Origin of the sequence: Streptomyces sp. NPDC052701 (assembly GCF_040678355.1) — a bacterium.
In the GTDB taxonomy this organism is placed as follows: Bacteria; Actinomycetota; Actinomycetes; order Streptomycetales; family Streptomycetaceae; genus Streptomyces.
The window spans coordinates 1-57,234 of the sequence record NZ_JBFATO010000044.1; the positions used below are offsets into that span (position 1 = coordinate 1).

Annotated in this window: 45 protein-coding genes, 10 tRNA genes, 1 other RNA gene, 1 pseudogene and 1 riboswitch (1 of these 58 only partly in view); of the genes and pseudogenes, 30 read left to right on the forward strand and 27 right to left on the reverse strand. The window is 73.4% G+C overall.

Annotation, left to right across the window (positions count from 1 at the left end):
* A pseudogene (locus AB0L29_RS31740) lies at positions 1-274 on the reverse strand (hypothetical protein); the annotation flags it as partial.
* A gap of 157 nt (positions 275-431) precedes the next feature.
* A complete protein-coding gene (locus tag AB0L29_RS31745) occupies positions 432-1,154 on the reverse strand; it encodes a siderophore-interacting protein (protein ID WP_365832136.1) in 723 nt (240 codons plus the stop codon).
* A 77-nt stretch (positions 1,155-1,231) separates the two neighbouring features.
* Between AB0L29_RS31745 and AB0L29_RS31750 the strand changes: the two genes are divergently transcribed.
* From AB0L29_RS31750 to AB0L29_RS31765, 4 genes are all read left to right on the forward strand, one after another.
* Positions 1,232-3,358: a penicillin acylase family protein gene (locus AB0L29_RS31750; protein ID WP_365832214.1), complete on the forward strand. Its 2,127-nt coding sequence runs from the start codon at positions 1,232-1,234 to the stop codon at positions 3,356-3,358.
* The gene (locus AB0L29_RS31755; protein ID WP_365832138.1) at positions 3,351-3,959 is read left to right on the forward strand and encodes a GNAT family N-acetyltransferase; all 609 of its coding nucleotides are present in this window, start codon (positions 3,351-3,353) and stop codon (positions 3,957-3,959) included. The genes AB0L29_RS31750 and AB0L29_RS31755 overlap by 8 nt, the downstream gene beginning before the upstream one ends.
* Entirely contained in the window at positions 3,956-4,435 is a 480-nt protein-coding gene (locus AB0L29_RS31760) for a cupin domain-containing protein (protein WP_365832140.1), read from the forward strand. The genes AB0L29_RS31755 and AB0L29_RS31760 overlap by 4 nt, the downstream gene beginning before the upstream one ends.
* A 229-nt stretch (positions 4,436-4,664) precedes the next feature.
* Positions 4,665-6,611: a copper resistance protein CopC gene (locus tag AB0L29_RS31765; RefSeq protein WP_365832216.1), complete on the forward strand. Its 1,947-nt coding sequence runs from the start codon at positions 4,665-4,667 to the stop codon at positions 6,609-6,611.
* Here AB0L29_RS31765 and AB0L29_RS31770 read toward each other — a convergent pair.
* The 3 genes from AB0L29_RS31770 to AB0L29_RS31780 all read right to left on the reverse strand — a co-directional run bounded on the left by AB0L29_RS31770 (position 6,583) and on the right by AB0L29_RS31780 (position 8,656).
* Positions 6,583-7,458: a DUF72 domain-containing protein gene (locus tag AB0L29_RS31770; protein WP_365832142.1), complete on the reverse strand. Its 876-nt coding sequence runs from the start codon at positions 7,456-7,458 to the stop codon at positions 6,583-6,585. The two genes, AB0L29_RS31765 and AB0L29_RS31770, sit on opposite strands and share 29 nt — an antisense overlap.
* A 186-nt stretch (positions 7,459-7,644) precedes the next feature.
* Positions 7,645-8,157 carry a DUF6584 family protein gene (locus AB0L29_RS31775; RefSeq protein WP_365832144.1) on the reverse strand — a complete coding sequence of 171 codons (513 nt, stop codon included), beginning with the start codon at positions 8,155-8,157 and terminating at the stop codon, positions 7,645-7,647.
* A 411-nt stretch (positions 8,158-8,568) separates the two neighbouring features.
* A tRNA-Ser gene (locus tag AB0L29_RS31780) sits at positions 8,569-8,656 on the reverse strand.
* A 72-nt stretch (positions 8,657-8,728) separates the two neighbouring features.
* Between AB0L29_RS31780 and ffs the strand changes: the two genes are divergently transcribed.
* From ffs to AB0L29_RS31810, 6 genes are all read left to right on the forward strand, one after another.
* An RNA gene (gene ffs / locus AB0L29_RS31785) (signal recognition particle sRNA small type) lies at positions 8,729-8,827 on the forward strand.
* Between the two features lie 164 nt (positions 8,828-8,991).
* Complete coding sequence (locus AB0L29_RS31790; protein ID WP_365832146.1) at positions 8,992-11,304, forward strand: DNA polymerase III subunit gamma and tau; 2,313 nt, start codon at positions 8,992-8,994, stop codon at positions 11,302-11,304.
* A 122-nt stretch (positions 11,305-11,426) separates the two neighbouring features.
* Positions 11,427-12,683 (forward strand): phosphoribosylamine--glycine ligase, encoded by a 1,257-nt coding sequence (gene purD / locus AB0L29_RS31795; RefSeq protein WP_365832148.1) that lies wholly within the window; start codon positions 11,427-11,429, stop codon positions 12,681-12,683.
* 306 nt (positions 12,684-12,989) lie between these two features.
* Entirely contained in the window at positions 12,990-14,879 is a 1,890-nt protein-coding gene (locus tag AB0L29_RS31800; protein ID WP_365832150.1) for a hypothetical protein, read from the forward strand.
* A 427-nt stretch (positions 14,880-15,306) separates the two neighbouring features.
* Positions 15,307-16,797 carry a N,N-dimethylformamidase beta subunit family domain-containing protein gene (locus AB0L29_RS31805; protein WP_365832152.1) on the forward strand — a complete coding sequence of 497 codons (1,491 nt, stop codon included), beginning with the start codon at positions 15,307-15,309 and terminating at the stop codon, positions 16,795-16,797.
* Between the two features lie 68 nt (positions 16,798-16,865).
* The gene (locus AB0L29_RS31810; RefSeq protein ID WP_365832154.1) at positions 16,866-17,765 is read left to right on the forward strand and encodes a phosphoribosylaminoimidazolesuccinocarboxamide synthase; all 900 of its coding nucleotides are present in this window, start codon (positions 16,866-16,868) and stop codon (positions 17,763-17,765) included.
* A gap of 88 nt (positions 17,766-17,853) precedes the next feature.
* Here the strand turns inward: AB0L29_RS31810 and AB0L29_RS31815 are convergent.
* The 8 genes from AB0L29_RS31815 to AB0L29_RS31850 form a co-directional block, all read right to left on the reverse strand.
* Positions 17,854-17,929: transfer RNA gene (locus AB0L29_RS31815), tRNA-Gly, on the reverse strand.
* 23 nt (positions 17,930-17,952) lie between these two features.
* Positions 17,953-18,573, reverse strand: a complete 621-nt coding sequence (locus tag AB0L29_RS31820) for a response regulator transcription factor (protein ID WP_365832156.1) — start codon at positions 18,571-18,573, stop codon at positions 17,953-17,955.
* Positions 18,570-20,036, reverse strand: a complete 1,467-nt coding sequence (locus AB0L29_RS31825; protein WP_365832158.1) for a sensor histidine kinase — start codon at positions 20,034-20,036, stop codon at positions 18,570-18,572. The genes AB0L29_RS31820 and AB0L29_RS31825 overlap by 4 nt, the downstream gene beginning before the upstream one ends.
* Before the next feature lie 21 nt (positions 20,037-20,057).
* Positions 20,058-20,834, reverse strand: a complete 777-nt coding sequence (locus AB0L29_RS31830; protein ID WP_365832160.1) for an ABC transporter permease — start codon at positions 20,832-20,834, stop codon at positions 20,058-20,060.
* The gene (locus AB0L29_RS31835; RefSeq protein ID WP_365832162.1) at positions 20,831-21,853 is read right to left on the reverse strand and encodes an ABC transporter ATP-binding protein; all 1,023 of its coding nucleotides are present in this window, start codon (positions 21,851-21,853) and stop codon (positions 20,831-20,833) included. Before AB0L29_RS31835 ends, AB0L29_RS31830 begins: the two co-directional genes overlap by 4 nt.
* Before the next feature lie 130 nt (positions 21,854-21,983).
* A tRNA-Gly gene (locus AB0L29_RS31840) sits at positions 21,984-22,056 on the reverse strand.
* 80 nt (positions 22,057-22,136) lie between these two features.
* Positions 22,137-22,208: transfer RNA gene (locus tag AB0L29_RS31845), tRNA-Gly, on the reverse strand.
* Positions 22,209-22,341: 133 nt separating this feature from the next.
* The gene (locus AB0L29_RS31850) at positions 22,342-22,659 is read right to left on the reverse strand and encodes an Lsr2 family protein (protein ID WP_365832164.1); all 318 of its coding nucleotides are present in this window, start codon (positions 22,657-22,659) and stop codon (positions 22,342-22,344) included.
* A 351-nt stretch (positions 22,660-23,010) separates the two neighbouring features.
* Here AB0L29_RS31850 and purS point away from each other — a divergent pair, with 351 nt between their 5' ends.
* From purS to purM, 9 genes are all read left to right on the forward strand, one after another.
* Positions 23,011-23,274: a phosphoribosylformylglycinamidine synthase subunit PurS gene (purS, locus tag AB0L29_RS31855; protein WP_010045045.1), complete on the forward strand. Its 264-nt coding sequence runs from the start codon at positions 23,011-23,013 to the stop codon at positions 23,272-23,274.
* Positions 23,271-23,951 (forward strand): phosphoribosylformylglycinamidine synthase subunit PurQ, encoded by a 681-nt coding sequence (gene purQ, locus AB0L29_RS31860; RefSeq protein WP_365832166.1) that lies wholly within the window; start codon positions 23,271-23,273, stop codon positions 23,949-23,951. The genes purS and purQ overlap by 4 nt, the downstream gene beginning before the upstream one ends.
* Positions 23,948-26,206 carry a phosphoribosylformylglycinamidine synthase subunit PurL gene (gene purL, locus AB0L29_RS31865; RefSeq protein WP_365832167.1) on the forward strand — a complete coding sequence of 753 codons (2,259 nt, stop codon included), beginning with the start codon at positions 23,948-23,950 and terminating at the stop codon, positions 26,204-26,206. Before purQ ends, purL begins: the two co-directional genes overlap by 4 nt.
* A gap of 106 nt (positions 26,207-26,312) precedes the next feature.
* Positions 26,313-26,813 carry a helix-turn-helix domain-containing protein gene (locus AB0L29_RS31870; RefSeq protein WP_365832168.1) on the forward strand — a complete coding sequence of 167 codons (501 nt, stop codon included), beginning with the start codon at positions 26,313-26,315 and terminating at the stop codon, positions 26,811-26,813.
* 31 nt (positions 26,814-26,844) lie between these two features.
* On the forward strand, positions 26,845-27,678 hold the full coding sequence (locus AB0L29_RS31875) for a M23 family metallopeptidase (protein WP_365832170.1): 834 nt from the start codon (positions 26,845-26,847) through the stop codon (positions 27,676-27,678).
* Between the two features lie 188 nt (positions 27,679-27,866).
* Positions 27,867-28,664: a sterol carrier family protein gene (locus AB0L29_RS31880; protein ID WP_365832172.1), complete on the forward strand. Its 798-nt coding sequence runs from the start codon at positions 27,867-27,869 to the stop codon at positions 28,662-28,664.
* Positions 28,665-28,709: 45 nt separating this feature from the next.
* A complete protein-coding gene (locus tag AB0L29_RS31885) occupies positions 28,710-29,489 on the forward strand; it encodes an META domain-containing protein (protein ID WP_365832174.1) in 780 nt (259 codons plus the stop codon).
* A gap of 62 nt (positions 29,490-29,551) precedes the next feature.
* Entirely contained in the window at positions 29,552-31,081 is a 1,530-nt protein-coding gene (gene purF / locus AB0L29_RS31890) for an amidophosphoribosyltransferase (RefSeq protein ID WP_365832176.1), read from the forward strand.
* 44 nt (positions 31,082-31,125) lie between these two features.
* On the forward strand, positions 31,126-32,208 hold the full coding sequence (gene purM, locus AB0L29_RS31895; protein ID WP_365832178.1) for a phosphoribosylformylglycinamidine cyclo-ligase: 1,083 nt from the start codon (positions 31,126-31,128) through the stop codon (positions 32,206-32,208).
* An 84-nt stretch (positions 32,209-32,292) separates the two neighbouring features.
* On the opposite strand, the gene AB0L29_RS31900 is transcribed toward purM, so the two are convergent.
* Together AB0L29_RS31900 and AB0L29_RS31905 are read right to left on the reverse strand one after the other, a co-directional pair.
* Positions 32,293-32,538, reverse strand: a complete 246-nt coding sequence (locus AB0L29_RS31900; protein WP_365832180.1) for a DUF3073 domain-containing protein — start codon at positions 32,536-32,538, stop codon at positions 32,293-32,295.
* Positions 32,539-32,838: 300 nt separating this feature from the next.
* Positions 32,839-33,927, reverse strand: a complete 1,089-nt coding sequence (locus tag AB0L29_RS31905) for a Glu/Leu/Phe/Val dehydrogenase dimerization domain-containing protein (protein ID WP_365832182.1) — start codon at positions 33,925-33,927, stop codon at positions 32,839-32,841.
* A gap of 221 nt (positions 33,928-34,148) precedes the next feature.
* On the opposite strand from AB0L29_RS31905, the gene AB0L29_RS31910 reads away from it, so the two are divergent.
* Both AB0L29_RS31910 and bldC read left to right on the forward strand, forming a co-directional pair.
* Complete coding sequence (locus tag AB0L29_RS31910) at positions 34,149-34,991, forward strand: hypothetical protein (protein WP_365832184.1); 843 nt, start codon at positions 34,149-34,151, stop codon at positions 34,989-34,991.
* Positions 34,992-35,533: 542 nt separating this feature from the next.
* Complete coding sequence (bldC, locus tag AB0L29_RS31915; protein WP_003949541.1) at positions 35,534-35,740, forward strand: developmental transcriptional regulator BldC; 207 nt, start codon at positions 35,534-35,536, stop codon at positions 35,738-35,740.
* 471 nt (positions 35,741-36,211) lie between these two features.
* On the opposite strand, the gene AB0L29_RS31920 is transcribed toward bldC, so the two are convergent.
* The 7 genes from AB0L29_RS31920 to AB0L29_RS31950 form a co-directional block, all read right to left on the reverse strand.
* Positions 36,212-36,403, reverse strand: a complete 192-nt coding sequence (locus AB0L29_RS31920) for a DUF6274 family protein (RefSeq protein ID WP_365832186.1) — start codon at positions 36,401-36,403, stop codon at positions 36,212-36,214.
* Positions 36,404-36,576: 173 nt separating this feature from the next.
* A tRNA-Asp gene (locus tag AB0L29_RS31925) sits at positions 36,577-36,651 on the reverse strand.
* A 95-nt stretch (positions 36,652-36,746) separates the two neighbouring features.
* Entirely contained in the window at positions 36,747-40,691 is a 3,945-nt protein-coding gene (hrpA, locus tag AB0L29_RS31930) for an ATP-dependent RNA helicase HrpA (protein WP_365832188.1), read from the reverse strand.
* Between the two features lie 335 nt (positions 40,692-41,026).
* Positions 41,027-41,100 (reverse strand) — tRNA-Phe (locus AB0L29_RS31935).
* Between the two features lie 24 nt (positions 41,101-41,124).
* Positions 41,125-41,199, reverse strand: a tRNA-Asp gene (locus AB0L29_RS31940).
* 60 nt (positions 41,200-41,259) lie between these two features.
* Positions 41,260-41,332 (reverse strand) — tRNA-Glu (locus tag AB0L29_RS31945).
* An 80-nt stretch (positions 41,333-41,412) separates the two neighbouring features.
* Positions 41,413-42,993 (reverse strand): metallophosphoesterase, encoded by a 1,581-nt coding sequence (locus tag AB0L29_RS31950; protein WP_365832190.1) that lies wholly within the window; start codon positions 42,991-42,993, stop codon positions 41,413-41,415.
* Positions 42,994-43,077: 84 nt separating this feature from the next.
* Between AB0L29_RS31950 and AB0L29_RS31955 the strand changes: the two genes are divergently transcribed.
* From AB0L29_RS31955 to AB0L29_RS31975, 5 genes are all read left to right on the forward strand, one after another.
* The gene (locus AB0L29_RS31955; RefSeq protein ID WP_043502155.1) at positions 43,078-43,428 is read left to right on the forward strand and encodes a metallopeptidase family protein; all 351 of its coding nucleotides are present in this window, start codon (positions 43,078-43,080) and stop codon (positions 43,426-43,428) included.
* An 83-nt stretch (positions 43,429-43,511) separates the two neighbouring features.
* Complete coding sequence (locus AB0L29_RS31960; RefSeq protein ID WP_365832192.1) at positions 43,512-44,060, forward strand: hypothetical protein; 549 nt, start codon at positions 43,512-43,514, stop codon at positions 44,058-44,060.
* Between the two features lie 272 nt (positions 44,061-44,332).
* A complete protein-coding gene (locus AB0L29_RS31965) occupies positions 44,333-46,516 on the forward strand; it encodes a DEAD/DEAH box helicase (protein WP_365832194.1) in 2,184 nt (727 codons plus the stop codon).
* 149 nt (positions 46,517-46,665) lie between these two features.
* Positions 46,666-48,210, forward strand: coding sequence for an amino acid permease (locus AB0L29_RS31970; protein WP_365832196.1), 1,545 nt, complete (start codon positions 46,666-46,668; stop codon positions 48,208-48,210).
* A 130-nt stretch (positions 48,211-48,340) separates the two neighbouring features.
* A tRNA-Lys gene (locus AB0L29_RS31975) sits at positions 48,341-48,413 on the forward strand.
* A 136-nt stretch (positions 48,414-48,549) separates the two neighbouring features.
* Here the strand turns inward: AB0L29_RS31975 and AB0L29_RS31980 are convergent.
* Positions 48,550-48,993 carry a hypothetical protein gene (locus tag AB0L29_RS31980; RefSeq protein ID WP_365832198.1) on the reverse strand — a complete coding sequence of 148 codons (444 nt, stop codon included), beginning with the start codon at positions 48,991-48,993 and terminating at the stop codon, positions 48,550-48,552.
* 197 nt (positions 48,994-49,190) lie between these two features.
* On the opposite strand from AB0L29_RS31980, the gene AB0L29_RS31985 reads away from it, so the two are divergent.
* Positions 49,191-49,661: a TrkA C-terminal domain-containing protein gene (locus AB0L29_RS31985; RefSeq protein ID WP_365832200.1), complete on the forward strand. Its 471-nt coding sequence runs from the start codon at positions 49,191-49,193 to the stop codon at positions 49,659-49,661.
* Between the two features lie 135 nt (positions 49,662-49,796).
* Here AB0L29_RS31985 and AB0L29_RS31990 read toward each other — a convergent pair whose 3' ends face one another.
* From AB0L29_RS31990 to AB0L29_RS32000, 3 genes are all read right to left on the reverse strand, one after another.
* Positions 49,797-51,014 carry a cation:proton antiporter gene (locus AB0L29_RS31990; protein ID WP_365832202.1) on the reverse strand — a complete coding sequence of 406 codons (1,218 nt, stop codon included), beginning with the start codon at positions 51,012-51,014 and terminating at the stop codon, positions 49,797-49,799.
* A 708-nt stretch (positions 51,015-51,722) separates the two neighbouring features.
* Positions 51,723-52,421, reverse strand: coding sequence for a GTP cyclohydrolase II (gene ribA, locus AB0L29_RS31995; RefSeq protein WP_365832204.1), 699 nt, complete (start codon positions 52,419-52,421; stop codon positions 51,723-51,725).
* A gap of 162 nt (positions 52,422-52,583) precedes the next feature.
* Positions 52,584-53,099 carry a MarR family transcriptional regulator gene (locus tag AB0L29_RS32000; RefSeq protein WP_365832206.1) on the reverse strand — a complete coding sequence of 172 codons (516 nt, stop codon included), beginning with the start codon at positions 53,097-53,099 and terminating at the stop codon, positions 52,584-52,586.
* A 114-nt stretch (positions 53,100-53,213) separates the two neighbouring features.
* Here AB0L29_RS32000 and AB0L29_RS32005 point away from each other — a divergent pair, with 114 nt between their 5' ends.
* The 3 genes from AB0L29_RS32005 (at position 53,214) to AB0L29_RS32015 (ending at position 56,047) form a co-directional block, all read left to right on the forward strand.
* Positions 53,214-54,344, forward strand: a complete 1,131-nt coding sequence (locus AB0L29_RS32005) for a dihydrofolate reductase family protein (RefSeq protein WP_365832208.1) — start codon at positions 53,214-53,216, stop codon at positions 54,342-54,344.
* Positions 54,345-54,444: 100 nt separating this feature from the next.
* A tRNA-Met gene (locus tag AB0L29_RS32010) sits at positions 54,445-54,518 on the forward strand.
* Positions 54,519-54,851: 333 nt separating this feature from the next.
* Positions 54,852-55,009: riboswitch (cyclic di-AMP (ydaO/yuaA leader) on the forward strand.
* Between the two features lie 12 nt (positions 55,010-55,021).
* Entirely contained in the window at positions 55,022-56,047 is a 1,026-nt protein-coding gene (locus AB0L29_RS32015) for a M23 family metallopeptidase (protein WP_365832210.1), read from the forward strand.
* Between the two features lie 152 nt (positions 56,048-56,199).
* Here the strand turns inward: AB0L29_RS32015 and AB0L29_RS32020 are convergent, their stop codons facing one another.
* Positions 56,200-57,234: the 3' portion of a PrsW family intramembrane metalloprotease gene (locus AB0L29_RS32020; protein ID WP_365832218.1), read on the reverse strand. The gene runs 252 nt beyond the window's last position; only the last 1,035 of its 1,287 coding nucleotides appear in the window; its start codon lies off the right edge, out of view; it ends in the stop codon at positions 56,200-56,202.

Genomic DNA, 57,234 nt, shown 5'->3' on the forward strand with positions numbered 1-57,234 from the left:
GGCGGGTGGAGGGGGTTGGGTGGGACTGGGCGTGGTGGTCCGGGCGGGTGGAGGGGGTTGGGTGGGACTGGGCGTGGTGGTCCGGGCGGGTGGAGCGGGTGCGGTGGGACTGGGCGTGGTGGTCCGGGCGGGTGGAGCGGGTGCGGTGGGACTGGGCGTGGTGGTCCGGGCGGGTGGAGCGGGTGCGGTGGGACCGGGCGGGGCGGTCGGCCCGTGGCGGGCATCGTGCTCCGGGGCCCGCAGGGAGCCGCTCGGTGGCTCGGTCATGGTTCATGCTCGGGCCGTGCGCGCACGGCCCGCCAGCGGGGACGGGCCACCCGGTTGACGCTCCCGCCCGCCCGCGCCCCGGAGCCGGTGGCGCCGACGGCGGAAGGGCGGCAGAAGGGCGGCAGAAGGCAGGAGCCGGGCCCGTCTTCCTCTTCCCGCGCGGGTCAGGCCGCCCGCCAGTACCCCAGCGCGTGCATCCGGTGCCTGGGCACGCCCAGTTCCCTGCGGACGTACGCCGACAGCGTCCGGGTCGTCGCCGCGTCGCAGGCGATCCAGACGTACGGGTCGGGGGTGTTCCCCAGCAGGCCGGGCAGCTCCGCCCGGACGCGTTCGGCGAGGTGGGCGCCCGCGTCGCGGCGGGGCACCTCGCGCACCTCGTGGCGGGCCGGGTCGGCGTGGCAGGGCAGGCCGTCAAGGGCGCCCTCGAACCAGACGGTGGCGGGGGCGGAACCCAGGGCGCCGAGCAGGGAGTTGACCGCCGGGAGCGAGGCCGGGTCGCCGACGGCGAAGACGTGCGAGGGCGCGGGGTCCGGGTGCTCGAAGCCCGTGCCCTGGACGGTCGCCTCGATGGTGTCGCCGGGCCGCGCCGTCCGGGCCCAGTCGCTGGCGCACCCCTGGTGCAGGGCGAACTCCAGGCCGAGGGTGCCGGCCGCCGGATCGGGGTCGACGAGGGTGTAGGCCCGCTGATGGGGTCTGCCCGCGTTGTCGAACCACAGCCGTACCCACATCGTCGGGTGGACGCCGGTCGCCGCCAGCATGCCGCCGTCGTCGAGGCGCAGCCGCCGGTAGTGCGGGGTGACGTCCTCGGCGTCCGTCACCGTGAACACGAAGTCCTTCGCGCGCAGCAGTCTGAGGACCGCGCCCTCCCAGCCCCGCCCCTGCCCCATCGCCTCTTCACCTCTCGCGTACGATTCCGCCACGACCGAGTTAGGCGAGCCTAACCTAAAGGAAAGCAGGGGTGCAGGTGGCCGTCGAGATCTACCGGGACGCCTGGGGCATCCCGCATCTGCGCGCGGACGACGCGGCCGGACTCGCCCGCGCCCAGGGCCGCGTCACCGCCCTGGACCGGGCCTGGCAGCTGGAGGTCGAGCGGCACCGCGCACAGGGCACCTCGGCCTCCTTCCTCGGTCCCGGGGCCCTGCCCTGGGACCTCTTCGCCCGCCGGGCCCGGCTCGCCGACACGGCCCGCCGCTGCTGGGCCGAACTGGAGCGGCAGGACCCGGAGACGGCCGCCTGGGTGCGGGCGTACACCGACGGCGTGAACGAGGGCCTGTCCGGCAGCAGGGCCCCCGAGTTCGCCCGCGCCGGCCTCGCCCCCGGCCGCTGGGAGCCCTGGACCCCGCTCGGCGTCTGGCTCGCCACCCACATCCTCTTCGCGGGCTTCCCGGCCAAGCTCTGGCGCGAGCAGGTCGCCGCGCACCTCGGCCCGGACGCCGTCGGCCTGTTCGCCACCGACGGCCCCGGCACCTCCGGCAGCAACGGCTGGCTGGTCGCCGGGGAGCGGACCACCACCGGGCGGGCGCTCATCGCCGGCGACCCGCACCGTTTCATCGAGGACCCGGGCGTCTACCAGCAGATCCACCTGTCCTGCCCCGAGTTCGACGTCGTGGGCCTCGCCGTGCCCGGCGTCCCCGGCATCGCCCACTTCGGCCACACCGGCACGGTCGCCTGGGCCATCACCAACGCCATGGCCGACTACCAGGACCTGTACCGGGAGCGGCTGCGGCGCACCGGCGGGGACGCCCCCCGCGCCGGCGAAGCCGGGAGCCCGGGGGACGCGGTGGAGGCGCTCGGCCCGGACGGCGTGTGGCACCGCGCCGCCCGGCACACCGAGACCGTCGAGGTGGCGGGCGGGGAACCCGTCGAGGTCGAGGTGATCGAGACCGGCCGCGGCCCGGTCGTCATCGGCGGGCCGGAGGGCCTGGACGGCGATGTGCCCGGGCCCGGCGAACCCCCCGTCGCCATCAGCCTGCGCTACCCGCCCCGCGTCACCGGCGACCTCGGCTTCGGCGCCCTGCTGCCGCTGCTGCGGGCCCGCCGGGTCGCCGACGTGGACCGGGCCGTCGACCGGTGGGCCGAGCCGGTCAACGTCGTCCAGGCCGCCGACACCGAGGGCGGCCTGCTGCACCGGGTCGCGGGCCGGGTACCGGTGCGCGCCGAGGCCAACCGCGTCCGCCTGGTGCCCGCCTGGGAACCCGGCCACGAGTGGCGGGGCTGGCACGAGATGCCCCGGGCGGGCCTGACCGACGGCGTCGCCGTGATGGCCAACCAGCGCGGTCCGGCGGCCCCCCTAGGCGTCGAGTTCGCCCCGCCGCACCGCGCCGACCGCATCGCCGCCCTGCTGGCCGGCCGGGACCGCTGGTCCGCCGCCGACATGCCCGCGATCCACACGGACACCCACCTCGCCTCCGCCGCGCCCCTGCTGGAGCTCGCCGGCACGCTGGACGGCCTCACCCCCGGGGCCGCCCGCGTCAGGGACCGCCTGCTGCGCTGGGACCGCCGCATGGACGCCGGCAGCGCGGACGCGGCCCTCTACGCGGCCGTGCGCGGCGCGGTCGCCCGCCGGCTGGCGGCCCACCCCGCGTTCGCCGCGCTGAGCACGCCACCGGCGTACCCGGAGGTGTTCCTGCCCTGGCTCGCCCTGCTGCCCCGGGTCGGCTTCGCCCTCGAACACCTGCTGAGCGCCGACGAGCTGTACGGCGTCGACCGTGCGGCGGCGGTCCGCGCGGCGCTGGAGGAGGTCGCGGCGCGGCGGCCCGGCGGCACCTGGGGGGACACCCACCGCCTGGCCCCCTGGCGCGCGCTGCCGCCGGAGCCGCCCCACGACGAACCGGGCCTGTCCGGCGACCACGACTGCGTGCTGTGCACCTCCGCCGTGCCCGGCCTCACCGACCTCGCAGCGCGCGGCCCGGCCGCCCGGTACGTCTGGGACCTGGCCCGCCGCGAGGACAGCCGCTGGGTGGTCCCCTTCGGCGCCTCCGGCGATCCCGCCTCGCCCCACCACCGCGACCAGCTCCCCCTGTGGCTGGAAGGGGACCTCGTCCCGGTCGTCACCGACTGGGACCGGCTCGAGAAGGAGACCGATGTCTGACCCGTACGCCTCCCGCACGGCCGTCCACGAGCAGGTGGTCGACGGCTTCGGCACCGTCCGCGTCCTGCCGCTGGACGCACGCTCCGACGCCCCGGTGATCCACGGCTGGGTGAGCCAGGAGCGGGCCGCCTTCTGGGGCATGACCGGCCTCACCGAGGAGCAGGTGGCCGAGATCTACGCCCATATGGACACGCTCGACACCCACCACGCCTTCCTCGTGGTGAAGGACGGCGCGCCCGCCGCCCTCCTGCAGACCTACGAGCCGGAGGCCGACCGCGTCGGCGAGTGCTACCCCGTCGAGCCCGGCGACATCGGCGTCCACCTGCTCCTCGCGCCCGCCGGGCCGGGCGGGGCGCGCCCCGGCTGGACCTCCGCGCTGCTGTCCGTCATCGCGTTGTACGTCCTGCGGGGTCTGGACCGGCGGCGGATCGTGGTCGACCCGGACGTGCGCAACGAGAAGGCGATCGCCCGCTTCCTCAAGCAGGGCTTCAGCGCGGGCCCGGCCGTCGTCCTGCCCGAGGTGGACCTCCCTGACGTGTACCTGCCGGAGAAGAAGGCCCGGCTCGCCTTCCTCACCCGGGAGGTAGCCTTCCCCGTGTGACCCCCGAGGACCTCGTCGCGCACTACGGGCTGGAACCGGTCCCGCGGGAGGGCGGGCGGTTCCGGCAGACCTGGGCCGGACCCGGGCGGCCCGACGGCCGGCCCGAGGGCACGGCCATCGTCGCCCTGCTGACCGCCGACCCGGACGACTACTCCGCCCTGCACCGCCTGCCCGCCGACGAGATCTGGCACTTCTACCTCGGCGACCCGCTGGACCTGCTGCTCCTCGCCCCCGACGGGACGTCCGGGACGGCCGTGCTGGGACCGGACGTACTCGGCGGCCAGCACGTCCAGCTGACCGTCCCGGCCGGCACCTGGATGGGCGCGCGGGTGGCGGCGGGCGGCGCGTGGACGCTGTTCGGCTGCACGATGGCACCCGGTTTCACGTACGAGGGCTACGAGCACGGGGACGCGGCGGAGCTGACCGCGCGCTACCCCGGCCGGGCGGCGCGCATCGCGGACCTGTGCCGTCCGTGAGCCCGCCGCCGTGAGTCCGCCGCCGTGAGCCCGTCCGAGGCCCGGGCCGGCCGCCCCGGTGACGGGCGCGGCCCCGCCCGCGGTGAGCACGCCGGGCCCCCCGTCCGTACCTACCTCGGAGCCGAGCCCGAAGACGGAGAACGACGTGGACCGACGGCGGAACGAGGGGCGCGATGGCGGACGACGACCCGAGCCCGGTGGCCGGGGCACCGGAGGGCTTCAGGGGCTGGTGCTGCTGGGCACCGTGCTGGTCCTGCTCCTCCTCGGCGGCGCGGGACCGGCGACCGCCCACTCCGCCCTCAAGGGCAGCGACCCCGGGGACGGCACCGTCCTGCGCTCGGCCCCCCGCGACCTCACCCTGACCTTCACCGAGTCCGTCGGCCTGCTCGACGACTCCTTCCGCGTCTACGACCCGGGCAACCGGCGAGTGCGCACGGGCGAGCCGCGGCACGCCGGCGGCCGCTCCGACACCGCCCGCGTCACCCTGCCGGCCGGACTCGGCGAGGGCACCTTCACGGTGGCCTGGCGGGTGGTGTCGGCGGACAGCCACCCGGTCTCCGGCGCCTTCACCTTCTCGGTCGGCAAGCCCTCGCCGACACCGGCCGCCGTGCCCACGGGCCCCGTCGAGCACCCGCTGACCGGCAGCCTCCACGACGCCGCCCGCCACCTCGCCTACCTCGCCGTCGCCCTGCTCGTCGGCACGGCCGCGTTCGCGGCCCTGTGCCGCCCACCGGACCCGGCCCCGCTGCGGCTGCCGCTCCTGACGGGCTGGTGGACGCTGCTGGCGACCACCGTGGCCCTGCTCCTGCTGCGCGCCCCCTACGAGACGGGCGCCGGCCCGGCCGCGGCCCTGGACCCTTCCGCCCTCGGCCGCACCCTGGCCGGCCGCCCGGGCATCGCCCTGCTGGCCCGCCTGGTCCTGCTGCTGGCGACGGCGGGTCTCCTCGTCCGCCTGGCCCGTCGCCGGGGCGACGGCCGGACGCCGCCCGCCGCCCTGGTGACGGGCGCGGCGCTGGCGGTGGGCCTGGCCCTCACCTGGGCCGCCGCCGAGCACGCCTCCGCCGGCCCGCAGGTGCCGCTGGCGATGGCGTCGTCGGTGCTGCACCTGCTGGCGATGGCGGTCTGGCTCGGCGGCCTGGCGGCTCTGCTGACCCTGCTGCGCCCCTCGGTGCCCGCCACCGCGCTCCCGGCGGCCGCCGTCACCCGCTTCTCCCGCGTCGCCTTCGCCGCGGTGACGGTCCTGGCCGCCACCGGCGTCTACCAGTCCTGGCGCGGCCTCGGCTCGTGGACCGCGCTGACCGGCACCTCGTACGGCAGGACCCTGCTGCTGAAACTCGCGGCGGTGGTCGCGCTGCTGATGGCGGCGAACCACTCACGGCGCTGGACGGCGCGCGGGCGGACGGAGGCGGCCGAGAAGAGGGACACGACGGACGCGACGGACACGGCGGATGCGACGGACGCGACGGATGTGGTGGATGTGACCGACGCGGCGGACGCGCAGAGGGCGGTACGGGAGCGGGTGCTGGAGGCGGTGGGCGGACCGCGAGGGGCGGACGCGCCCTCGTCCCCGTCCGGGCCGGAGCCGGAGCCGCCGTCCGAGCCGGAGCCGCAGTCGGAGCCGCAGTCGGAGCCGGCATCGGCCTCGCGGCCCCCGTCGGGAGGGTCCGCTCCCGACGGGGCGGATCCCCGCCGCCGTGCCCTGCGCCGCTCGGTGCTGGCCGAGGCCGTCGTCGCCGTCGTCGTCCTGGCGGTCACGACCGTGCTGACCGGCACCCTGCCCGGCCGCGCGGAGGCCGAGGCGGCGCAGGCGCCCGCGGCGACCCCCGGGCTGCCCGCGGCCACGGTCGTCACGATCCCCTTCGACACCGGCACCCCGGGCGGCAGCGGCACGGTGCAGATCACCCTGGACCCGGGCCGCACCGGCGACAACGGCGTGCAGGCCGTGGTCCTCGGCTCCGACGGCGGCCTGACCGCCATCCCCGAACTGCGCCTGTCCTTCACGCTGCCCGCCCGGAAGATCGGCCCCCTCGACGCCGGGCTCACCGACCGGGGCGGCTACTGGGCCACGAACGACCTCACCCTGCCCATCCCGGGCACCTGGACGATGAAGGCGACGGTCCGGGTCTCGGAACTGGACCAGGTGAGTGTCACGAAGCCGGTGCGGATCGCCGGGTAGCTGGCTGCCCGAGCAGCCGCGTCATCGCCTCGGCGGCCCGCACGGCGGCGTCGCCGCAGCAGTTGTTGAACAGGACGTGGACCTGCTCGGCCCGCTCGGCGAGCCGGTGCAGCCGGGGCAGCCACTCGGCGAGTTCGTCGTCGCCGTAGCCGTACCGGAACCGGTCCTCCTTGGTCCCGGTGCCCCAGGCGGCACTGCGTCCGTGGAACCGTACGACGGACAGCCGGGACGAGGTGACGGGCGTGACGGGGGGCACGGACGCCGGGAGCGACTGCGTCATGTCGACGGCGACGGCGGCCATGCCGTGCCGCGCGAGCAGCGCGCACGTCGCCTCCGCCTGTCCCTCCTCCCACCACGCGGGATGCCGGAACTCGACCGAGACGGGCCACCCCCGAGTCCGCCGCGCGCACCCGGCGAGGAACCGCTCGGCCCGCTCCCCGGGCCGGAACCACGGCGGGAACTGGAACAGCACACTGCCCAGCCGCCCCGCCCGCCGCAGCGGCGCGATCCCCTCGGCGAACCGTTCCCACACCTCGTCCAGCACCTCCGGGTCCCGGGCGTCGGCCGGCAGCCCGGGCGGCAGCACCGAACTCCGCGTCGGGTGTCCGGTGAGCAGGGAGAAGGCCTTCACGTCGAACACGAAGCCGTCCGGGGTCCGCTCCGCCCACAACCGGCTGTTCCGCTCGGAGGGCAGGGCGTAGTACGTGGAGTCCACCTCCACGACCGGAAACCGCTCGGCGTAGTACCGCAACCGCCCCTCGGCGTCCCGCCGCCCCGCCGGATACCACCCGCTGCCGACCAGCGCCCGGTCCGTCCACGAACACGTGCCCACCAGAATGTCGCCCATGGGCTGCGGTTACCCGCCCGGGCCGCGGACAGCCCGTGTTCCCCCGGTCCGCGCCTCCGCCCGGCGAGGGACCGTGAGGACCGGGCGGAGGGTGACGGCCGGACGGCGGAAAAGCCGCGCGGCCGGGGCCGGGTCCGGCGAAGCGACGTCTCGACCGGCCTGCCGGCGCACCTGCCGGCGGATGAATCAGTCGAAGAGGGCGACGAGTCCGTTCACCCAGATCCCCAGCATCGCGAGGACCACCACCAGGCATCCGGCTCCGGCGAGGAAGCCGGCGAACCTCCCCTCCCCGGTGTCCGTCTCGTCGTCCGGAGCGAAGGACACCGTGTCCCAGTCGACCGGGCGCCCCAGGGCGTCGGAGCAAGCGGCCCGTACCGCTGCCAGTTGCTCCCTGGCGAACCGGGAGCGGGCAAGCGACTCGGGGCCGCGCCAGGCAAGCGCCCTCATGCGCTCCTGGGGAGTGCGGTACCTCGCCTCGAAGGCGGAGGTCTCGTCCGCGTCCCGGTCCTCCTCCAGGTACATCCAGCGCCCCGCCTCCGCGGGCTCGCCGTACAGCCGGTACACCTCGGCCAGGCGACGGCGAAGCGCCAGGTCGTCGGGGAAGGAGGAGACCAGTCCGCGCAGACGCTGGCGTGCCATGGGCACCCGGCCGGCGGCCAGATCCGCGTCGACTCGGGCGAGGGTGGCTGTCAGTGGCATACCTGCATGATCGGCCAGGGCGGCGCGGTGCATCGACTCCTTTTCGGAGGTCCTCCCCTCCCGTGCCGTTCGGGGGGATTCCACCCGAACGGATGCCGGACGACACGCGCCGTCGGCCCTGTGGGGTTCACGGAGCGCGCGTCGTCCCCGTGGACACCTCGGCCGCGGCACTCCTCGTGGCCGGGAGACATCGTGATCGACCCTGTCACGGGTGGGGAATCCGGTACAGCGGCGAGGACGCGGGCGGGCCCGCCGCGCATGTGACGGGGGCCGGGCTCCGCGAGGCCGCACAGCAGGCGGGAGGCGCGCTCCGGGAACCGCCCGCCACCAGCCGAAAAGCCGGCGGGGGCGTGCACCGGGGCGGACGAACGCCAGAGGGCCGGACCGCTTGCGCGGTCCGGCCCTCTGGGCTGGCGGAGGATACGAGATTCGAACTCGTGAGGGGTTGCCCCCAACACGCTTTCCAAGCGTGCGCCCTAGGCCTCTAGGCGAATCCTCCGCCGGAAACATTACATGACCGAGAGGAGTGCTCGCGAACTCGTTCACCACGGCCCGCATCGGGTAACCTGTGCGAAGCCCCTCACGCGGCGCTATCTGACTGAACTCCCCCAGGGCCGGAAGGCAGCAAGGGTAGGTCGGCTCTGGCGGGTGCGTGGGGGGCGCTTTCGTTTCCCGTGGCCGTGGCCGTGGCCGTGGCCATGCCCGGGCCGGGCGCGCCGCGAGGCCGGGCGCGCCGCGAGGCCCGGTCCCCCGGGTTGCGGTGCGGCCGAGGGCTCCCGGCCGGGGCTCCGCGGGCGGGGCGGGTTGTCAGTGCGCGCCTATAACCTCGTAGGCGTGTCGTCTCTCGCGCTGTACCGCCGCTATCGCCCGGAGTCGTTCGCCGAGGTCATCGGGCAGGAGCATGTCACCGACCCGCTGCAGCAGGCGCTGCGGAACAACCGGGTCAATCACGCGTACCTGTTCAGCGGTCCGCGCGGCTGCGGCAAGACGACCAGCGCCCGCATCCTGGCCCGCTGCCTGAACTGCGAGCAGGGCCCCACGCCGACCCCGTGCGGGGAGTGCGAGTCCTGCCGTGACCTGGCCCGCAACGGGCCCGGTTCGATCGACGTCATCGAGATCGACGCCGCCTCGCACGGTGGTGTCGACGACGCCCGTGACCTGCGGGAGAAGGCCTTCTTCGGGCCCGCCCGGAGCCGGTACAAGATCTACATCATCGACGAGGCCCACATGGTCACGTCGGCCGGCTTCAACGCGTTGCTGAAGGTCGTCGAGGAGCCGCCCGAGCACCTGAAGTTCATCTTCGCGACCACCGAGCCCGAGAAGGTCATCGGGACCATCCGCTCGCGGACCCACCACTACCCCTTCCGGCTGGTCCCGCCCGGCACCCTCCGGGAGTACCTCGCCGAGGTGTGCCGGAAGGAGGACATCCCCGTCGAGGACGGCGTCCTGCCGCTCGTCGTGCGGGCCGGCGGCGGGTCCGTGCGTGACTCGATGTCCGTCATGGACCAGCTGCTCGCCGGCGCCGGGGCGGACGGTGTGACGTACGCCATGGCCACCTCCCTGCTGGGGTACACGGACGGGTCGCTGCTCGACTCCGTCGTGGAGGCCTTCGCGACCGGCGACGGGGCCGCGGCCTTCGAGGTCGTCGACCGGGTGATCGAGGGCGGCAACGACCCGCGCCGCTTCGTCGCCGATCTGCTGGAGCGGCTGCGGGACCTGGTGATCCTCGCCGCCGTTCCCGACGCGGCGGACAAGGGGCTCATCGACGCCCCGGCCGATGTCGTGGAGCGGATGCAGGCCCAGGCCGGCGCTTTCGGCGCCGCCGAGCTGAGCCGTGCCGCCGACCTGGTCAACCAGGGGCTGACCGAGATGCGCGGCGCCACCTCGCCGCGCCTCCAGCTCGAACTGATCTGCGCCCGTGTGCTGCTGCCGGCCGCCTACGGCGACGAGCGGTCGGTCATGGCCCGCCTGGACCGGATCGAGCGCGGCGCGCACTTCCCGGCGGGTTCGGGCATGCCGGCCATGGGATACGTACCCGGACCCGAGGCGCACGCCGGGGCGGCGCCCGCGGCGGTCCCGCCGGGCACCGGCCCCGCCGCGGCCCGCGCGGCGGTACGGGCTTCGGGCAGCGGCGGCGGCGGTGGTGCGGCGGCCGGGGCCGGGGCCGCCGGCGGCCCGCCGGCGCCGGGTGCGCCCCCGGGGGCCGGTGCCGCTCCGGGAGCCGGGGTGTCCGCCGGTCCCGTGCCCTCCGGTCCCGCCGCGGGCGGACAGCCGCAGCAGCCCCAGGCACCCGTGCCCGCGCCCGCCGCGGCAGCCGGCCCCCCGGCGCCCGCGCCGACCGCCCCCGCCCCCGCGGCTCAGCCCGCCCCCGGCGCCTGGCCCACCGCCGCGTCCGCCGGCGGCGGCCGCAGGCCCGGCGGCTGGCCCACGGCCGCCGCGGCGGGCGGCGGCGGGCAGCCCCCGGCCGAACGCCCCGCGCCGGGCGCCCCCGCATCCAGCGCCCCCGCGGCGGCGCCCCCGTCCGCCGCTTCGTCCGCGCCCCCGGCCGGCGGCCTCGACCCCCGCATGCTCTGGCCGAACATCCTGGAGGCCGTCAAGAACCGGCGCCGGTTCACCTGGATCCTGCTCAGCCAGAACGCGCAGGTGACCAGCTTCGACGGCATCACCCTGCAGCTCGGCTTCGTCAACGCCGGCGCCCGCGACAACTTCCTGAGCAGCGGCAGCGAGGACGTCCTGCGGCAGGCGCTGGGCGAGCAGTTCAACGTCCAGTGGAAGATCGAGGCGATCGTCGACCCCTCCGGCGGCACGGCCTCCGCGGCCGGCGGCCCCCCGGGACTCACCGGCGCCCGAGGCGGAGGCGGCTACGGCGGCCCCGGCGGCTACGGCGGTACCGCGACGGCCCAGCGCCCGGCGCCGTCCCAGCCGGCGTCCCCCGCCCCCGCCCGTCCGGCGGCGGGCACAGCGGCCCCCGCTCCCGCCCCTGCGCCCGTCCCCCCGTCCTCCGCCCCGGAGCCACCGCCCATCGCCCCCGAGGACGACATCCCCGAGGACGACGACCCCGACCTCGACGAGTCCGCCCTCTCCGGCCAGGAGCTGATCGTCCGCGAGCTGGGCGCGACGGTGGTGGAGGAGTACACGAACGAGTAGGAGGACGGCCGAGCCGGCGCCCGGCCCCGCCGACGGTCTCGTAGGAAGACACAACCGCCGTTCGCCCGCCGTTTCAGCGGCCCGCACAAAGCGCCGGGCCCTCGTCCCGTTAGGCTGGCCCCGTGAAGGTCCTCGTCATCGGCAGCGGCGCCCGCGAACACGCCCTGTGCCGCTCCCTGTCCCTCGACCCCGACGTCACCGCGCTGCACTGCGCCCCAGGCAACGCCGGCATCGCCGAGGTCGCCGAGCTGCACCAGGTCGACGCCCTGGACGGCGCGGCCGTGTCGGCGCTGGCCACGCGGCTCGGCGCGGACCTGGTGGTGGTCGGCCCCGAGGCGCCGCTCGTCGCCGGTGTCGCCGACGCCGTGCGCGAGGCGGGCATCCCGGTCTTCGGTCCCTCCCGGGAGGCCGCCCGGATCGAGGGCTCCAAGGCCTTCGCCAAGGACGTCATGGCGGCGGCCGGAGTACCCACGGCGCGCTCGTACGTCTGCACCACGGCGGAGGAGGTCGACGCGGCCCTCGACGCCTTCGGCGCCCCCTACGTCGTCAAGGACGACGGACTCGCCGCCGGCAAGGGCGTCGTCGTCACCGACGACCTCGACACGGCCAGGGCCCACGCGGCCGCCTGCGAGCGCGTGGTCGTCGAGGAGTTCCTCGACGGTCCCGAGGTCTCCCTCTTCGCCGTCACCGACGGCGAGACCGTCCTGCCCCTGCAGCCCGCCCAGGACTTCAAGCGCGCCCTCGACGGCGACGAGGGCCCGAACACCGGCGGCATGGGCGCGTACTCGCCGCTGCCGTGGGCCGACCCGAAGCTGGTCGACGAGGTCCTGGAGACCGTGCTCCAGCCGACCGTCGACGAGATGCGCCGCCGCGGCACGCCCTTCTCCGGCCTGCTCTACGCCGGCCTGGCCATCACCAGCCGTGGCGTCCGTGTCATCGAGTTCAACGCCCGCTTCGGCGACCCCGAGACCCAGGTCGTCCTGGCCCGTCTGCGGACCCCGCTGGCCGACGTGCTGATGGCCGCCGCCACCGGCGGCCTCGCGCACCTGGAGCCGCTGCGCTGGAGCGAGGAGGCGGCGGTCACCGTCGTCGTCGCCTCGCACAACTACCCCGGCACCCCGCGCACCGGCGACCCGGTCACCGGCCTCGACGAGGTCGCCGCCCAGGACGCCCCGCACGCGTACGTCCTGCACGCCGGGACCAGGCGCGACGGCGGGGCCGTCGTCAGCGCGGGCGGCCGGGTGCTGTCCGTCACGGCCACCGGCAAGGACCTCGCCGAGGCCCGCGACCGCGCCTACCGGGCCGTCTCGCGCATCCGTCTCGACGGCTCCCGGCACCGCACGGACATCGCGGCGAAGGCGGCGGCGCGGGACGCGTAGCCCGCCCCCCTGCCGCCGGCGGCCGTTTCCCGGCCCGTCGCAGTGAACCTCGCAGGCCCCGGATTCGTCTCAGAATCCGGGGCCTGAAATGTGCTGTCCGTCATCCACCTTTCCCCAAAGCCATTCCATCGAGTGACCGGTGTCCTGTCCGACTGACGGGGGCCGGAGCCCCAACTAGGGTGCGGCGCAAGCGTTCGGGCACTTGGCCCACCGGCATTGCGATGTCGGTGGCGGGTGCCACAGTGGGGGAGTGAGCAAAGCCAGGACGACAGCGTCAGGACGGCTGGGAGGGGGTGAGGTCGGGTCGTGACCGGAACGGGTGTGGAGGTGGGCGCGCAGGCCGCGCGCTCCCGGGCGCTGGCCGTGCTGCGCATCCGCAGCCGGGCGCTGGCCGTCGCCCTGCTGCCCGCCGCCGTCGCCGTGGTCCTGCTGGCCGGCGCGTCCGCCGGCCATCTGGTGGGCCCGGGCTGGGCCGCCGCGCGCTGGGTGGTGACGCCCCTCGCCGTCCTCGTGCTGCTCGCCGCCGCCGGGATCGCCCTGGTGGTTGCCCGGGCCCGTCCCGCCATGAGCCCGACGGTCCCGATCGCCGAGGAGGCGGCCCCGGACCTGTACCGGATGGTGCGCGACCTCGCCGACCGCCTCGACGTGCCCGCCCCGTCCGCGATAGCGCTCACCCCCGACTGCGACAGCTGGCTGGAGGACCGCACGCATCCGGCGCACGGCCCGCCGCCGGGCTCCCGGTTCCGCCCGCCCTCCGGGACCCTCCCGGCCCCGGAGGGCCGCGACGGCCTCGCGGGCGGGGCGGGCCCCGCGCACCGCCGCGGCACCGCCGCACCGGTGCTCGTCATCGGCTCCCCGTTCCTGTGGTGGATGCGGGTGGGCGAGCTGCGCGCCGTCCTCGCCCCGGTCGTCGCCGGTACGGGCCCGTCGGCGCACCCGGACATAGCGGCCGCCCGGCGCTTCGTGAGGGGGCTGGACGCGGCGGTGGCCACCCCGGCGCCGCACCACGTGTCCGTGGCCCGCGTGGTGCTCGCGGGCGTCGCCTGGGTCGCCCGTCTGCTGCTGCGCAGCTGCCGGGGTCACGTCGCCGAGATGGAGCGCGGGGTCGCGGCCGCCGCCGCCGAGCGTGCCCAGACCGTGGACTACGGCCTGCGGATCGTCGCCCAGGAGCAGGTGGGCCTGGCGTACGCGGGCTGGGACCGCCTGCTCACCCGGGTCGCCCTCCCCGCCTGGCGGATGGGCCGCTGGCCCTCCCGGCTGGACGCCGGGGTGGTGGCGGCGCTCACCGAGCTGTCCCGCCGGGACCGCCTCGCCGAGGGCTTCGCCTCCCGGCTGGGCGAGCGCCCGGCCTGCGACCTGCTGGAGGAACCCGGCGCGGTGGACGAGGCGGCCTCCCTCCTCGCGGCCCGCCTCTTCCACGGCGGTCCCGCCGCACCCGGCCCGGACTGGTCCCCGGTCGACTGGAGCGAGTACCCGGAGGAGGTCGTGGACCGCAAGTGGCGCACCGACGCGGCCCGCCTCCACCGGGTCCTGGACGCGATGGGCGTGCGCCCCACCGCCCCGGGCACTGCCGGCGCCGGGGGCCCCACCCTGGCCCGCGTCCTCGACCACCTGGCGGAACCGGCCCGGGCGGCCGGTCCCACGGCCGGCCACCGGGGCGGCGGTCCTGCGGCGCCGTCCGGCCGGGCATCCGGGACGGACACGGCCGGGCAGGGCCCGGGAGCCGACGACGAGGACGAGGACCTCTCCGGCACCACCGCCCGCAGTGCCGCGCTGGCCGCCCGGCTCAGCGCCGAACTGGCCCGCGAGGGGACGGCCGCGCCCCGGCCCGCCCCGGCCTCCGGCCCCGCCGCCGCGGGGACCGCCGACGGCCCCGCCCACCAGGCCGTCACCGCCGTCACCGCCCTCTGGGACGGCCACAGCCTCCCGCTCTTCCCCCTCCAGCCCCCCCGCACCGCCCGCGACCTCCTCGCCGACCACATCACGGCGATGGTCTGCTGCGCGGCCATGGACACCGCCGGCGCGGTACCGGGCCTCGACTGGCTCGACGGCCCCGCCCTCCTCGTCGACGGCGAGAGAACCGCCGACCTCGGCCCCGGGGTCCTGGCCCTGATCGAGGACGGCGACCCGGCCCCCCTGCGGGCGTGGCTGTCCCGGCTGGGGATACGCCCCGAGAAGCCGGTACGCCTCGTCTGAGACCGCGGCCCCCACGGCAGCCGCGCCGGAGGCGGCACCGGCCTGCGTCCCCCGCCGCGGAAGCCCTCGAAGCCCGCCGCCACCAGGAACCGCCGACCCCCGCGGGCCGGTCGGCCCCGGCGCCCGAACCCGGCGCCCGAACCCGGCGCCCGAACCCCGCGCCCCCGCCCTCCGGAATGCCGGACCCACAGTGCGGAGCCCCTGCTTCCACTTCTGGTCGATTCACAACGAACGGTGACGTACTGCGCGCGTCATGTGATGTGCTTGGACCGAACGCGCACATGGCATGAGCGGGCGGCACAGGCCAGGCACGAAGCGCGACACGGATCACGCGCGAACCGCCCCGCATGGGCGCGCGGCACCAGCACGCACCATCCGCGGACACCGCACACCACGCACCACGGGGGCGAGGGGGAGGGAGCCGACCATGGGTTCGGAGCAGATCCGCCGCTGGGAGTCGGGGGCGATGGCGCACGCCGTGACGGATCCCTTCGGGCAGGGCCCCGTGCCCTGGCTGCGCGGCAGGGAGACGTACGTCGGCGACTCGGGCCGGATCGTCCCCTGGTACGCGGACCAGGAGCCGGCTCCCGCCCCGGGGCGGGGGCGGGTCCCGGCCCCCCGTTCCGCCGGCGGCCCCCGTTCGGCCGACGACGTGCACCTCCAGATCAAGGGCTTCACCGCCACCGGCGCGGCGGCCCCGGGCGAGGCGATCGACTTCCACGTCACCGTCGATCCGCCCCAGGAGTTCGGCGTCGACGTCTACCGCATCGGCCACTACGGCGGCGACGGCGCGGCCAAGATCACCACCAGCCCTCGCCTGTCCGGCATCGTCCAGCCCTCGCCGCTCACCGCCGACCGCACGGTCTCCTGCCACCACTGGTGGCTGTCGTGGCGGCTGCAGATCCCGTCGTCCTGGAGCGTCGGCGCGTACGTCGCCGTCCTGACCACCGCCGACGGCTACCGCTCGCACGTCCCCTTCACCGTCCGCGACGACCGCCCCGCGGACCTGCTCCTGATCCTGCCCGACATCACCTGGCAGGCGTACAACCTCTACCCGGAGGACGGCCGCACCGGAGCCAGCCTCTACCACGCCTGGGACGAGGACGGCCGCCTGCTCGGCGAGGCCGACGCCGCCACGACGGTCTCCTTCGACCGGCCGTACGCCGGCTGGGGCCTCCCGATACACGTCGGGCACGCCTACGACGTCATCCGCTGGGCCGAGCGCTACGGCTACGACCTCGCCTACGCCGACGCCCGCGACCTGCACGCCGGCCGCGTCGACCCGGCCCGTTACCGGGGCCTGGTCTTCCCCGGGCACGACGAGTACTGGTCGGTCCCGATGCGCCGCGCCGTCGAACACGCCCGCGACCAGGGCACCTCGCTGGTCTTCCTCTCCGCCAACACCATGTACTGGCAGGTGGAGCTCGGCCCCTCCCCCTCCGGCGCCCCCGACCGCCTGCTGACCTGCCGCAAGCGCAAGGGCCCGGGCAGGCCGGTGCTGTGGCGGGAGATCGACCGCGCGGAGCAGCAGCTGATCGGCATCCAGTACGCCGGCCACGTCCCCGAGCCGCACCCGCTGATCGTGCGCAACGCCGGCCACTGGCTGTGGGAGGCCACCGGCGCGCACGAGGGCGACGAGATCGAGGGCCTGGTGGCGGGCGAGGCCGACCGCTACTTCCCGCGCACTCCGCTGCCGGAGCACGACGAGCGGATCCTGCTGGCGCACTCCCCGTACACCGACCGCGAGGGGGTCGTGCGCCACCAGGAGACCTCCCTGTACCGCGCGCCGTCCGGCGCCTGGGTCTTCGCGTCCGGGACGTTCGCCTGGTCCCCGGCCCTGGACCGCCCCGGCCACGCCGACGCCCGCGTCCAGCGCGCCACCGCCAACCTCCTGGACCGCATCTGCAAACGCGACTGACCCACTGTCCCCGCCCCTCCCCCCGTACGGGACAATCGGAGCATTGGCCAGAACCACGGGGAGGAACCGTGTCCGGATTCGTCGAAAAGCCCGAGCCCGTCCAGGTTCCGGGCCTGGTGCACCTGCACACCGGCAAGGTGCGCGAGCTGTACCGGAACGAGGCGGGCGACCTCGTGATGGTCGCCAGCGACCGCATCTCCGCCTTCGACTGGGTGCTGCCGACCGAGATCCCCGACAAGGGCCGTGTCCTCACCCAGCTCTCCCTGTGGTGGTTCGACCAGCTCGCCGACCTGGTGCCCAACCACGTCCTGAGCACCGAGCCGCCCGCGGGCGCCCCCGCCGACTGGGCGGGCCGCACGCTGGTCTGCAAGTCGCTGCGGATGGTCCCCGTGGAGTGCGTGGCCCGCGGCTACCTCACCGGCTCGGGCCTGGCCGAGTACGACGAGTCCCGTACCGTCTGCGGCCTCGCCCTCCCCGAAGGCCTGGTGGACGGCTCGGAACTGCCCGCCCCGATCTTCACCCCGGCCACCAAGGCCGCCGTCGGCGAGCACGACGAGAACGTCTCCTACGAGGAGGTCGCCCGCCAGGTCGGCGCGGACACCGCGGCCCGCCTGCGCCAGGCCACCCTCGCCGCCTACTCCCGCGCCCGCGACATCGCCCGCGACCGGGGGATCATCCTGGCCGACACCAAGTTCGAGTTCGGCTTCGAGGGCGACGACCTCGTCATCGCCGACGAGGTCCTCACCCCCGACTCCTCCCGCTTCTGGCCGGCCGACCGGTGGCAGCCCGGCCGGGCGCAGCCGTCGTACGACAAGCAGTTCGTGCGCGACTGGCTGACCTCCGCGGAGTCCGGCTGGGACCGCCGGAGCGAGCAGCCCCCGCCGCCGCTGCCGCAGCGGATCGTGGACGCCACCCGCGCCAAGTACGTGGAGGCGTACGAGCGTCTGACGGGCGTGAGCTGGGACTGACCGCACGGAGAGGGCCCCGGCGGCGGCCGGGGCACCTCCCCTTCCCGGGTACGACGAAGGCCCCGGTCCGATGACCGGGGCCTTGATCTGGAGCGGACGACGAGGCTCGAACTCGCGACCTCAACCTTGGCAAGGTTGCGCTCTACCAACTGAGCTACGTCCGCGTTGCGCCGTGACGCGAGAGCAACTATACCCAACCTCGCTCGCGCGCGAGACGCACCGCCGTATGACGGTTCTCCGCCCCGAGCTTGGAGACGGCCGACGACAGGTAGTTCCGTACGGTTCCCTGCGACAGCGCGGCCCGCTCCGCGATCTCCGCGACGGGCGCCCCGTCGGCCGCGAGCTCCAGCACCTCGGCCTCCCGCACGGTCAGCGGCGAGTCCCCGGCGGCGATCGCGTCGGCCGCCAACTCCGGGTCGACGTAGCGGTTCCCGGCGTGCACGGTCCGGATGATCTCGGCGAGCCGCTGCGCGCTGACGGTCTTCGGCACGAATCCCCTGACACCCGCCGCGAGCGCCCGCTTCAGATGTCCGGGCCGCCCGTGGCTCGTCACGATCAGCACGCGGCAGTCGGGCAGCTCCGCCCGCAGCGATGTGGCCACCTTCACACCGTCCGCGCCGGGCATCTGCAGATCCAGGACGGCGACGTCGGGTGTGTGCGCCCGGGCCATCGCGAGCGCCTCCGGCCCGGTGGCGGCCTCGGCGACGACCATGATGTCGTCCTCCATCCCCAGCAGCGCGGCGAGCGCGCCCCGGATCAGGTGTTCGTCGTCCGCCAGGAGCAGGCGGACGGGCCGGCCGGACGTCATGGGGTGACCTCGCTCATGGAACGGGGGGCGGGAAGCGCCGGACCGGGGGCGGACGGCGCGGGATCGGGGGCGGACGGCGCGGGATCGGGGGCGGACGGCGCGGGATCGGGTCCGGAGCCGGAACCAGGACCGACGCCGGGACCGGGACCGGGACCGGGCTCAGGAGCAGGAGAGGGAGCGGTCCCGGAAGCGGCGGAGGAAGCGGTCCCGGAAGAGGGAGCGGGCCCGGGAACCGACGGCAGCGGGATCTCGGCCGTCAGCCGGAACAGGCCCTTCCCGGCGGGCGCCGCCCGCAGCGTCCCCCCGATGTCCGCGAGCCGCTCCCGCAGCCCGGTGATCCCGGTACCGGCACCCGCCGCGGGCCCGGCCTCGCCCCCGGCCGCGGACGCGGCGCCCGCGGGGACCCCGTCGTTCTCCACGGACAGCACCACCCGCCCCTGTGACACCCGCAGCCCCACCGCGCAGCGCCGCGCGTCCCCGTGCCGCAGGACGTTGGTCACCGCCTCCCGGACGACCCAGCCCAGCGCGGACTGCACCGCCGCCGGCAGCCCGGCGGCCGACCCGGTGACCGTGCAGTCGATCCCGGCCGCCTCCAGCACGCCCTGCGCACCGGCGAGTTCGGTGGCGAGGTCGGCCTCGCGGTAGCCGCGCACGACCTCGCGCACCTCCCGCTGCGACTCCCGCGCCAGCCGCTGCACCTCGACCATCTGCGCCACGGCCTCCGGCCGCCCCCGCTGGGCCAGTTGCACGGCCAGCTCGCTCTTGAGCGCGATCACGGCCAGGTTGCGCCCCATCACGTCGTGCAGGTCACGTCCGAACCGCAGCCGTTCCTCGGCGACGGCGAGCCGGGCCCGGGTCTCCCGGGCCTCGTCGAGTTCGTAGACGGCGTTCAGCAGCCAGACGGAGAAGACGGAGGTGAAGGCGAGGAACCCGCCGCCGGCCAGCACCGCCAGCGACGAGGCCAGCGCCGGCAGGACGGGCGCGCCCAGCGCGAGCGCCAGGACCCCCGACCCCGCGGCGAAGCCGGCCACCAGGGCGAGCACGCGCCGCCGGCCGCGGATGCACAGCGTGAGGGACCCGATGCCGAAGACCACGACGACCCCGAAGAGCCCGCCCGCAGCGGTGGCGACCTCCCCGTCCCCGGACCAGCGGTCGCTGATCACCAGGGCGGCGGCGCCGGTCACGGCGGTCGCGGCGGTGAGCGTCCACAGCATCCGCACGGGCTGCTCGCGCCGGCCGCGCGCCCAGTCCAGCGCCCGGGACGCGGTCACGGCGCACGCCGCGGCGTGCAGGCAGGCGAGCAGCAGCAGCCCCGCGGCGACCCGCGGGCCCACCCGCCCGAAGGCGGACAGCCCGCCCATGGTGACCTCGACCACCGTGAACGTGTGGAACGACCACCGCGTGTACGTCTCGACCTTGGCCGGCGTGCTCTTGCGCCGCCACCATCCCCCCGGTACGCGCATCTCCCGCTCTCCCCGTGCCTCTCAGCGCCTCGGCTCCCACCGGAACCATCGCCGTACAGCAAACACCGCCACGACCGTCCAGGCCACCGCCGTCGCCACGGCGCCCAGCGCCTCGTAGGCGGAGAGGTCGCCGGTCCAGCCGCCGCGCACCAGTGTGATGGCGGGGGTCAGCGGCAGGAGTTCGCACAGGGAGGCCAGCCGGTCCGGCAGCACCTCCAGCGGGACGCTCACGCCCGACCCGAGCAGCGACACCAGCATGAACGGCATCGGCGTGACCTGGGCGCTCTCCGAGGTGCGGGTGAAGCTCGCGGTGAGCGCCGCCAGCGCCGCGCACAGCACGAGGCCCGCCAGCAGTCCCAGCACGGCCAGGTGGGGGGCCGGCGGGGCCGGGACGTCCAGCAGCACGGTGCAGCCCGCCACCAGCACCAGCGACTGCACCAGCCCGGTCGCGACGGGCGGCAGCGCGCAGCCGGCCATGATCTCGGCGTCCCGCAGCTCGCCGGTGCGCAGCCGCTTCAGGACGAGTTCCTCGCGCCGGGTGACGAAGACGCCGACGAGCGCCGCGTAGACGGCGAACAGCAGGGAGAAGCCGATGGCGGCGGGCAGCACGACCGTGCCGACGCTGAGCCCGGCCTTCTCCAGGTCCATCTCCTCGGCCGCCGACCGCACGCTGACCGGCAGCACCAGCGGTACGAACAGGGCGGCGACGAGCGTGCCCCTGCTGCGTCCCAGCAGCGTCAGCTCGGCCCGCGCGAGGGCCGCCATCCGCGCCCCCGGGGTGGTGACCACGCCGCTCATGCCCGGTACCTCCCGGCCGTCGCGGAGGCCGAGGCCCCCGGCCCCTCGGAACTTTCGGCCCTCTCGGCCCCCTCGGCCCCCTCGACCCTCTCGGACGCCTCGCGGGCGATCGTCAGGAACGCCTCCTCCAGCGAGGCCGACCGCACGTCCAGCCGGCGCAGTTCCACCCCGGCCCGCTCGGCCCACACCAGCAGCCCGGTGGCCGCCCGCTGCAACTCCCGGGTGCGCAGCCGTACGACCCGCCCGTCCACCTCGTGCCCGCACACGCCCAGCCCGTCGAGGGGCGGCAGGTCCCCCAGGAAGTAGCCCTCGGGCAGTTCGAAGGAGATCCGGGAGGGCTGGGAGGCGGTCACCTCCGCCGGTGTGCCCGAGGCGGCGATGCGCCCCTGGTGCAGGATCGCGAGCCGGTCGGCCAGCGACTCGGCCTCCTCCAGGTAGTGCGTGGTCAGCAGCACGGTCGTGCCGACGTCGCGCAGCGCGCGGACCAACTCCCAGGTGGCCCGGCGTCCTTCGGCGTCCAGCCCGGTCGTCGGCTCGTCCAGGAACAGCACCTCGGGCTCCCCGAGCAGCGCGAGCGCCAGGTCCAGCCGCCGCCGCTCACCGCCGGACAGCTGCTTCACGCGTACGCCGGTCCTGCCCGCGAGCCCGACCAGCGCCAGCACCTCCCGCGCGGGCCGTGCCCCGCTCACGCACCCCGCCCACATCCGCGCGGTCTCCGCGACGGTCAGCTCGGACGGGAAGCCCCCTTCCTGCAGCATCACACCGGTCCGGGGCCGCACGGCGGCCCGGTCGGTGTACGGGTCGTGTCCGAGGACCCGCACCCGCCCGCCGGCCGGTGCCGCGAGCCCCTCCAGCAGTTCCACCGTCGACGTCTTGCCCGCGCCGTTGGTACCCAGCAGGGCGAAGATCTCCCCGCGCCGCACGGTGAAGCCGATCCCGCGCACCGCCTCGAACCCGCCCCCGTACACACGCCGGAGGTCGGTGACCTCGATCACGTGTTCGTGTCCGTTCGCTTCCATGTCCCCAGCGTCCCGGCGCGGCGGCCCCGGCGGCAGTGCGCGCTGTCACCGGTCCCCATGACAAATGTCAGAAGCCCGGTGGGAGCATGCGAAAAGACCCCGGCCCTGAAGGACCGGGGTCTCATTCCCGAGCGGACGACGAGGCTCGAACTCGCGACCTCAACCTTGGCAAGGTTGCGCTCTACCAACTGAGCTACGTCCGCATTGCCCCCGACCGGCTTTCACCGATCGGTGCGAGCACCAGACTACCTGATCCACTTCACTGGTCGGTACGGCGCTGCAGAGCGGGTGACAGGAATTGCACACTGCGCCTTCCCCCTGGAAGGGGGATGTTCTGCTACTGAACTACACCCGCGCGTCCGGAGTGGGCTGGGCCTTTCGGCCTCGCCCCTCGGCGTGCTCCAGACTCTAGCTGATCAGCGGGGGTGGTGCGCAAGTCGGTTGACGCGAGGGGCGGCCGGGCGGGCGCCGGACCGGCCTCCGGGCCGTCACCGCGCCGCGGCGAACGCCTCGTAGACCTTCTTGGGGATCCGTCCGCGCGCGGGGACCTCCATCTTGTTGGCCTGCGCCCAGGCCCGCACGGCCGCCGGGTCGGGGGCGACCTCCGTCTGCCGGTACGCCCGGCCCGACCGCGCGCGCTTGCGGCCGGCCGCCACGTACGGTTCGAGCGACTCGCGCAGTTTCCTGGCGTTGGCCTCGCTCAGGTCGATCTCGTACGACGTGCCGTCGAGCCCGAAGGCGATCGTCTCCGCCGCTTCCGAGCCGTCGATGTCGTCAAAGAGAGTGACCACGACCTTCTGCGCCACGAATATCGGTCCCTTCGTGCGACATCTCCGGTTCGACGTCCGCGATGACGTGCCGGGACGTCGTGGAGATGTCGGCTGTTCGCCTGTAATCGGGCAAAGTATCTGTTAATGACAATTCATTTGTACAGTGCCCGGCAATGCAATGTGAAGCTCGACTAAATCTCCCCGCGTGTCCCGGCGCAATAGGCGTCCGCGACAGAACAGGGATCTTTCCCGGAACTTTTCCCTCGCGTCTCCCCTCGATGCCGAATCGTGATGGCAGTCACGTAGATTCCTACAACTCTACTCGCGTAGAAATTTTGTGCGGGTAGTCTGAAGGAACCTGCTCAGCACCACACACCGGGAGTGCCAGTGGCACGCGTCGTAGTCGACGTCATGCTCAAGCCGGAGATCCTCGACCCCCAGGGCCAGGCGGTGCAGCGCGCACTGCCGCGGCTGGGTTTCGAAGGGATCTCGGACGTCCGCCAGGGAAAGCGATTCGAACTGGAAGTTGACGGGCCGGTCGACGAGGCCGCCCTCGCCCGCATCCACGATCTTGCGGAATCCTTCCTCGCCAACACCGTGATCGAGGACTTCACCGTCCGGGTCGAGGAAGTCGCGGAGGCCGTGAAGTGACCGCTCGTATTGGCGTCGTCACTTTCCCGGGTTCCCTCGACGACCGGGACACCCAGCGCGCGATCCGTGTCGCGGGCGCCGAGCCGGTCGCCCTGTGGCACAAGGACAAGGACCTCAAGCAGGTCGACGCCGTGGTGCTGTGCGGCGGTTTCTCCTACGGCGACTATCTGCGGGCCGGCGCCATCGCCCGCTTCTCGCCGGTCATGGACACGGTCATCGAGCAGGCGAAGGCCGGACTGCCGGTCCTCGGCATCTGCAACGGCTTCCAGATCCTCACCGAGGCCCACCTGCTGCCCGGCGGCATGCTCGGCAACGACCACCTGCACTTCATCTGCCGCGACCAGAAGCTGCGGGTGGAGAACGCGGACACCGCCTGGACCAGCGACTACAGCGCGGGCCAGGAGATCCACATCCCGCTGAAGAACATGGACGGCCGCTACGTGGCCGACCGGTACACGCTGGACAAGCTGGAGGCCGAGGGCCGGGTCGCCTTCCGCTACCTGGACTTCAACCCCAACGGCTCGCTCAACGACATCGCCGGCATCACCAACGAGGCCGGCAACGTCGTGGGCCTGATGCCGCACCCGGAGCACGCCGTGGAGCCGCTGATCGGCACCGGCCGCACCGACGGCCTCCCCTTCTTCACCTCGATCCTCAAGAAGCTGGTCAACGCATGAGCCGGACGCCTCTGGACACGGTCGAGCACGCGGCCGCGACCCCCGACGTCGAGCTGCCCTGGGCCGAACTCGGCCTGAAGAAGGACGAGTACGAGCGCGTGGTCGAGATCCTCGGCCGCCGGCCCACCGGGGCCGAGCTCGCCATGTACTCGGTCATGTGGTCCGAGCACTGCTCGTACAAGTCCTCCAAGGTCCACCTCCGCCAGTTCGGCGAGAAGGCCCCCGAGAGCGACGCCCTGCTGGTCGGCATCGGCGAGAACGCCGGTGTCGTCGACGTCGGCCAGGGCTACGCGGTCACCTTCAAGGTCGAGTCGCACAACCACCCGTCGTACGTCGAGCCCTACCAGGGCGCGGCCACCGGTGTCGGCGGCATCGTCCGCGACATCATCGCGATGGGCGCCCGCCCGGTCGCCGTCGTCGACCCGCTGCGCTTCGGCGCCGCCGACCACCCCGACACCAAGCGCGTCCTGCCGGGCGTGGTCGCGGGCATCGGCGGCTACGGCAACTGCCTGGGCCTGCCCAACATCGGCGGCGAGGTCGTCTTCGACGCCTGCTACCAGGGCAACCCGCTGGTCAACGCCGGCTGCATCGGCGTGATGCGCCACGAGGACATCCACCTCGCCAAGGCCTCCGGCGCCGGCAACAAGGTCATCCTGTACGGGGCCCGGACCGGCGGCGACGGCATCGGCGGCGCCTCGATCCTGGCCTCCGAGACCTTCGACGACGCCAAGCCCTCCAAGCGCCCGGCCGTCCAGGTCGGCGACCCCTTCCAGGAGAAGCTCCTCATCGAGTGCACCCTGGAGGCGTTCCGGGAGAAGCTGGTCGTCGGCATCCAGGACCTCGGCGCGGCCGGCCTGTCCTGCGCCACGTCCGAGCTCGCCTCGAACGGCTCCGGCGGCATGCGCGTCACCCTGGACGACGTCCCGCTGCGCGACTCCACGCTCTCGCCCGAGGAGATCCTCATGAGCGAGTCGCAGGAGCGCATGTGCGCGGTCGTCGAGCCGGACAAGGTCGACCGGTTCCTGGAGATCTGCGACAAGTGGGACGTCATCGCCACCGTCATCGGCGAGGTGACCGACGGCGACCGCCTGGAGATCTACTGGCACGGCGAGAAGATCGTCGACGTCGACCCGCGCACGGTCGCCCACGAGGGCCCGACCTACGAGCGCCCCTACGCCCGCCCCGAGTGGCAGGACGCGCTGCAGGCCGACGACGCGAACAAGCTGCCGCGCCCGCAGACGCCGGAGGAGCTGAAGGACCAGGTCCTGAAGCTGGTGGCCTCCCCGAACCAGGCCTCCAAGTCCTGGATCACCTCGCAGTACGACCGGTTCGTGCAGGGCAACACGGTCCTCGCCCAGCCCGAGGACTCCGGCATGATCCGCATCGACGAGGAGACCGGCCTGGGCGTGGCCATCGCCACCGACGGCAACGGCCGGTACGCCAAGCTCGACCCGTACGCGGGCGCGCAGCTGGCCCTGGCGGAGGCGTACCGCAACGTCGCCACCACCGGCGCCAAGCCGCTGGCCGTCTCCGACTGCCTGAACTTCGGCTCGCCCGAGGACCCGGCGGTCATGTGGCAGTTCGCCGAGGCGGTGCGCGGTCTGGCGGACGCCTGTCAGCAGCTCGGCACCCCGGTGACCGGCGGCAACGTCTCGCTCTACAACCAGACGGGCGAGGCCGCCATCCACCCGACGCCGGTCGTCGCCGTCCTCGGCGTGATCGACGACGTGGCCCGCCGCACCCCGGTCGCCTTCCGGGAGGAGGGCCAGCTGATCTACCTCCTCGGCGACACCCGCGAGGAGTTCGGCGGCTCGGCCTGGTCCCAGGTGATCCACGACCACCTCGGCGGCCTGCCGCCCAAGGTCGACCTGGAGCGCGAGCGGCTGCTCGCCGAGATCCTGGTCGCCGCCTCCCGCGACGGCATGATCGACTCCGCGCACGACCTGTCCGACGGCGGCCTGATCCAGGCGGTCGTGGAGTCGGCGCTGCTCGGGGAGAAGGGCGCCCGCCTGATCGTCCCCGACGGCCTGGACGCCTTCACCTTCCTGTTCTCCGAGTCGGCCGGCCGCGCGATCGTCGCCGTGCCGCGCTCGGAGGAGCTCCGCTTCACCGACATGTGCGGCGCGCGCGGCCTGCCCGCCACCCGCATCGGCGTCGTCGACGGCGACACGGTGGAGGTCCAGGGCGAGTTCACCCTCACCCTGGCCGAGCTGCGCGAGGCCCACGAGGGCACGATCCCGGCGCTGCTCGCGTAACGGAACCCCGCGAAGCCCCCGTCCGGTCCGCCGGGCGGGGGCTTCTGCGTGTCCGGCGACCGGCCGATGCTTGTCTGTAATTACGTACTTACGTAATATCCATGGCGTGGATCTCGAACAACGCGTCGCCGACCTGGAGCGCCGGCTGGCCGCCCTGGAGACCGCGGGACGGACCGCGCCCCGCCCCGGCGAAGGCGACTTCTGGGCCCTGGACGGGCTCAGGGAGCGGCTGGCCGATCTCGGGGCGGCCGACGGGGGCGTCCTGTTCACCGGCGCCGTACGGCTGCCGACGGGCGAGCAGTACGCGTGGCAGAACGGGACGCTGACCGGGGACCTGCTGGAGGACGACTGGCGGCCGGCCGCCGACGCCTTCGCCGCGCTCGGCCACCCGGTCCGGCTGCGGCTGCTCCGCGAGATCCTCGGCGGCCGGCGCACCGCCGCCGAACTCGCCGGACTGGACGAGGTCGGCACGACCGGCCAGATCTACCACCACCTGCGCCAACTGACCGGCACGGGCTGGCTGCACACCACCGGACGGGGCCGTTACGAGGTCCCGCCCGGCCGGGTGGTGCCGCTGCTCGTCGCCCTGTCCGCGGCCCGGCCCTGACCGGCCGGCGCCGGCACCACGAGGGGGAACGATGTCCGTACGCAAACTGGCCGCGCTCACCTACCGGGGGCTGCTGCTGGCCTTCTTCGCCCTGGTGGCGGCCCACCTCTGGCTCGACCCCGGGTACCCGTGGTGGTGGAACTGCATGCCCCTCGCCCTGGCCCTCACCCTCGTCGTCGTGGCCAACCGGTGGGGCGGTGCGCCGGACGACCCGAGCGTGGTCCGGGAACCCGTCGCGGTCGCCCCGCCCGTCACCGGCCGCTGGACCGCGCGCAACAGCCCGGCCGACCGCACCCCCAGCCACGGCACGCACGCCTACGGCCAGACGTTCGCCGTCGACATCGTCGCCGAGCCGGAGCCGGGCACCCGCCCCGGTTTCCGCTGGCTGTGGCCGCTCGCCCGCCGCAACGGCGACTTCCCCGCCTTCGGCGCCCCGCTCCTCGCGGTCGCCGACGGCACGGTCGTACGGGCGACCGACCGGCAGCGCGACCACCTGAGCCGTACGTCGCTGCCCGCGCTGCTGTACCTGATGCTCCTCGAGGCGAGCGTGCGCGACCTGCTCGGCGCCCGGCGCATCCTCGGCAACCACGTCGTCCTCGACCTGGGCGACGGCACCTGCGCCCTCTACGCCCACCTGCGGCGCGGCTCCCTCGCCGTCCGCGAGGGCGACCGGGTGCGCGCCGGACAGCTGCTCGCCCACTGCGGGAACTCGGGCAACTCCACCGAGCCGCACCTGCACTTCCAGCTGATGGACGGCCCCGACCCGGACTCCGCCCGGGGCGTCCCCTTCACCTGGCACGGCATCGGCGTGCCCCGCAACGGCGAGGTGTTCGAAGCGCCCGCGACGGCCTCGCAGCGCGCCTAGGGTCTGTCGTCCGCACTCCCGCCTGTCCCGCGACGCCCTGCGCGCACTCCCGCCGCACCGGGCGCGGACCCGGGTACATCCGGCACGGGGGCCGGCGCCCGGCACGCCGGGAGCACGCACCCGACGCCGCGGGGCCCGCCCTCCGGGCGGACGACGGGAGTCCGACGGCAGACCCTAGGCTGAACCCCATGCCACCGGCCAGGAAACGCCCCCGCACCTACGACCCCGCCAAGACCCGCGCCGCCGTACTGGCCCAGTTCGGGAACGTACGGGCCGCCGTGCGCACCCTGACCCCCGAACAGCTCGCGCTGCCCACCCGGCTCGGCGACTGGACCGTGCGGGAGCTGGTCGCGCACCTCGGGATGACCCTCCGGGCGGTCGCCCGCCTGGTCGACCTCCCGGAGCCGGCGAAGCGGGACGGGACCCTGCTCGACTGGCCGTCTGCGATCGCCGCCGAGGCACCGGAGATCGCCGGACACGCCCGCGAGCTGGCCGAGCGCCACCCGGACCCGGACGCCTACCTCGCCGCCACCCAGGAACGCTTCACCGCCGACCTCGCCGCCCACCCCGGCAGCAGGCTGCTCGCCACCGGCGCGGGGGCCCTGTCCCTGGACGACTACCTGGTCACCCGCACCGTCGAACTGGTCGTGCACACCGACGACCTCAACGACGCCGTCCCCGGCCTCGACGTCCCCCTCGACCGCCGGGCCCTGGCCGCCTGCACCCGGCTGCTCGCCGACGCGCTCGCCGCCAAGGCGCCCGGCGGCTCCACGGAGGTGCGGATCCCGCCGTACGCCGTCGTGCAGTGCGTGGCGGGACCGAGGCACACCCGGGGCACCCCGCCCAACGTCGTCGAGACCGACCCGCTGACCTGGACGCGGCTGGCGTCCGGGCGGCTGGCGTGGCGGGACGCGGTGCAGGACGCCAAGGTCAGCGCGAGCGGGGAGCGGGCGGACCTGGAGCCGTACCTGCCGCTGCTCGGGTAACTCGGGCAAGGGGAACCGGCCACCCCGCATCCCCGTCGAAGGGGCATGGACAGGCTCAAGCAGCGCATGACCCTGACGGCCGCCGCCCTGCTCGTCCCGCTCGCGGCGGCCTGCGGAGGCGAACGGGCGGGCGGCAGCGGCGCGGCCGGGGCGGACGAGCCCGTCACCGGCGTCCGGTGGAGCGTCGACGGCGTCACCGTCGACGGCACCGCGCACCGCGCTCCCGCCGGCGCGCACGTCACGATCGGCCGGGACGGCCGGGCCGAGGGCAGCTTCGGCTGCAACCGCTTCAGCGCGCGCGCCGCCGTCGACGGCGACCGGATCCGGCTCAGCGACACCACGGCGACCGAGATGGCCTGCGAGACCGAACCCATGGCCGTCGAGCGGGCCCTCGCCCGCACGCTCGCCGACGGCTCCCTGAGGGCCCGGGTCGCCGGCGAACGGCTCACCCTCACCACCGACGACGGCGACACCGTCCGCCTGACCAGGGACGACGAGAAGGACGCCGCGCTGCACGGCACGAAGTGGACGATCACCTCCCCGGACACCGGCGGCCGGGCCCACCTCACCTTCGACGGCGAGAAGGGCACCGTCTCCGGCCGGCTCGGCTGCAACGACGTCAACGCCAGGGCCACCGTCCGCGACGGCCATATCACCGTCGGCGCCCCGTCCACCACCCGAATGATGTGCGAAGACTCACTCATGGACGCGGAGAAGACCCTGCTGCGCCTCTTCGACGGACGGCTGAGCTACGGAGTCGATCACCGCTCCCTCACGCTGACCAGCGAAAACGGCACCAGTGTCCGGGCCGTCGCCGCAGGCTGATCCACTGCCCGGGCCGCCTCCCCCATTCGGACCAGCGGGCGATCTCGCCTACACTCGATGGCGTGCCACGTGGTGACGGACGACTCAGCCACGACCTGCTCCCCGGCGAGAAGGGCCCCCAGGACGCTTGTGGCGTCTTCGGTGTCTGGGCTCCGGGCGAAGAGGTCGCCAAGCTCACGTACTTCGGGCTCTACGCCCTCCAGCATCGGGGTCAGGAATCCGCGGGTATCGCGGTCAGCAACGGCTCCCAGATCCTCGTCTTCAAGGACATGGGCCTGGTCTCCCAGGTCTTCGACGAAACCTCGCTCGGTTCCCTGCAGGGCCACATCGCGGTCGGTCACGCCCGCTACTCGACCACCGGCGCCTCCGTGTGGGAGAACGCCCAGCCGACGTTCCGCGCCACCGCGCACGGTTCCATCGCGCTCGGCCACAACGGCAACCTCGTCAACACCGCCCAGCTCGCCGAGATGGTCGCCGACCTGCCCAAGCAGGAGGGCGGCCGCAGCCCGCGCGTGGCGGCCACCAACGACACCGACCTGCTGACCGCGCTCCTCGCGGCCCAGGTCGACCAGGACGGCAAGCCGCTGACCATCGAGGAGGCCGCCCACACGGTCCTCCCGCAGGTCAAGGGCGCCTTCTCGCTCGTCTTCATGGACGAGCACACCCTCTACGCCGCCCGCGACCCGCAGGGCATCCGCCCGCTGGTCCTCGGCCGCCTGGAGCGCGGCTGGGTCGTCGCCTCCGAGACCGCCGCCCTCGACATCACGGGCGCCAGCTTCGTCCGCGAGATCGAGCCGGGCGAGTTCGTCGCCATCGACGAGAACGGTCTGCGCACCTCTCGATTCGCGGAAGCGAAGCCCAAGGGCTGTGTCTTCGAGTACGTGTACCTGGCCCGCCCGGACACCGACATCGCCGGCCGCAACGTGTACCTCTCCCGCGTGGAGATGGGCCGCCGCCTGGCGAAGGAGGCCCCGGTCGAGGCCGACCTGGTGATAGCGACCCCGGAGTCCGGCACCCCGGCCGCCATCGGCTACGCGGAGGCCTCCGGCATCCCCTTCGGCGCCGGCCTGGTGAAGAACGCCTACGTCGGCCGCACCTTCATCCAGCCCTCGCAGACCATCCGCCAGCTGGGCATCCGCCTGAAGCTGAACCCGCTGAAGGAAGTCATCAAGGGCAAGCGCCTGGTCGTCGTCGACGACTCCATCGTGCGCGGCAACACCCAGCGCGCCCTGGTGCGCATGCTGCGCGAGGCGGGCGCCGCCGAGGTCCACATCCGGATCTCCTCGCCGCCCGTGAAGTGGCCCTGCTTCTTCGGCATCGACTTCGCCACCCGCGCGGAGCTCATCGCCAACGGCATGACCATCGAGGAGATCGGCACCTCGCTCGGCGCCGACTCCCTGGCGTACATCTCCATCGACGGCATGATCGAGGCGACCACCATCGCCAAGCCGAACCTGTGCCGCGCCTGCTTCGACGGCGAGTACCCGATGGAGCTGCCCGACCCCGAGCTGCTCGGCAAGCAGCTGCTGGAGACCGAGCTGGCCGCCGGGCCCGCCGCCACGGCCGCCGCCGACGCCATCCGCCGCCCGTAGGGCGCCCGCCATACCTGCCGTACGACACGAAGGTTCTCATCGTCATGCCTGAGACAACTGGTGCCAGCTACGCAGCGGCGTCCTACAAAACAGCGGGTGTCGACATCGAAGCGGGCGACCGCGCGGTCGAGCTGATGAAGGAGTGGGTGAAGAAGACGCAGCGCCCCGAGGTCCTCGGCGGCCTCGGCGGTTTCGCCGGCCTCTTCGACGCCTCCGCCCTCAAGCGGTACGAGCGCCCGCTGCTCGCCTCCGCCACCGACGGCGTCGGCACGAAGGTCGACGTCGCCCGCCGGATGGGCGTCTACGACACCATCGGCCACGACCTGGTCGCCATGGTCATGGACGACATCGTGGTGTGCGGTGCCGAGCCGCTGTTCATGACCGACTACATCTGCGTCGGCAAGGTGCACCCCGAGCGCGTCGCCGCGATCGTCAAGGGCATCGCCGAGGGCTGTGTGCTGGCCGGCTGCGCCCTGGTGGGCGGTGAGACGGCCGAGCACCCCGGCCTGCTGGGGGAGGACGACTTCGACGTCGCCGGCGCCGGTACGGGCGTCGTGGAGGCCGACCGGCTGCTCGGCGCGGATCGTATCCGTACGGGTGACGCCGTCGTCGCCATGGCGTCCTCCGGACTTCACTCCAACGGGTACTCGCTCGTCCGCCACGTCCTGCTGGACCAGGCGGGCCTGGCCCTGGACGCGCACGTCGACGAGCTCGGCCGCACCCTCGGCGAGGAGCTGCTGGAGCCCACGAAGATCTACTCGCTGGACTGCCTGGCCCTCACCCGCACCACCGAGGTGCACGCCTTCAGCCACATCACCGGCGGCGGACTCGCGGCCAACCTCGCCCGGGTCGTCCCGGACGGGCTGCACGCGGTGGTGGACCGCTCCACCTGGACCCCCGCCCCGATCTTCGACCTCGTCGGCAGGACGGGCCGGGTCGAGGGGCTGGAGCTGGAGAAGACGCTGAACATGGGCGTCGGCATGATCGCGGTCGTGCCGCAGGAGTCCGTGGACGTGGCCCTGGCGACACTGACCGACCGCGGTGTGGACGCCTGGGTGGCCGGCGAGATCACGGACCGGGGCGAGCACACCACCGGTGCCGCCCTGGTCGGCACGTACGCGCGTTAGAAGCGCCGCCGGCCGGGACCCGCGGGCAGCACAGAACCCGGTCGGTGACCGAAGTCACCGACCGGGTTGATGCTCAGTGCAAGGTCAAGCGCCGCGACGGTGGCGCGAGGAGTCCTCTTCCTCGTCCTCGTCGTCCTCGTAGAGGTCGGCGTACCGTGCGTACAGGTCGTCGTCGTGCTCATCGTCCTCGAAGCGGTCGCCGTTCGGCGACGTGTTCGACGTCGATGCGCCCAGCTCCTCGGCCAGGCGTGCGAGGTCAGTCCCACCGCTGTTGTACTTCAGCTGGCGGGCGACCTTCGTCTGCTTGGCCTTGGCCCGGCCGCGCCCCATGGCTCGACCCCCTCAACGACGGGGCTCGACGGCCCCAGAGTCTTGACACGCGTTCATGGTCCAGAACGGACTCTCCATGGAGAGGCCGGTCCGTAGGGCTTCCACGGTACCTGAGCCCGCGCCCATACGGTACGCCGCCCGCACGACGTGCCCGCGCCCAGGGCCTTCGAGGAGCCCTGTCCTCGCTGGTCAATCGCGATTTTAACCACTTGTCGGCGGTCGACCCGCCGGTGGAAGTGAGAGTTCTCTCCAAGTGCCCACCGGCGGGTACCGGTCAAACCTGTCACGGCGCGTCCCGGATCAGTGCCGGGCGCGCGCCTCCGCCATGCGCTGCTCGGCGATCCGGTCGGCCGCGGCGGCCGGCGGAATCCCGTCCGTCTTCGCACGTGCGAATATAGCGAGCGTGGTGTCGTAGATCTTCGAGGCCTTCGCCTTGCACCGCTCGAAGTCAAAACCGTGCAGCTCGTCGGCGACCTGGATGACACCGCCGGCGTTCACCACGTAGTCCGGCGCGTAGAGGATTCCGCGGTCGGCGAGGTCCTTCTCCACGCCCGGGTGGGCGAGCTGGTTGTTGGCGGCCCCGCAGACCACCCGGGCGGTCAGCACCGGCACGGTGTCGTCGTCCAGGGCCCCGCCCAGCGCGCAGGGGGCGTAGATGTCCAGGCCCTCGACACGGATCAGCGCGTCGGTGTCGGCGACGGCCGTCACGCCCTCGGGGTGCCGGTCGAGGATGCGCCGTACGGCCTCCTCGCGCACGTCCGTGACGACGACCTCGGCGCCCTCCTCGCGCAGGTGGTCGACCAGGTGGTGGCCGACCTTGCCGACGCCGGCGACGCCGACCTTGCGGCCCCGCAGCGTGGGGTCGCCCCACAGGTGCTGGGCGGAGGCCCGCATGCCCTGGTAGACGCCGAAGGCGGTGAGGACCGAGGAGTCGCCGGCGCCGCCGTTCTCGGGGGAGCGGCCGGTGGTCCAGCGGCACTCGCGGGCCACGACGTCCATGTCGGCGACGTAGGTGCCGACGTCGCAGGCGGTGACGTACCGGCCGCCGAGCGAGGCGACGAACCGGCCGTAGGCGAGGAGCAGCTCCTCGGTCTTGTCCCTGTCCGGATCGCCGATGATCACGGCCTTCCCGCCGCCGTGGTCGAGACCGGCCATGGCGTTCTTGTACGACATCCCGCGGGCGAGGTTCAGCGCGTCGGCGACGGCCTCCTCCTCGTTCGCGTACGGGTAGAAGCGCGTACCGCCGAGCGCGGGGCCCAGCGCGGTGGAGTGGATGGCGATGACGGCCTTGAGGCCGCTGGCACGGTCCTGGCAGAGCACGACTTGCTCATGGCCCCCCTGGTCCGAGTGGAACAGGGTGTGCAGGACGCCGTCGGTTACGTCGGTCACTGTGGTGACTCCTGAGTAAGTAGCGGCGGGTGAAGAGGAGCTCCCGTGCGGGTGGCGGGGGCTGTGAGCACGAGATTAGAGCCTGGCGGGCCCGACGGCCCCACCGTGGTCGGGATCACCTCCGTGCGGAGTACGTCCGTGCGACGATTTGCATGGATTTCCCGCACCTCCGTCGTGGGCTCCGCAGGTTTTCACGGCGGTGCGCGGGGGAGGGAGCAGGCGTGCCCAAGGTGTCCTCGGTGATCGTCCCCTACGCGGCGTACCTGCGCGTGTACGAACCGCTGGCCGCCTTCCCGGAGCCGGAGCGCGGTCACTGGGCGCGCTATGCCCGCCGCCCGGACCGCCCCTCCTACCAGGACGAACTGCGCCGGGCCCTGGCCGACTTGGTGCCCGTCCCGCCGGTCCCGGTGCCGGTGCACGAGAGCGAGGACGCCTTCGTGCTCGACGTGGACGGCGTGATCTGCGTCTGCCCCTGGCGCACCCGTCTGCGCGGCTGGCAGGCCCTCGCCGAGCTCTCCGGGGAACTTCCGCCGCCGGTCCTGGACGCGGTCCTGCCCCCGGTCCTGCGCCGCCAGGCCGCCCAGGACTACGAGCGCTGGCTGGCCGACAACCCGGACGCCCGCCCCTGGATCCGCACGGCGACCTGGCAGGTGCCGATCAACTGGTTCGTACTGGTCTCCGACGACGAGCGCGAGTACGGCAAGGGGTCCGCCGGTGAGGCGCCGGTCCTGCGCTACCGCACGCCCATGGTGCAGGCCCGGCGGCGGGTGGCCCGGGGCCTGCGGGCCCTGAGGGAGGCCATCGACGAGGGGCCGCTCATCGACGGCCTGGTGGACGTCGGCCGGTGGCTGGAGGAGTTCCACCCGCGCTCGTACGTCGAGCTCGACTACGGCGGTCTGGTGCACGCCCTGCCGGCCGGCGCGCTGGAGGACGACCACTCGGCGGCGGACGTGGCCGAGGGCATCGCGGCCCTGCGGCGCGGGGACGAGGCCGCCGCGGGGGCCGCGTACACGCGGCTGGTGGAGCGGTGGCGGTCGGTGCGGGACCTGCGGTCTGCGAACTGACGTTTGACCAAACGCCCTTCTTGGGGTTTCGTCTTCCATCTGAGGTTCCGTCAAAACGGAGCACACCAGGGGCGTACACGGTGCGCGGTTCCCGATCCGGGCGTATGTCCCAACCGCGTCAAGCGTGACGGACCGCACGTACGTCACCCTTGCGCCCCTTACCCCTCCTCATGCCAAAATAGGACAAGGAGTCCGGGGAGGACTCCTTCCGTCCCGCTGTGTTCCACTGTGGTCGGAATCTCAGCATTGCACGCTTTGGGGGGTCTTGAAGACTCCAGATCGCCACTGTGACTGATCGTCACAGTGGCGTGACTGTCCGCTATGGCATGGTCCATCGGCTTCCGTCGCCGATGAACACCTGGGGGGCAATTCCATCGGTTTGGCCGACGCGGCTGGACAGATGGTGTAGTTGTAGTGCCGAGGACAAGCCGTTCGTCCTATAACCGACTCGACTCGCGTCCGCCATTTCGGGCAACGCGGGTCAAGGTGCAGAATTTAGAGGAAAGAACCGAGAAGGTTCGGTTCTCCCGAGGAGGCCGCTCATGACCGCTCGCACCCCTGATGCCGAGCCGCTGCTGACCCCGGCTGAGGTCGCCACCATGTTCCGCGTGGACCCGAAGACGGTCACGCGGTGGGCGAAGGCCGGCAAGCTCACGTCGATCCGCACGCTCGGCGGGCACCGCCGCTACCGCGAGGCCGAGGTCCGCGCTCTGCTCGCGGGCATCCCGCAGCAGCGCAGCGAGGCCTGAACAACTCCATAACCGGGCAAAACGGCTGGTCCCCCAATCGGCCGGGAGGCCCGAAACCACAGCTCCAAGCGACGCGGGTCCTGCCCCAACAGGCCCCACGCCCAAGCCGATCAGAGCTTCATGGCATGTGACAGGGTGCGTCGTGGATCGCGCTGGACTCCGCCGGGTCCAGCGCGATCTTTTTTTGCGCGCCGGGCGCGGGGTGCGGGGCGGGTTCGTGAGCGGCCTGGTCGGAGTCCGGGGAGGGGGTCGGATCCCCTGTGTGCGGCCGTCCGAGGGAAGTGCAATTGTACATATTAAATTGACTTGTTGTAGGAGGGGTGTAAGTACCGCACTTCTGAAAACTCATGCGGTGACACCCGTCACATGCCGGAGGCTTGTTGCCTCCGGCCCGTGTGCGCTAAGGGAGGCACGCGTTCCACTCCTCCCCGCACAAGCGGGTGTTGAGGGCGCCGGCGGTCACGGGGAGGATCAGGCGGTGGTGGGGCTCTCGTCCTCGGCGGCCCCCTCCGGGCACTCCGCGGGGCGCGGGGCGGAGTCCATCGCCAGCCGCAGCAGGCGGTGGCAGACCGGACAGTGACGGGTGAGATGCCGGTACGACGACGCGGCCGCCAGGTGCGCCCGGAGCAACGCCCGCGTCTCGTGCCTAGCCGATGCCGTCATACGCCACCTCCAGGGGGCCGTACGAGGAACGGGCCCTGGTTTCTGGGTACCGAGCGAATGTGACGGCGTCAAGATGCCGGGAGAGCCGCCGAAGACCGCCGAGAGGCGTCGAGGGGCGCCCGGGGCGCCGCACGTGGAAGAGCCCGGATCTTGCGACCCGGGCTCTCACTATGCGGTCCTGACGGGATTTGAACCCGCGGCCTCCACCTTGACAGGGTGGCGAGCACTCCAAACTGCTCCACAGGACCAGGATTTGCGGCGCTTTTTCCTGCGTTGCGCTGCGAGAAGAGACTCTACAGGAGGGTGAGCCCCTTGGTCGAACTCACCCTCCGTGCGGGTGTCGTCACGGCGCCGCCGCGTCGATCGCCTTCACGATCCGCTTGTCGGAGACGGGGTGGGCCGTGCCCAGCGCGTGGGCGAAGTAGCTGACCCTCAGCTCCTCGATCATCCAGCGGATGTCCAGCACCTGCTGCGGGACCGGACGGCCCTGCGGCAGCTGCTCCAGCAGCCAGGCGTACTCGTCCTGCATCTCGTGGACCTTCTGCATGCGGGTCGTGTCCCGCTGGACGTTCGTCGGCATCTGCTGCAGGCGCCGGTCGGCCGCGATCAGATAGCGCATCAGGTCCGGCAGGCGCCGCAGCCCCGTCTCCGTCACGAAGCCGGGCTTCACGAGGCCGTCCAGCTGCTTGCGCACGTCCTGGAGGTTGGGCAGCAGCGCGGGGCTGCGCACGGCCTTCAGACGGCGCTCACAGGCCTGCCAGGCGGCCAGCACCTGCTGCACCTGCCCCACGGTGCGGACGGTCGTGTCGACGATCTCGGCGCGCACCCTGTCGTAGAGCTTCCGGTACGACTCCTCGTCCCACGCCGGGCCGCCGAAGTCCGCGATCAGCCTGTCGGCCGCGGCCGTCGCGCAGTCGTCGAACAGGGCCTGGACGGATCCGTGCGGATTCGCGGACAGACCGAGCTTCTGCTGGTTGGTCAGCTTTTCGGACGCGAACTTCGCGGGATTGACCGGGATGTTGCGCAGGATCAGCCGGCGGGTGCCCTTCCACATCGCCTCGGCCTGCTCGGTCTCGGTGTCGAAGAGCCGTACGGACACCGTGTCGCCGTCGTCGACCAGGGCCGGGTACGCCTTCACCGGCTGCCCGGCGCGGCGGGTCTCGAAGACGCGGGTGAGGGTGCCGATCGTCCAGTCGGTGAGGCCCCGGCGTTCCAGGGACTCGCCGCCCCGGCGCTCGGCGGTGGCGGCCGCCGCCTGGGAGAGGGCCTTGCGGGCCCTGGGCTTCAGGCTCAGCTTCAGCGCTTCCAGGTCCTTGTCCTCGGCGAGCTTGCGGCGCCGCTCGTCAACGATCCGGAAGGTGATCTTCAGGTGGTCGGGGACCTTGGACCAGTCGAAGTCGTCCGCCTCGAAGGGGACGCCGACCATGCGCTTCAGCTCGCGCGCCATGGTCGTCGTCAGCGGCTCCTGGAGGGGGACGGCCCGCTCCAGGAACGCCTTCGCGTAGTTCGGAGCGGGGACGTAGTTGCGGCGGATCGGCTTGGGCAGGGACCGGATGAGCTCCGTGACCAGCTCTTCCCTCAGGCCCGGGATCTGCCAGTCGAAGCCCTCGTCCGTGACCTGGTTGAGGACCTGGAGCGGGATGTGGACGGTCACGCCGTCCGCGTCCGCGCCCGGCTCGAACTGGTAGGTGACGCGGAACTTGAGGTTCCCCTGGCGCCAGGAGTCCGGATAGTCGGCCTTGGTGACCTCGCCCGCCTTCTCGTTGATGAGCATCTCGCGCTCGAAGTCGAGGAAGTCGGGCTGCTCGTGCCGCTTGCGTTTCCACCAGGAGTCGAAGTGGGCGCCGGAGACGACGTGTTCGGGGATGCGCCGGTCGTAGAAGTCGAACAGCGTCTCGTCGTCGACCAGGATGTCCCGGCGCCGGGCGCGGTGCTCCAGCTCCTCGACCTCGGTGAGGAGCCTGCGGTTGTCGGCGAAGAACTTGTGGTGCGTGCGCCAGTCGCCCTCGACCAGGGCGTGCCGGATGAACAGCTCGCGGCTGACCTCCGGGTCGATCCGGCCGTAGTTCACCTTGCGCTGGGCGACGATCGGGACGCCGTACAGCGTGACCTTCTCGTACGCCATCACCGCGGCCTGGTCCTTCTCCCAGTGCGGCTCGCTGTAGGTGCGCTTGAGGAGGTGGCCGGCGAGCGGTTCGACCCACTCGGGCTCGATCTTCGCGTTGACGCGGGCCCACAGGCGGGAGGTCTCGACGAGTTCGGCGGACATCACGAAGCGCGGCGGCTTCCTGAACAGGGCCGAGCCGGGGAAGATCGCGAACTTGGCGTTGCGGGCGCCCAGGTACTCGTTCTTGTTGCCGTCCTTGACGTCCTTCATCCCGATGTGGGACAGCAGGCCGGCGAGGAGGGAGACGTGGATGCGGTCCGCGGGGGCGTCCTGGTCGTTGAGGTGGATGCCCATCTGCTTGGCGACCGTGCGCAGCTGGCTGTAGATGTCCTGCCACTCGCGGATGCGCAGGAAGTTGAGGTACTCCTGCTTGCACATGCGGCGGAAGGACGACGAGCCGCGCTCCTTCTGCTGCTCGCGCAGGTAGCGCCAGAGGTTGAGGTAGGCGAGGAAGTCGCTGGTCTCGTCCTTGAAGCGGGCGTGCTGCTGGTCGGCCTGGGTCTGCTTGTCGGCCGGGCGCTCGCGCGGGTCCTGGATGGACAGCGCGGCGGCTATCACCATGACCTCGCGGACGCAGCCGTTCTTGTCGGCCTCCAGGACCATACGGGCCAGGCGCGGGTCGACCGGCAGCTGGGCCAGCTTGCGGCCGGTCTCGGTGAGCCGCTTGCGCGGGTCCTTCTGGGCCGGGTCCAGCGCGCCCAGTTCCTGCAGGAGCTGGACGCCGTCGCGGATGTTGCGGTGGTCCGGCGGATCGATGAAGGGGAACTTCTCGATGTCGCCGAGGCCGGCCGCGGTCATCTGCAGGATGACGGAGGCGAGGTTGGTCCGCAGGATCTCCGCGTCCGTGAACTCCGGCCGCGCCTCGAAGTCCTCCTCGCTGTACAGCCGGATGCAGATGCCGTCGGAGGTACGGCCGCAGCGGCCCTTGCGCTGGTTGGCGCTGGCCTGCGAGATCGGCTCGATGGGCAGCCGCTGGACCTTGGTGCGGTGGCTGTAGCGGGAGATGCGGGCGAAGCCGGGGTCGATGACGTACTTGATGCCCGGCACGGTCAGGGACGTCTCGGCGACGTTCGTCGCCAGAACGATCCTGCGTCCGCCGTGCGGCTGGAAGACGCGGTGCTGCTCGGCGTGCGAGAGCCGGGCGTACAGCGGCAGCACTTCCGTGGACCGGTACTTCTTCTTCTCCAGCGCGTCCGCGGTGTCCCGGATCTCGCGCTCGCCGGAGAGGAAGACGAGGATGTCGCCCGGCCCCTCGGCCATGAGCTCCTCCACGGCGTCGGTGATCGCGGTGATCTGGTCGCGGTCGGCGTCGTCGGAGTCCTCTTCGAGCAGGGGCCGGTAGCGGACCTCCACCGGGTACGTCCGGCCGCTGACCTCGATGATCGGCGCGTCGCCGAAGTGCCGGGAGAAGCGCTCGGGGTCGATGGTGGCCGAGGTGATGACGACCTTGAGGTCGGGGCGCCTGGGCAGCAGCTGGGCGAGGTAGCCGAGCAGGAAGTCGATGTTGAGGGACCGCTCGTGGGCCTCGTCGATGATGATCGTGTCGTAGGCGCGCAGCTCGCGGTCGGTCTGGATCTCGGCGAGCAGGATGCCGTCCGTCATCAGCTTGATGAAGGTGGCCTCCGGGTCGACCTGGTCGGTGAACCGCACCTTCCAGCCGACGGCCTCGCCCAGTGGCGTGCCGAGCTCCTCCGCGACGCGCTCGGCGACCGTCCGGGCGGCGATGCGGCGGGGCTGGGTGTGCCCGATCATGCCGCGCACACCGCGCCCGAGTTCCAGGCAGATCTTCGGGATCTGGGTCGTCTTGCCGGACCCGGTCTCACCGGCGACGATCACGACCTGGTGGTCGCGGATGGCATCGGCGATCGCGTCCTTCTTCTGGCTGACCGGCAGCTGCTCGGGGTAGGTCACCTCGGGCACCCGGGCGCGTCGCCCGGCCATCCGCGACTCGGCCCTGGCGACCTCCGCCTCGATCTCGGCGAGGACGGCGGCCCGGGCCTCCGGCTTGCGGATCTTGCGTGCGCCTTCGAGCCTGCGCCCGAGCCGGTGCGCGTCGCGCAGCGACAGCTCGGTCAGGCGGGGGGCGAGGGTGCCGAGGGCGGGGGCGGGGTGCGTAGACATACGGGCTCCAGGATCTCATCCCGCGGAAAGAAGGGGCGAACCCTTTTGGGCCCGTCCCCGCTCACCTCCCCCCGTGTGCGTCGGCATGCCGACCCGTGGGACGGTGGCGTGACCCAGGTCTCCGTTGTACGAGGCCCCGGCCCGGCCGCCCTGCGCCGGCTCACGGGAGACGGAGGAGCGGCCGGCCCCGTCCGTCACGGCAGCCGCCCCGCCGTTCCGCCCGAGCCCGGGGTTCTCCGGTGACGCGTCTCAGGAGTCCCCTCCCAGATTCCCCTCAGACTCTCCGCGAACGACGAAACCCCCGCCAGATGCCTGGTGGGGGTCTTCGTACTGAGTGGCTGGGGCCGGGGTCGAACCGGCGACCTTCCGCTTTTCAGGCGGACGCTCGTACCAACTGAGCTACCCAGCCACGAGGTTTCACGTGAAACCTCAGCGGTCCTGACGGGATTTGAACCCGCGGCCTCCACCTTGACAGGGTGGCGAGCACTCCAAACTGCTCCACAGGACCAAGTGGTGTCTGCGCTTGTCTTCGACTGACGCCTAGGACAGTGTCGCATACGGTGATGCGTGCCCCCAACGGGATTCGAACCCGTGCTACCGCCTTGAAAGGGCGGCGTCCTAGGCCGCTAGACGATGAGGGCTATCGGCCCGCCTGGGCGCTTCTCAGCGCGTCGGGGACGTGAGAAGCATATGGGATGGCGGGAGGGATCGCCAAAACGGTTTACGGGGAACCGGTCGGGGAGGTCGTCGACGGGGTGGCGGACGGGGTCCCCGCACCGGGCTGGTTCTCCTCCGCGAGGTGGCGGCTGACCTCGGCGGTCGTCAGGCCGAGCCCGCCCAGTTCGATCGCGTCCCAGGCCTGCAGCCTGCGGGTGTCGCGGTCGAGGTAGAGGACCGACGCCTCGATGGGGTCCGGGTCCTCGTCCTCGACCGCGCGCAGGCCGCTGCCGCCCGTGGAGCCCTCGACGCGCAGCCGGGTGCCGTACCTCATGACCTCCATCTCCTCGTGGTGCAGATGGCCGGCCAGCACCAGCGGCACCTCGCCGTCGACCTGGCGGGCCGCCGAGGGTTCGTGGGCGACGGCGATGTCGACCGGTTCGCCGGCGGCCCGCTGGTCGCGCAGGGCCGAGGCCAGGCGGGCGCCCGCCAGCTCCTGGGACGACTCGGCCCCGGGCTGCCGGGAGCGGTCGGGGGTGAACTGCGGGTCGCCGATGCCCGCGAAACGCAGCCCATTGATCGTCTTCGCCCGGCCGTCGTCCAGGACGTGCACGTTCTTCAGGCCCTCCAGATAGCGCTGGGTGACCATCGAGTCGTGGTTGCCGCGCACCCAGACGTACGGGGCGCCGAGGTCCTCGATCGGGTCCAGGAAGCCGTTCTCGGCGGCCGTGCCGTGGTCCATCGTGTCGCCGGAGTCGACGATCACGTCCACCTTGTACTGCTCCACCAGCGAGGCGATGATCTTCCAGCTCGCCGGGTTCAGATGGATGTCCGAGACGTGCAGGACCCGGATCGTGGTCGGGTCGGGCTGATAGGCGGGCAGCGTGGACGTGGCGTCGTACAGCTTCGTCACGTTGGTCACCAGGCGCGCCAGCTCCTTCTGGTAGGCGTCGAACTCGGTGACGATGCTGCGGGCGTCACCGACCAGGGAGGGCGCGGAGGACAGCAGGCCCGAGAACTTCGGCTCCAGGACCGAGTCGGGCCGCCAGGTGGCGTACGCCGTGCCGCCCGAGGCCGCCAGCAGGGCGAGGGCCAGGCCGCCGGCCCCCAGGGCGCGGCGCGGGCGGCGGTAGACGGCGAGGCCGAGGGCGGTGGCGCCGGAGACGACGGCGACGCAGGAGCGCACGGCGAGGTCGAGGGTGCCGCGGCCGACGTCCCGGGTGACCTCGTCCTGCAGGCCCGAGAGGCGTTCGGGGTGGTCGACCAGGGCCTGGGCGCGGGCCGGGTCGAGCTGGTCGACGTTCACGTCGAGGCGGACGGGGGCGACGTGGCTGTCCAGTTGCAGCGCCCCGAGCGGCGAAATGTTGATCTTCGTGCCGCCGGTGAGGGACGGGCGCAGGGTCATCGTGGTGTTCATGGGGCCCACCGGGACCCGCACGTTTCCCACGATCAGCAGACCCAGCCAGGCGCCCGCCAGCACCACGGCGACGAGGCCGAGGGCGCGGACCCAGGGACGCGGCTGCGGCACGAGCCCGGCACTCGCCGGTGCCCGGCGGGAGCGGGGGCGGGGGAGGGCGCGCGGGACCCTGCGGACGCGGTGCGAGACGTTCATGACCTTCCGGACTGCGGCGGGGACGCGGGCCATTGGTCCCGTATGCCCAAGTGCGAGGGCGGATATGCGGGTGCCCGGCGGCTCTCGCGCAGCTGTGTCGTACCCGACAATGGGCCTGTGCTGGAGATGACGCGCGAGGAGTTCGAGGAGCTGGTCGCCGAGGCGCTCGACCGGATTCCGCCGGAGCTGACGCGGCTGATGGACAACGTCGCGGTGTTCGTCGAGGACGAGCCGCCGGCGGACGATCCCGAGCTGCTCGGACTGTACGAGGGGACTCCGCTGACCGAGCGCGGCGAGTGGTACGCCGGGGTGCTGCCGGACCGGATCACCATCTACCGGGGGCCGACCCTGCGGATGTGCGAGTCGCGGGAGGACGTCGTCGCGGAGACGGAGATCACCGTGGTGCACGAGATCGCGCACCACTTCGGCATCGACGACGCGCGGCTGCACGCCCTCGGGTACGGCTGAGCCCGGCGGGACGGGGCGCGTGTCCTCCTGCGGGTGGCGGGAGTTGGGCACGTTGACTCATCACCGGCTCCCGGAGGTGCCCCGTGCGCCCCTTGTACGTACCCGTCCGCCTGGCCGCCACGGTCGTGGCCGTCGCCGCCGCCGCCGGCTGCATGAGCGTGGGTGAGGACGGCGCGGGCGGGAGCGCCAAGCCCTCGCACTCCGCCGGGCGACGGGGCGGCGCGGCGCCGGACGGCGGGCCGGGCCTGCCGGGCGGGGACGCCGGGCACGACGCGGCGGCGGACGGCGGGCACGGGCGCGGCGAGGGCAAGGGGAAGGGCAAAGGCAAGGGCCGCAAGGACAAGGGCAAAGGCAAGGGCGGGGCGGCGTCGCCGGACGCGCCGCCGTCCGCCGTGGTGAGCGGGCCGGCGCCCGCGGACGACAAGCCGGGCGGGCCCGCCGGGCCGACGCCCGAGCGTCCGGCCCCGCCGAGCCCCACCCGTCCGGCCGAGCCGGAGCCCACACCGACGCCTCCCGGGCCGAGCGCCTCACCGGAGCCGACGGCGCCCGAGCCGTCGTCGTCGGCGCACGAACCGCCGGGGCCGCAGCTCGCCCGGCGCGAACCGGCGCCGGAGGCGGGATCGCCGGTGTAGGGAATGGGCGGGCGGCCGGACGTGTTGGTGTGGGAGACTGTTCCACCTGTCCCCCTGCTGTCATGCGGCTCGGTTTGCTTTTGTGGACCCGGAGTGCGTATGGTGGCAGATCGTTTGATCCCATTTGCCCGGCGCCAACGCAGAGCGCGCCGTGTGGCGCGTACTCTCCTTTGCCGTGGTGGACCGCATCGAGGCGGTCGTATTGCGAATCGCGAATCACGGAGTTGACGGGCGCGTGCCGACGAGACGACTCCGGAAGGTTTCGCATTCGCATGTCCATCACCAGTACTGATCACGTCGTCGTGCCCGAGAGCACCGAGGACACCCCCGAGGCCGCCGAGATCACCTTCGCGGACCTCGGCCTGCCCGAGGGCGTCGTGCGCAAGCTCGCCCAGAACGGCGTGACCACCCCCTTCCCGATCCAGGCCGCGACCATCCCGGACGCCCTGGCCGGCAAGGACATCCTCGGCCGCGGCCGCACCGGCTCCGGAAAGACCCTCTCCTTCGGCCTGCCGACCCTGGCCCAGCTCGCCGGCGGCCGCACCGAGAAGCACAAGCCGCGGGCCGTCATCCTCACGCCGACGCGTGAGCTCGCCATGCAGGTCGCCGACGCGCTCCAGCCGTACGGCGACGTCCTCGGGCTGAAGATGAAGGTGGTGTGCGGCGGCACCTCCATGGGCAACCAGATCTACGCCCTGGAGAAGGGCGTCGACGTGCTGGTCGCCACCCCGGGCCGGCTGCGCGACATCATCAACCGCGGCGCCTGCTCCCTGGAGAACGTCGAGATCACCGTCCTCGACGAGGCCGACCAGATGTCCGACCTGGGCTTCCTGCCCGAGGTCACCGAGCTGCTCGACCAGGTCCCGGCGGGCGGCCAGCGGATGCTGTTCTCCGCGACCATGGAGAACGAGATCAAGACCCTGGTCGACCGGTACCTGAAGGACCCGGCCTCGCACGAGGTCGACGCGGCGCAGGGCGCGGTGACGACCATGTCGCACCACATCCTCGTCGTGAAGCCCAAGGACAAGGCGCCGGTCACCGCGGCCATCGCCTCCCGCAAGGGCCGCACCATCATCTTCGTGCGCACCCAGCTGGGCGCCGACCGCGTCGCCGACCAGCTGCGCGAGGCCGGCGTGAAGGCCGAGGCGCTGCACGGCGGCATGACCCAGGGCGCCCGGACCCGGACGCTGGCCGACTTCAAGGACGGCTACGTCAACGTCCTCGTCGCCACCGACGTCGCCGCGCGCGGCATCCACGTCGACGGCATCGACCTCGTCCTGAACGTCGACCCGGCCGGCGACCACAAGGACTACCTGCACCGCGCGGGCCGCACGGCGCGCGCCGGCCGCACCGGCACGGTGGTCTCCCTCTCCCTGCCGCACCAGCGGCGCCAGATCTTCCGGCTGATGGAGGACGCGGGCGTCGACGCCACGCGCCACATCATCCAGGGCGCCGGCGCCTTCGACCCGGAGGTCGCCGAGATCACCGGTGCCCGGTCGATGACCGAGGTCCAGGCCGAGTCCGTGGGCAACGCGGCGCAGCAGGCCGAGCGCGAGGTCGCCCAGCTCACCAAGGAGCTGGAGCGGGCCCAGCGCCGCGCGGCCGAGCTGCGCGAGGAGGCCGACCGGCTGCTGGCGCGGGTCGCGCGCGAGCGGGGCGAGGTCCCCGTCGCCGTCCAGGCCGGGGAGACCGGGGAGGCCGTGGAGGCCCCGGCCGACGCCGAGGTGTCGGTGCCGGCGCAGCCGACCGCGCAGGACGTCGAGCCGGGCGGGCGCGAGGAGCGTACGGAGGCCTCGGCGCCGTACGAGCGGCGTGAGCGGCGGGACGACCGCGGTGACCGCGGTGACCGCGGCGGGCGTTCCTTCGACCGCGAGCGGGGCGGGCGTTCCTTCGAGCGCCGCGACGACCGGGGCGGCTTCAACCGCGACCGCGACCGCGGCTTCGACCGCCGGGACGGCGACCGCGGCGGTTTCCGGCGCGACGACCGCGGTGACCGCGGTGACCGCGGTGACCGTGGCGGCCGTTCCTTCGACCGCGACCGCGACCGCGGCTACGAGCGCCGCGACAACGACCGGGGCTTCCGCAGGGACGACCGGGGCGAGCGCGGCGAGCGCGGCGGTTTCCGGCGCGACGACCGGGGCGACCGCGGTGGTGAGCGCGGCGGCCGTTCCTTCGACCGCGAGCGTTCCTTCGACCGCGACCGCGGCGGGCGTTCCTTCGAGCGCCGCGACGACCGGGGCGGCTTCAACCGCGACCGCGACCGCGGCGGCTTCCGCCGGGACGAGCGCGGTGGGCACCGCGGCAGCGACCGTCCCTTCAACCGGGACCGTCGCGACGACCGCCCGGGCCTGCGCACCGGTGGGCACGACCGGCCGTACGGCCGCCGTGACGACCACCGTGCCGGCGGCTCCTTCGGCCGCCGCGAGGACAAGCCGCGCTGGAAGCGCAACGGCTGACACGCTCGAGCCGTGAGCGCCGTGGCCCCCGTCTCCCGGACGGGGGCCACGGCGTTTTCCCGTCCGGCACGGGCACGCGGCGCCGTCCACCGCCCTTCCCGCCCTCCTGTGACGCATGTCATACCCTCGGTGAGGGAATCGCTGGGGACATGGCAGATGACGCGAGAGCGGGCGGGCCGTCGGAGCTCTCGGACGAAGAGCGGCTGGCCCAGCTCGGTTACACGCAGGTCCTCGCCCGGCGCATGTCGGCGTTCTCCAACTACGCGGTCTCCTTCACGATCATCTCGGTCCTGTCCGGCTGCCTGACGCTGTACCTGTTCGGGATGAACACGGGCGGGCCGGCCGTGATCACCTGGGGCTGGGTCGCCGTCGGCCTGATGACCCTGTTCGTCGGCCTGTCCATGGCCGAGATCTGCTCGGCGTACCCGACCTCGGCGGGTCTGTACTTCTGGGCGCACCGGCTGGCGCCGCCGCGCACGGCCGCCGCCTGGGCGTGGTTCACCGGCTGGTTCAACGTGCTCGGCCAGGTGGCGGTGACGGCGGGCATCGACTTCGGCGCGGCGTCCTTCCTTGGCGCGTACCTGAACCTCCAGTTCGGCTTCGAGGTCACCCCCGGCCGCACGGTGCTGCTCTTCGCCGGGATCCTCCTGCTGCACGGCCTGCTGAACACCTTCGGCGTGCGGATCGTCGGCCTGCTCAACAGCGTCAGCGTGTGGTGGCACGTCCTGGGCGTGGCCGTGATCGTCGGCGCGCTGGCCTTCGTCCCCGACCGGCACCGGCCGGCGTCCTTCGTCTTCGGCGAGTTCGTGAACAACACGGGCTGGGGGAGTGGGGTGTACGTGGTGCTGCTGGGCCTGCTGATGGCCCAGTACACCTTCACCGGCTACGACGCCTCCGCCCACCTGACGGAGGAGACCCGCGACGCGTCGACGGCCGGCCCGAAGGGGATCGTCCGCTCCATCTGGACGTCCTGGATCGCGGGCTTCGTCCTGCTGCTGGGCTTCACCTTCGCGATCCAGTCGTACGAGGGCGCCCTGACGTCCCCGACCGGCGTGCCGCCGGCCCAGATCCTGCTCGACGCGCTCGGCGCGACCGCCGGGAAGCTGCTGCTGCTGGTGGTGATCGGGGCACAGCTGTTCTGCGGGATGGCGTCGGTGACGGCCAACAGCCGCATGATCTACGCGTTTTCCCGGGACGGGGCGCTGCCGTTCTCGCGGCTGTGGCACACGGTCGGCCCGCGCACCCGCACCCCGGTGGCGGCCGTGTGGCTCGCGGCCCTGGGCGCGCTCGTCCTGGGCCTGCCGTACCTGATCAACGAGACGGCCTACGCGGCGGTCACGTCGATCGCCGTGATCGGCCTGTACATCGCGTACGTCATCCCGACCCTGCTGCGGCTGCGCAGGGGCGAGGCCTTCGAACGGGGGCCGTGGCACCTGGGCCGCTGGTCGCGGACGGTGGGCGTGGTGTCGGTGGGGTGGGTCGGAGTCATCACGGTCCTCTTCATGCTGCCCCAGACCTCCCCCGTCACCTGGGAGACCTTCAACTATGCCCCGGTCGCCGTCCTGGTCGTCCTCGGCTTCGCCGCGACCTGGTGGCTGGCCTCGGCCCGCCACTGGTTCCTCGACCCCGGCCACGCGCGTACCCGGGCCCGGGAAGCGGCACGCGCGGGGGCGCCGGAGCCGGCGGACCCGTGACCTCCCGGCCGCGCCTGGCGCGAAACCGGCCCTCCGCACGGACTCTTCGGCCCGCCCGGCGCGGCCGCGTCCCGATACCCGATCGGAGACCCGGCCTCCTCCGGCTATGCTCGGGTAGGCAACATCGCCTGGGCCCTTAGCTCAATTGGCAGAGCAGTGGACTTTTAATCCATTGGTTGTGGGTTCGAGTCCCACAGGGCCTACGGCTCGCGGGCGGGCTCCGCGCCCTCCCCGCCGCGCGGCGTCCGGGCCGGCTTCGGCCGGCCCGGACGCCGTCGTCGTGCCGGGGCCGGGGACCGCACGGGCCGTCACTTCCCCAGGTCCTCGGACCGGTTGGGCTCAGGGCGGGCGGGGTCCTTCGTCCGGCCGCCCGGTCCCTCCGGCGCCGCCCGCGCTCACGCGCCGGTAGGCGGCGCGGGCGTGGACCAGGCGGGACAGGGTGGTGCCGGTGAGGGCCGCCGCGAGCAGACAGGTGAGCCAGAACGCGTCACGGGGGGCGGCCCAGGTGAGGGTGCCCGCCGGCGGGACGGCGAAGCCGTTGAGGAACAGCCAGCACAGCACGGCCGTGCCGGGGGCGGCGGTGAAGCGCGCGGACAGGCCCAGCAGGGCGGCCAGCAGCGACAGCGCGGCCAGGGCGAGGGCCGGGTGGTCCGGTCCCGCCACGGTGTTGAGGAGTGCCACCAGCACCGGCGCGCCGCCGAAGGCCCCGGCCCAGACCAACGGGGTGGCGACGGGCCGGGGGACCGGCCGGGACCCGGTGCCGAGGGACACCCACTCGATCATGCTGAGGCTTCCTTCCGGTCCGTTCCCGTGCCGGCCGGCGGTGACGGGCCGGTTCCGGGTGCTCGTTAGGGTGGCACCGACGGCTTTTCGGGGGAACAGTCGATCGAGACAGGCAGACAGGCCGGCGGACAGGCAGGCCGGCGGACGGACAGGCCGACGGACAGGCAGACAGGGAGACGACCGTGGGTGCCGCGCGCATGAGCAGGACGCCGTTGCCGGGGCTCGGGGTCCGCTACGACCTGACCACGCGGGAGCAGCGCCGCCTCTCGGTCGTGGCCCACCGGGACGGTTCGCGGACGCTGAGCGCCTACCGTGAGGACGATCCGGACGCCTGCGCCCTGTCGGTGCGGCTGACCTCGGGGGAGGCGGAGAGCCTCATCGACGCCCTGATGCCCACGCACCACAGTCCGAGCCTGCTGTCGACCACCGAGCTGGGCCTGGTGGCGGAGCGGATCGAACTCCCCGCCACCTCGCACTGGAACGGGCGGCTGCTGGGTGACACGCGGATGCGTACGGAGACGGGCGTGTCGATCGTCGCCGTCCTGCGCCGGGCCGGGGCGATCCCCTCCCCCGGGCCCGACTTCCGGCTCGCCGGCGGTGACACCCTGATCGTCATCGGCACCCGGGAGGGCGTGGAGGCGGCCGCCGGGATCCTCGGCCGGGAGTGAGCACCTGACTCTCCCGTGGGCGGGTGGCGGCGTGCGCGGTCCGTGGGCCGGGGTCCGGTGTGCGCGTGCGGTCCGCGGGGCCGGGTTCCGGCGTGTGCGTCCGCGGGCCGGGTTCCGGCGGGAGCGGTCCGCGTCTCAGCTTCCGGCGTGCGCGGTTTCCGCCGGCTCGGCCGGTGCGGCGGCCCGCGGCGCTCCGCGCGACGGGCGGCGCGCGAACCGGTGGGCGAGGGGCTCGGTCCAGCGGGCGGTGAGCGGGCCGAGGACGACCAGGATCAGGACGTACGCCGTGGCCAGCGGGCCGATGCGCGGTTCGGCGCCGACGGCGAGCCCGGCGATGACGATCGAGAACTCGCCGCGGGCGACCAGGGTTCCGCCGGCCCGCCAACGCCCCTTGGCCGAGATGCCGGCCCGGCGGGCGGCCCAGTAACCGGTGGCGATCTTCGTCAGGGCGGTGACGACGGCGAGGGCGAGCGCGGGAAGCAGCACCGGCGGGATCCGGGCGGGGTCGGTGTTCAGGCCGAAGAAGACGAAGAAGACCGCGGCGAACAGGTCCCGCAGCGGCGTGAGGAGGTTGCTGGCGCCCTCGGCGACCTCGCCCGACAGCGCGATGCCGACCAGGAACGCGCCCACGGCCGCCGAGACCTGCAGTTGCTGCGCGAGCCCCGCGACCAGCAGGGTCAGGCCCAGCACCACCAGCAGCAGCATCTCGGCGTTGTCGGAGGAGACCGCGCGGCTGACCAGGCGGCCGTGGCGCAGGGCGACGTACAGGACGGCGCCGACGGTGCCGAGCGAGATCAGCAGGGTCACGGCGCCGCCCGCCAGGCTCACCCCGGCCAGCAGGGCGGTGAGGATCGGCAGGTAGACGGCCATGGCCAGGTCCTCCAGGACCAGTACGCCGAGGACGACCGGGGTTTCGCGGTTGCCGAGCCGGCGCAGGTCGCCGAGGACCTTGGCGATCACCCCGGACGAGGAGATCCAGGTGACGCCGGCCAGCGCGACGGCGGCCACCGGGCCCCAGCCCAGCAGCAGCGCGGCCAGCGCGCCGGGCGCGGCGTTGAGGACGAAGTCGACCGCCCCGGAGGGGTACTGGGTCCTGAGCGTGGTGACGAGTTCGGAGGCGCTGTACTCCAGGCCCAGCAGGAGCAGCAGGAGGATGACGCCGATCTCGGCGCCCGTGGCGACGAACTCCTCGCTGGCCCGCAGCGGCAGGATGCCGCCCTGGCCGAAGGCGAGCCCGGCGAGCAGGTACAGGGGGATGGGCGAGAAGCCGACCCGTCCGGCGAGGCGGCCCAGGAGCCCGAGGCCGAGGATGAGCGCCCCGAGTTCGATGAGCATGGCGGTGGTGTCGTGCACGGGCGTCTGACCTCCGTTGTCGGGTGCGGTGGCGGCGTCTGTGCCTTCGCGGGTACCTGCCGGCCGTGGGGACGCGGCGTCGGCGGGCCGTGGGTGCCGTTACGGGTGTGCGGGGTGCGGATGTCCGCCTCGGGCCGGTCGCGTGCGGCGCGTGTTCCGGAGGGCGGTGGAGAAGCGGGCGCGTGGTGCCGAGCCGTGCCGCTCGGCGGGAGCGCGTGCGCGTCAGCGCTGCCGGGGGCGGCCGCCGGGGCCGGCGCAGCCGGTATCGGGAACGCCGTCGCGGGCCGCGTTGTCGACGCGCACGCGGATGACTCGACTCATGCACGCCCCCTCACGTCGGCCCGGAACAGGATCCATCCCATCGCTCGGCATGTGAGCGCATATGTGCTCAACAGAGCATAAGTGTCCTGTATAAAAATTCTAGCGCATGGAAAAAGTGATGATCATATGAGGAAGGCGTTCGGGTCACCCGCCGGTGCCGGGGCGGGTGGGCGCCGCGGCACCGGCGGCCCGGGGGGCCACGGGGGATCGCCGAGGCCGCGGGGTTGTGAGGACCGCAGGCCGCGGGGCCGGACGGACCACGGCTCGCGGGGCCGGACGGACCACGGCTCGCGCGGCCGGCCGGGCCCGGCACCGCCCCGGCCGGGTCCGCACCGCCTCCTCGCCCCTCGGCGGGAGGGCCGCAGAGGGGCGGCGGGAGGCCCAGCCTCAGCCCGCCGTCCGCTCCGTCAGCTCCGTGAGGTCCGTCCGTTCCGTCAGGCCCGTGAGGTCCGTCAGTTCCGTGAGGTCCGTGAGCTCCGCGAGCGGCAGGGTGTGCCGGGTCCGGAGGACCTTCGCGCGCAGGTAGCGGACATTGTGGGTGGTGGTGAAGACGCCCGTCGGGACGTGGTCGCGGACCGCGATGTCCAGGGCGCGCAACTGGTCCGCCTTGTCGGGGTTGTTGGAGAGGAGGTCCACCTCGCCGACGCCCAGGGCGTGGAGCATCTGGGCCGCCGCCGTGTAGTCGCGGGCGTCCTCCGGGAGTCCCAGGGCCGCGTTCGCCTCGTACGTGTCCAGGCCCTGGTCCTGGAGCGCGTACGCGTCGAGCTTGTTGTAGAGGCCGATGCCGCGGCCCTCCTGGCGGAGGTAGAGCAGGACCCCGCCGCGGTCGGCGATGCGCTCGACGGCCTCGCGCAGCTGCGGGCCGCAGTCGCAGCGGGCCGATCCGAGGACGTCGCCGGTCAGGCACTCGGAGTGCAGCCGCACCAGCGGGACGGGACCCGGCTCGCCGAGAACGACGGCCAGGTGCTCCCGGCCGTCGACGAGACCGTGGAAGGTGACCAGGTCGGCGTCGACGCGGTAGCCGTCGTGGAAGCGCAGCGGGACCCGGACGCGGGCGCGCGGGGTGGCGGCGGGGAAGTCGGGCATGCGGGCCTCCGGGGTCCGTTCCGTTCGGCGGCGCGGCCGTCGGCCCGGCCGCACCGGAATCTGCTTCAGTTTTGAATCAGATCCACAGCCGGGACTCTACTCTCCGCTTGAAAGTTGAAGCAACGCCGAAGCCGCTCCGGGGCGGCGGGGAAGTGACCGACGTCACGAGCAGGACGTCGAGGACCTGCGGCGCCACGGCACTTCGTCGGCCGCCGACCGGCCGCCGCCTTCCTGGAGCGCCCGCGCGATCCCGGTGCAGATCTCCTCCAGCTGTCCGACCTGCTCCGTCGTCAGGTGGTCGAACAGGGCGGCCCGCACGGTCGCCACGTGCCCGGGAGCGGCCCGCTCCAGCACCGCCCGGCCCGCGTCGGTCAACGTGGCGATGCTGCCGCGCCCGTCGGAGGCGCACGCCTCGCGCCGCACCGCGCCGTCCCTCTCCAGCCGCGCGACCGCGTACGTCAGCCGGCTGCGCGTGATCTTCAGCCGCTCGGCCAGGTCGGTCATCCGCAGCCGCTGCCCCGGGGCCTCCGACAAGGTGGCCAGGACGGAGTAGTACAGGTGCGGCATGCCGGCGTCCTGCTGGAGCTGCCGGTCGACGGCGTCCTCCAGGAGCAGCGAGGCGGCGAGGTACGCGCGCCAGGCGCGCTGCTCCTCGGGGGTGAGCCAGCGGATCGTCATGCCGCCAGTGTAGGTTTGTTTCAAACTTGAACCAAGCGTGTCGCGGCCGGGACCACCGCAGCCGGGACCGCGCACCCAGCCCGCCGCCGGGACCGACCCCGAGGGAGCGCGTCGATGCCCCACCCGTACGTCCTGCTGTCCGCCGCCGTCTCCCTCGACGGCTACCTGGACGACACCGGCCCCGAGCGCCTGCTGCTCTCCGGGCCGGCCGACTTCGACCGGGTCGACGAGGTGCGGGCCTCGGTCGACGCGATCCTGGTCGGCGCCGGGACCATCCGCGCCGACAACCCCCGGCTGCTGGTCAACTCGCCCGAGCGGCGCGCCGCCCGGATCGCCGAGGGCCGCCCCGAGTACCCGCTGAAGGTCACCGTGAGCGGCTCCGGCGACCTCGACCCGACGGCCCGGTTCTGGCACACGGGCGGCGAGAAGGTCCTCTACACCACGGACGCGGGCGCCGAACGGGCCCATGCCCTCGGCGTCGCGGCCGACGTCGTCCCGCTCGGCGCCGAGCTCGACTGGCGACGCCTCCTGACACACCTGCACGACGTGCGCGGCGTACGGCGGCTCATGGTCGAGGGCGGCGGGCAGGTCCACACCCAGCTCCTCACCCAGGGCCTGGCCGACGAGCTCCAGCTCGTCCTCGCCCCGCTCTTCGTGGGTGACCCCGACGCGCCCCGGCTCTTCGGCCCGGGCGGCTACCAGGGCGGCCGTCTGCGCCTCGTCGAGACGCGGCCGGTCGGGGACGTCGTCCTCATGCGCTACGAGCCCACCGCCCCCGGCACCGGCCCCCTGCCGTCCGCCGCGGACCACCGCTGGCTCGCCCTCGCCTGCGAGCTGGCGGACCGGTGCCCGCCCTCCGGGACCGCGTTCAGCGTGGGCGCGGTGGTGGTGGCGGCCGACGGCACCGAGCTGGCCCGGGGCCACTCGCGGGAGGGCGGGGATCCGGTGGCGCACGCCGAGGAGGCGGCACTGGCGAAGGCCGACCCGACCGATCCGCGCCTGGCCACCGCGACGCTCTACAGCAGCCTGGAGCCGTGCGCCCGGCGGGCGTCCCGGCCCGCGCCGTGCGCCCGGCTGATCCTGGACGCGGGCGTGCGCCGGGTCGTCACGGCCTGGCGCGAGCCCGACACGTTCGTGACCGGGGCCGACGGGAGCGGGGTGCTCGCGGCGGGGGGCGCCGAGGTCGTCGTACTGCCGGAGTTGGAGGAGCGGGCCAAGGCCCCGAACCGTCACCTGCTGGGGTGACGGGCGCCACATTCGGCGCCGGGAACGGCTGGTGAGGGGCGGCGGGCGGTCATGTGTGCGCTCGCCGTCCCGCGCATGGCGTACACTGGTGTCATACCGACGCGGGGTGGAGCAGCTCGGTAGCTCGCTGGGCTCATAACCCAGAGGTCGCAGGTTCAAATCCTGTCCCCGCTACTGAAGGCCCAGGGCCGGAACTCATCGAGTTCCGGCCCTGAGTGTTTCCGGAATGTTTTCCATGCGCGGAATCGGGGCAGGGTCCGGCGTGAACCCCTGACCTTTGTCACGCCACGTGACCGAATCGCCTCACTCCGCATGAGGACTGACGTACCGTCAGAATGTATGGGTGGTTTGAGGCGGGGTCAACTCGCCCGATTCGCCCCGGTGGTGGCGGGTAAGTCCTCGCGAAAATCGCTAACGATCAAGCGGAACGGCTTGGAATCCGTGCCCTGCGTACATTAACGTTCGATAACGCAGCGCGGTCGTCCCAGCCGTCACACGAGGCGGCTCCGTGCGCACGCGCCGAATCCCGCAAGGGAACCGGGGAACCACCACTTTGGGGTGAATCGAGCGGATACCGCCGTGGCAGCACGGCCGGTATACGCGCGTAGGAGACCTTCCTGCTCCGAACCCGTCAGCTAACCCGGTAGGCGGAGACGGAAGGAAAGGAGTACGCCTACGTGGCGTCCAACCGGCCTGCCCCCGCGGCCCCGTTCGTGCCGAGCGAGCGCACCGACACCTTCGGCTACGGCGGTCACCGCACCGACGAGGGCCCGTTCGAGGAGTGGAACCCCACCGAGGAGTCCATCCGCCCCGTACGCGGTCGGCATCGCGTCGCCAAGCAGCGCGGCGGGCTCGCCCGCAGCTCCACCGTCCTCGGTGTCGGCGTCATAGCGGCCGTCGGCGCGGGCGGCATGGCCAGCGCCCAGACCGGCAAGCCGCCGGTGTCCATCTCCATGCCGGACCTTCCCAACGTGGGTTCCCTCATCTCCGACGAGGAAACCCCCGAGGAGCCCGCCACCCCGCTCAGCAGCGTCGGCGTGACCTCCGCGGACACCGCGCAGGGCGCCGCCGACGCCGGCGAGGCGCTGCGCGCCCGCATCATGGCCCAGGCCGAGCAGCAGCAGGACCAGCTCGAGAGCAAGGCCGCCGCCGAGGCCGTGGCCGCCGCCGAGAAGGCCGCCGCGGAAGCCGCCGCCAAGGCGGAGAAGGAGGCCGAGGCCAAGGCCGCCGCCGCCAAGGCGAAGGCGGAGGAGGAGGCCCGCAAGAAGGCCGAGGCCGAGCGGCTCGCCCAGTTGGCCAAGCAGTACGCGCTGCCGACCTCCTCGTACACCATCACCTCCACGTTCGGTCAGGCCGGTGCCTACTGGTCCTCCGGCTACCACACCGGCCTGGACTTCGCCGCGCCCACCGGCACCCTCCTCAAGGCCGTCCACAGCGGCACGATCACCTCGGCCGGCTGGGACGGGTCCTACGGCTACAAGACCGTGCTCACCCTCGACGACGGCACGGAGATCTGGTACGCCCACCAGTCCTCCATCAGCGTCAGCGTCGGCCAGAAGGTCAACACCGGCGACGTCATCGGCCGCGTCGGCGCCACGGGCAACGTCACCGGGGCCCACCTCCACATGGAGGTCCATCCGGCCGGCTCCGCCAACGGGGTGGATCCGCTGGCCTGGCTGCGCAGCAAGGGCCTCAACCCCTGACGTCCTCCGCCCGCCCCTCCGTCCCCGGACCCGGACCCCGGCGGTCCTGACGACGTCCCCCCGACGTCAGGGCTGCCGGCCGGCGGTGGCGGAACCGCGGCTCACGGGGGACGAGGTCCGCGGGCCGACGGAGGCGTCGGCCCGGGCCTGGTTCAGGAGCGGTACGGGTTGTACGCGGGGTACGGCATCCCCGGGTGACCGTACGCCCCGTACGCCCCGTGCATCCCGTACGGCCCGTGCATTCCATACGCTCCGTGCGTCCCGTACGCCCCGTGCACCGGCCAGCGAGGTACGGCCACCGGCACCGGCGGAGCCACGATCCGGGCCGCGTGGTCCAGCGCCGGGCGGGCCGCGTCCCGCCGGCTCCACAGCTCGTGCAGCAGCTCCCTCTCCCGGGGGACGAAGTCGGCGCCCGCCCCGCCCCGGCGACCGCGGTGGCGCAGGAACGCCAGCGAGGTGGCGTACGCCTCGTACTCCGTCACCGCCCGCGCCGCCCGTCTCCCGGCGTGGCGCCGGGCGTACCGCCGGGCGATCCGCCGCGCCCGCATCGAGCCGAGCGCGAACGGCTCGGCCGGCGTCAGCCACCCGGCCGCCGCGTACGCGGGCAGCTCGTCCCGCACGGTCCTCAGCTCGCGCTGCCGCGTCCAGATCACCAGCCAGGTCAGCACCCCGAACGCCGGCATCATGAACGCCGCGTACACCGCGAAGAAGCCGTACTCGCCGAGCGTCGACGAGCCGTTCCACAGCGCGTGCATGCCCATCGCCAGCAGCAGCCCGGCCGGCGGCGGCAGCAGGCGCCGTACGCGCTGCCGCTCCGTCGCGAGCGCGGCGACGCCGAAACCGATGCCCGTGAGGACGGTGAACAGCGGGTGCGCGAACGGCGACAGGACGACGCGCACGAAGAAGGTCGCCGCCGTGACGGAGGCGATGCCCCGGTCGCCGGTGAGCTGGTCGGTGCCGAAGGCGGTGCCGAGGTACAGGATGTTCTCGGTGAAGGCGAAGCCGGTGGCGGTGACCCCGGCGATCACCACCCCGTCGAGGACACCGGTGAAGTCGCGTCTGCGGAAGAGGAAGACCAGCAGGACGGCGGTGGCCTTCGCGGTCTCCTCGACGACGGGGGCTATGACGGTCGCGCCGAGGGCGTCGGCGCCGGAGGGGTCCGCGGTGGCCGTCGCTATCCACCTGGT

What these genes read in the sequence shown, in the direction of transcription:
- AB0L29_RS31755 (WP_365832138.1), top strand. Translation starts at nt 3,351, where the DNA reads ATGTCTGACCCGTACGCCTCCCGCACGGCCGTCCACGAGCAGGTGGTC.
- hrpA (WP_365832188.1), bottom strand. Translation starts at nt 40,691, where the DNA reads ATGTCTACGCACCCCGCCCCCGCCCTCGGCACCCTCGCCCCCCGCCTG.
- AB0L29_RS31775 (WP_365832144.1), bottom strand. Translation starts at nt 8,157, where the DNA reads ATGCCACTGACAGCCACCCTCGCCCGAGTCGACGCGGATCTGGCCGCC.
- AB0L29_RS31950 (WP_365832190.1), bottom strand. Translation starts at nt 42,993, where the DNA reads ATGGCCCGCGTCCCCGCCGCAGTCCGGAAGGTCATGAACGTCTCGCAC.
- AB0L29_RS31980 (WP_365832198.1), bottom strand. Translation starts at nt 48,993, where the DNA reads ATGATCGAGTGGGTGTCCCTCGGCACCGGGTCCCGGCCGGTCCCCCGG.
- AB0L29_RS31835 (WP_365832162.1), bottom strand. Translation starts at nt 21,853, where the DNA reads ATGGAAGCGAACGGACACGAACACGTGATCGAGGTCACCGACCTCCGG.
- AB0L29_RS31770 (WP_365832142.1), bottom strand. Translation starts at nt 7,458, where the DNA reads ATGGGCGACATTCTGGTGGGCACGTGTTCGTGGACGGACCGGGCGCTG.
- AB0L29_RS31965 (WP_365832194.1), top strand. Translation starts at nt 44,333, where the DNA reads ATGTCCATCACCAGTACTGATCACGTCGTCGTGCCCGAGAGCACCGAG.
- AB0L29_RS31805 (WP_365832152.1), top strand. Translation starts at nt 15,307, where the DNA reads ATGGGTTCGGAGCAGATCCGCCGCTGGGAGTCGGGGGCGATGGCGCAC.
- AB0L29_RS31920 (WP_365832186.1), bottom strand. Translation starts at nt 36,403, where the DNA reads ATGACGGCATCGGCTAGGCACGAGACGCGGGCGTTGCTCCGGGCGCAC.
- AB0L29_RS31900 (WP_365832180.1), bottom strand. Translation starts at nt 32,538, where the DNA reads ATGGGGCGCGGCCGGGCCAAGGCCAAGCAGACGAAGGTCGCCCGCCAG.
- purM (WP_365832178.1), top strand. Translation starts at nt 31,126, where the DNA reads ATGCCTGAGACAACTGGTGCCAGCTACGCAGCGGCGTCCTACAAAACA.
- AB0L29_RS31880 (WP_365832172.1), top strand. Translation starts at nt 27,867, where the DNA reads ATGCCACCGGCCAGGAAACGCCCCCGCACCTACGACCCCGCCAAGACC.
- AB0L29_RS32005 (WP_365832208.1), top strand. Translation starts at nt 53,214, where the DNA reads ATGCCCCACCCGTACGTCCTGCTGTCCGCCGCCGTCTCCCTCGACGGC.
- AB0L29_RS31825 (WP_365832158.1), bottom strand. Translation starts at nt 20,036, where the DNA reads ATGCGCGTACCGGGGGGATGGTGGCGGCGCAAGAGCACGCCGGCCAAG.
- purL (WP_365832167.1), top strand. Translation starts at nt 23,948, where the DNA reads ATGAGCCGGACGCCTCTGGACACGGTCGAGCACGCGGCCGCGACCCCC.
- AB0L29_RS31885 (WP_365832174.1), top strand. Translation starts at nt 28,710, where the DNA reads ATGGACAGGCTCAAGCAGCGCATGACCCTGACGGCCGCCGCCCTGCTC.
- ribA (WP_365832204.1), bottom strand. Translation starts at nt 52,421, where the DNA reads ATGCCCGACTTCCCCGCCGCCACCCCGCGCGCCCGCGTCCGGGTCCCG.
- bldC (WP_003949541.1), top strand. Translation starts at nt 35,534, where the DNA reads ATGACCGCTCGCACCCCTGATGCCGAGCCGCTGCTGACCCCGGCTGAG.
- AB0L29_RS31875 (WP_365832170.1), top strand. Translation starts at nt 26,845, where the DNA reads ATGTCCGTACGCAAACTGGCCGCGCTCACCTACCGGGGGCTGCTGCTG.
- AB0L29_RS31985 (WP_365832200.1), top strand. Translation starts at nt 49,191, where the DNA reads ATGAGCAGGACGCCGTTGCCGGGGCTCGGGGTCCGCTACGACCTGACC.
- AB0L29_RS31830 (WP_365832160.1), bottom strand. Translation starts at nt 20,834, where the DNA reads ATGAGCGGCGTGGTCACCACCCCGGGGGCGCGGATGGCGGCCCTCGCG.
- AB0L29_RS31970 (WP_365832196.1), top strand. Translation starts at nt 46,666, where the DNA reads ATGGCAGATGACGCGAGAGCGGGCGGGCCGTCGGAGCTCTCGGACGAA.
- AB0L29_RS32000 (WP_365832206.1), bottom strand. Translation starts at nt 53,099, where the DNA reads ATGACGATCCGCTGGCTCACCCCCGAGGAGCAGCGCGCCTGGCGCGCG.
- AB0L29_RS31820 (WP_365832156.1), bottom strand. Translation starts at nt 18,573, where the DNA reads ATGACGTCCGGCCGGCCCGTCCGCCTGCTCCTGGCGGACGACGAACAC.
- AB0L29_RS31745 (WP_365832136.1), bottom strand. Translation starts at nt 1,154, where the DNA reads ATGGGGCAGGGGCGGGGCTGGGAGGGCGCGGTCCTCAGACTGCTGCGC.